The organism is Acinetobacter sp. NBRC 110496 (assembly GCF_000876115.1).
Taxonomy (GTDB): domain Bacteria; phylum Pseudomonadota; class Gammaproteobacteria; order Pseudomonadales; family Moraxellaceae; genus Acinetobacter.
In genome coordinates this window covers 57672-115342 of sequence record NZ_BBTF01000007.1, presented here as the reverse complement: position 1 = coordinate 115342, position 57671 = coordinate 57672, and the positions used below count along the sequence as shown (strand labels likewise).

The window sequence follows — 57671 nt, the reverse complement described above, 5'->3', positions numbered from 1 at the left end:
ATTCCCCTTTTATCGATTGGTGGATTCATCTTCTTCTCAAATTCATCCTTTGCGGCCTCTACAACCGAAGTAATAAATCCAGAAAAAAGTTCAGAAGTGCTTCCTACCATTACAGTTACTGCCTCGCGCGCAGATGAGTTATCTTCTTCGGCTAAACAAGTCACCAAGCTCGATGAAAAACAAATCGAGCTGTTAAAAAATGCCTCATCAGGCAACATTGCGACAGTATTAGCCAAAGTCGTTCCAGGATTATCGGATTCGAGTCGCACAATTACAGATTATGGACAAACATTACGTGGTCGTAATGCCTTGATCTTGGTCGATGGCGTTCCGATGAATTTAACACGAGATACCTCAAGAGGACTTTCGGCAATTGATCCAGAAAGTATTAGCAGTATCGAAGTCATCCGTGGCAGTAATGCCATTTATGGCAGTGGTGCATCTGGTGGAACTATTTCAATTACCACCAAAGCCGCAGGTGGTGAGCCAACAGCAAAAACAGTCATTGGACTGCAAACAGGCTTAACGAATCTTCGTTCCGATGCCTTAAGCAGTGACATTCATCAATATTTCTCTGGAAGCCTAAATAACTTCGACTATGCGCTCGATTTTGGTTATCAACGGATTGGCAGCCCATACGATGCACGTGGAAGACGGGTTGCACCTGAACCAAGTCAAGGCGACCTGTTTGATGCAGATGCCTATAGTATTGGTGGTAAACTTGGCTATCATCTTGATGACAATCAGTATCTACAATTTGCAGCAAATTATTATAATGCGGAACAGGATTCAGACTATGCCTCTGACCCAAGCGTTGCTCAGCTCCCTGCGGGTACTGTACCAGCCAAGGCAATCAAAGGTCTGAAATTAAAAGACCAGAATAAAAATGAAAATCAGATCTACAATTTAACCTATACCCATAAAGACTTTTTCGGCAATAAAGTCGATGCGCAAATCTATTATCGTGACTTTTTTACCCGCTTCGCGCCATTTGATGCGCGTAAAGTCGCGACACGCGGTGGACAAGTTGATCAGGTCTATCAAGAGAATAATGTGCTTGGCAGCCGCTTAACCGTCAATACGCCACTTGAGTTCTTAGGTGATACCTCACTGGTTTGGGGCGGAGATTTTAGCCGCGAAAAAAGTGAAATGCCTTTAGATACCTTTGACCCTAAAATTTACGACCAATCTGGTGGACTCGAGTTTGTTAAAACTGGCAAACTGATCTATCTTCCTGAATTAACTACTCAAAGTATCGGTGGATTTGCTCAATTGAAACATCGTTTCAATGAGCAATGGTCAGCAGAAATAGGTACACGTTATGAAGACAGTTATGCCAAGATTGATCGTTTCGTCCCTTTATCTCAATTAGGTAAAACAGACCCTTATACGGTCAAAGGCGGTAAAGTAAAAGCAGATGCATGGCTCTACAATGCCAATGTCACCTTTGCACCAACTGATGAACACTCTATCTATGCATCTTTTAATCAAGGTTTCCAACTCCCCGATGTCGGTATTGTGATACGTAATGCGACCGCAGGCTTTAACCTCGCATCATCGTTCTTAGAGCCTGTAAAAGTGGATAACTACGAGTTAGGCTGGAATGGTCATTTTAATAACTTTAGCTCTAGTCTTGCAGTGTTCCACTCCACTTCAGATCTGGGTGGTGTGCAATCCTTTAATAATGGTTTGATACTTACTCGAACCAAAGAAAAAGTGACGGGTATTGAGGCAACACTTGATTATCTTGAAGATGCCAAAGTGTGGGGAGCTGGCGGCAGTGTGACTTGGATGAAAGGCCGAGAAACGCCACAAAATACCAATACCGAACAAGATATGACGGGTTACCGGATCCCTCCTTTAAAAGTAACAGGTTACATCTCTTATAGCCCAACAGATACTTGGACCAACCGTATTCAAGCAACCTATTTTGGCTCAGAAGATTATCGCTTGAATGGGGTAAATAGTTTTGGCCGCTATGATGTCAAATCATATACAACAGCAGACTTACTGAGTAGCTTTGCACTAAATAAGAAAGATACCATGACCATCGGTATCGAAAATATGTTTAACCGCCAATACTATCCACTCTATAGCCAACTTATGAGAAACAGCAACAATACCAGCCACTTAGTCGCAAATGGTGTGACACTGAAAGTTTCTTATAGCCATAAGTGGTAATTTAAAAAGTAATAGTCGCTTAGCGCGGCTATTACTTAATTCTATAAGCGCTTCAAATTTCCCTTTTTGTTCAGTTATTGTGCCCTAATAATAGCAAAACCATTCAATACTATGATGTATCCATCGTGATCAAAGGTAGGATTCATTCAGGACAGTGTCTTGCTCGTTCAACTAGAGAGCCAGCTGCCTATCTAAATGATTTAAGTCTATATAAAGTAATATTTTACCTATTCTAACCAAGATCAAAAAATCTTAAAAATTAATATAATGAATTGTATTTAATAAATTTATTAATAAATATTTTCCTTTTAACTCAAATAACAGCTGTTTAAAAAATCTTAAAAATTGCCTTCTTTTCGCTATTTTTAATTTCTTTTTTTCACCTTATGCTGAAAGATTAAATGGATGAAGCAAAAAGTCACACTGCTTTTTGAATTTTTGCATTCAATAGATTGGAGCAATAAGTTGAGTAATAAATTACAGTCTAAAAATGCTGGAATACAATTCCCCATTCAATCTGGTAAAAAAACACCGAGTACGACAGATACTGCAAAACAGATTTTATATGCAGCCCTTCACAGTGTTAATTCTCCCTATACATCCCAACTCAAAACCGAGAAAAATTGGAGAAAGCAATATCCATTTTATTTTCAAGAACTTGTCAAAGTTGGAATTAGCTCTATCCATCACCCACTGTTGATTGCGCAACATGGACTTGAAGCAGCTCAAGACCTGTTTATTTTTAATCGGGCTGGTCATGAAACAACATTAGCACAAGCAATGACGCAGATTGATGAGCAACCTTTTGATACTTACATTCTCAAAGGTACTGGCAGTGCAGAGATTGAGCCTTGGTCTATTCCTTTTGAAGGAAAAAAACTACAAGGACAGGCATTATTAGCGCAAATTGATTGTTGGGAACAACAACAAATCATTGAACCAAGTCATGCAAAAGCGTTACGTCTACTTCAGGCTCATCCTGAATGGTTTGATTTATCTACACGGACGATGGTGCTTTTTGGTGCAGCATCAGAGGCAGGGCCGCTCAGTTGGCTTGCAAAATGGCGCGCCAATATTGTCGCCATTGATTTACCAAATCCTAAAATCTGGGAAAAGATCACTCAAACCGTTCAACAAGGCAATGCCACTTTAATTGCACCACAACAGACTTTAGCCCATCAGGAAAAACAGCTTGGTGCAAACTTACTGACTCAAACACCAGAAATTGCCAATTGGCTCAAAACATTTAAAGGGCCTTTAGATCTTGCTGGTATTGCCTATCTGGATGGTGAGAAACATGTTCGTGTTTCTATTGCCATGATTAGCATTATGGAACAAGTGAGCCAGAAAAAACCGGATAGCAGCATTATGTTTATGCTGACCCCAACCGATATCTATGCAATTCCAAAGTCTGTGGTTCATTCGATTCAACAGAAAACACAACAGCGCCCAGTATTAGAAAAATTACTGACCAAATCAATTCACAATGTTTCGTTGAGCAACTTTTTTAAACCGAATCTTGAACAACTGATTGCTTCAGATAATGGGCAACAGTACGGTATCTCGGATTGTATGGTCATTGAACAAGGTCCGAACTATGCACTTGCCAAACGAATGCAACAGTGGTTTGCAATCCAAACCCGTGCACGTGGTCAAAAAACTGTAATCAATATTGCACCTTCGACCACGACACACTCAGTGGTTAAGAATCCAATCCTGAAAGCAGCTTTTGCGGGTGCTGATTTATTTAAAGTTGAAACCTTTAGTCCTGAAACCACCAATGCCATTATGGCTGCACTCTGGGTTCATGATCTGAATAATCCCGACAGTGCAACAAATCCTGAAAAGCAACTAGCACACCCACTTGAGCTGATCATGGAAAATGCTAATCATGGTGGTTTATGGCATGTTCCTTATTTAGCGAGAACAGCTTTGCCATTTGCAGCAGCCTACGGTTGGATCCGAAATAAGTTCTAACCCATCTTTTCTTTTAATGGGACTAGTTGTTTTACAAAGCACTGGTTCCTATTCTTTTTTGACTAAAGTTTCAGCGTTTCCCTTCTATCAATCAGTTGATGGTGTAGCAAACGCTCGAGAGCATTTTAATATCAATTTGTAAATGATTATCATTAGCGTATATAATGGGTGAAATTTCACGAATAACGATGAGCATATTGAAAATGACCCAACAAGAAACAATCTCAGATGATAAAAAACTGCTTAAACAAAATGATCATATGAGGACTTTGGAACAAATTGAGCTGACGATCACCGCGATTTCTAGACCATTTCCAAGTATTCTAAGATTACGAGGTAAAATTGATACTGTTCAACCAGATATGTGGGAAAAACCAAATCTTGCTGTTCGTATCGGGGTTGCTCAAGACGCTGAACAGAGCTTAATCACCCGTGTTTATACCATTCGCTCATTTGATCCTGACCGACATGAAGTTGAAATTGACCTCATTGAACACGAAGATGAAAGTCCAGCAATGCAATGGATACACTCTGCTAAGGTAGGAACCAAAACCCAATTGATTGGACCAAGACCTCATTTTGTTCCTGACTTTAATACAAAAAAGCATATTGTTATGTTTGCTGATGAGACCGCACTTCCTGCGCTTTATTCTATCCTTCAATTTTGGCCAGAAGACATCCATGCCGATATTTTTATAGAGAGCAATGAGCCGAATATCCTTGAATACTTGCCAAAACATAGTCAAGTACACATGCATTTACTTCTTCGCAAACATCAAGATCAAGCTGGAAAAATGGGGCTGTTGCTTAAAGCAGCTTATCAATTTAGAGAAACAGACAATATTGCTGTTTGGGCTGCATGTGAACGAAATGAAGCCAGAGCGATTCGTCAATTCTTTGTAGAAGAAAAGTCTCTTGCGAAAAAAGATGTTCAAGTCACAGGCTATTGGAATGTTGGTCTTTCAAGTAGTATTTTAGATGAAGTGCGATTTGAATATTATCAAAAACATATCAATGCTGGAAAAACTTTAGAAAGCTTTGATGATTTAGATATGCCCGTGTAATTAGATGCATTACCAATTTAGAAAAAAATAGATCAGTATAGATGCTGATCTATTTTTCTTCGCGGTCAGAACTTCATTTTTATACAATGGATCGCCCGAAACGCTATTGGCTTTATCATCTGGTAAAAAACCTTTTTTATTATGAAGAAAAAGTTAATTATTCCCTTTAAAAAAGGAATTTCTTTGTTATAGTATTTATCCAGTGATTTCCAGAAAGAGATCAATCGGGTGTTGATGATTGGAAGGTTGCTAGGCTTCTATGCAATCTTTTTACAAATCGCTGTATTCTTACAGCCATTACTGCCAGAGAAATATCAAGTTTCTCCAGTATGTGAAACTATTGCCCAAGTTTTATTACAAGACCATTCTTCTTCATTCCATAGCCATCATACAACAGATCAGCAGCATGTGCTTATCTCACCACATGATATGGAACATCAACAGCACTCCTTTTCAGCTGAAGTAACAACACGGTCAAACCATCACCACCATCATGATGCCAACCATCAGTGTCAATACTGTGTGGTATACAGCCATGTACTACCTCTACCTGATATTGATCTGCGACACATCCTGATCAGGATTCAGGTTCGGTTTCTTGCCTTTATTGAAAACTATTTCCATGTTTTCTTTCAGCTTCAGCAACTCTTTCTCACCCCTCAAGGTCGAGCACCTCCACTCTTAATCTCATTCTGACTTGAAGCTCAAAACTTTTTGGTTTTGAAAAACTTATATTTTCAAGAGATTAGAGTAATGTTTTGTTTTTTAAATCATACCTGTAAATTGGTAGGAACATCTGTAGCTATACCTTTAGCTCATCAGTTACAAGATGAGGTGTGGTCATGACTTTAGGTTTTACCGCACTCGAACTGGCACGTATACAATTTGCCTTTACCGTTTCTTTCCATATTATTTTCCCAGCTATCTCCATCGGATTGGCCAGCTTTTTAGCGGTTTTAGAATGGCGTTGGCTACGTACCAAAGATCCGATTTATAAAGATCTGTTTAAGTACTGGATCAAAATTTTTGCAGTTGCTTTTGGTATGGGCGTTGTTTCAGGCGTGGTCATGAGTTACCAGTTTGGGACCAACTGGAGCGAGTTTTCCCGTGTTGCAGGGAGTGTTACAGGCCCATTACTCACTTATGAAGTATTGAGTGCCTTCTTCTTGGAAGCAGGTTTCCTCGGCATCATGTTGTTTGGTTGGGGACGCGTTAGTCCCAAAGCGCATTTCTTTGCCACCTTGATGGTTGCGATCGGCACCTGTATTTCCATGTTCTGGATTTTGTCCTCCAACAGTTGGATGCAAACCCCTCAAGGCTTTGCCATTGAAAACGGGATTATTGTGCCAACCGATTGGTGGGCCATTGTGTTCAATCCCTCTTTCCCGTATCGACTGGTACATATGGCGATTGCTGCTTTTATGGTTGCGGCACTACTCGTTGCTGCAACAGCGGCTTGGCATTTACTCAAAGGCCGTCGTGATGCCTTGGTCAAGACCTCATTCTCGATGGCAATGTGGCTTATTCTTGTGTTAGCCCCTTTGCAAGTCTTTGTTGGAGATGCCCATGGCTTAAATACTTTAGAGCATCAACCTGCAAAACTTGCTGCAATGGAGGGTCATTGGGAGACCAACTATGATGAAGGTATGCCGTTGTACTTATTTGGCGTTCCTGATATGCAAGAAGAACGTACCAAATATGCTATTGCAATTCCAAACCTAGGCAGCCTGATCTTAACCCATTCTATGGATGGGACTGTCAAAGGTTTAAAAGACTTTGCACCTGAAGACCGACCAAACTCGACCATTGTATTCTGGAGTTTCCGTGTCATGGTGGGTTTAGGCATGTTAATGCTGTTACTTGCCTTTACTGGTGCTTGGCTCAGAAAAACTGGAAAGCTGTTTGAAAGCAAATGGTTTCATCGCTTTGCTTTAGTCATGGGCCCATCCGGATTTATCGCCGTATTGGCAGGTTGGTTTACTACTGAAGTGGGCCGTCAACCTTGGGTGGTGTATGGGGTAATGCGCACCAAAGATGCCCTTTCTCCTGTTTCAGCTGAACAAGTTGGTCTGACCCTGATTATTTTTGTGGTGGTGTACTGTGTTGTGTTTGGTATCGGGATCTACTACATGCTGAAACTGATGCATAAAGGTCCTCAATTCGTTGAGGCGGTTGATCTTCAACCTGCAGGTCATGGGCATTTCAAAACGCCTATGCGTCCTTTAAGTGCTGTCGATGAAAATATCGATACACCAGACTCAAGCAAGGAGAAACACCATGATTGATTTATCTCTGATTTGGGTTGGCATTATCGGCCTTGGTGTTCTGATCTATGTCATTTTGGACGGCTTTGATCTCGGGATTGGCATTCTGTTCCCTTTTATCAAAAGCAGTGAAGAACGTGATGTGATGATGAATACCATCGCACCTGTGTGGGATGGTAATGAAACATGGATGGTACTCGGTGGTGCTGGCCTATTCGCTGCCTTTCCACTGGTCTATTCAACGGTGCTTTCAGCCTTGTATATGCCGATTATCTTGATGGTAATTGCACTAATTTTCCGTGGTGTGGCCTTTGAATTTCGCTTTAAGGCCAATCGCACCAAATATTTATGGGATCAAGCCTTTATTTGGGGATCAGTTCTCTCCAGCTTTCTACAAGGCGTGATTCTGGGCGCCTATATTCAAGGCATTCAAACCACCAATGGTATTTTCTCTGGTTCAGGCTTGGACTGGCTGACTCCATTCGCTCTGTTTACAGGGCTGGGTGTGGTTGCGATGTATGCCGCTTTGGGCTGTGGCTGGCTAATTATGAAAACTGATCATAAGTTACAAGATCAGATGTATGGATTGATGCCTAAACTGATCATCTTGCTGTTTGCGGTCTTTGCAGGGGTGAGTCTATATACCCCACTCACCCATCCTGAAATTGCAGCACGTTGGTTTGCCTTGCCAAATCTACTGTACTTTAGCCCAGTGCCGATCTTGGTGTTGTTGTTTACCTTCCTGATTTTAAAGGCATGTCAACAACGTCAGGATTTCAAGCCGTTTATCTATACTTTGGCGCTTGTGTTTTTGGCCTTTACTGGATTTGTCATCAGTCTCTGGCCGAATATTATTCCGCCATCCGTTACCATTTGGCAAGCAGCAGCACCACATTCAAGTCAAAAGTTTGCTTTGGTTGGTGCATTGATTCTGATTCCGATCATTATCGCCTATACCATCATGTCGTACTGGGTGTTTAGAGATAAAGTACGGGTTGGTGATACGGGCTATCACTAGGAGGCGATGTCATGAAACTATCTAAGACACAATGGTTTATTGTACTTTGGCTCGCTGGATTCTTCGGTTTATTGGTTATTGCCATGTTCTTTAGAGTGTTGTTAAAACTCGCTTATTAAGCTGAATTTTGTTCTTTCAATTCAAAAGACTATACTTCGGTATAGTCTTTTTTCCAGTAAGTAACTGATCACTTTTTATTTACAGTGCTTTGGTAAAACTGATCAATCGCATCCACCATTTGTGATAAATAAGACTGTTCTATCAGCAGAATTACAACAATTTGTTATCACATATTCGATATTAGATTACCAAGTCAGTTTAAGAAAAAAATAAGATCAAGCCTTAAGCATAATTGGCTTACAATGCAATCAGAGTTTCCGACCAAGTAAAATTCAGAACAGTTAAAAAGCATGCTAATATCCAAATGCTGACAATACACTATGTCAATTTATTTGGAAGGGTTCCAATATGCTAAAAACACAACAAGTTAAGATAACACAAGAATTCGATGCGCCAGTAGACAAGGTCTTTGCAGTGCTCAGTGAACATGAAAACCTCAGTAAAATCTTTGCACCTGCAAAAATTACGCGTATCAGTAATGGTAAGGATGCACGAAATGGCGTGGGTTCTGCACGTAAAATGTCGATCCCTTTAGCCCCTTCTTTTGTAGAAACCAACTTGGTCTATCAAGAAAATGAATTGATTGAATATGCAATAACTAGTGGAATCAGCCCGATTAAAGCGCATCGAGGAATCATGAAGTTTAGTGATTTAGGCGCAAATCGTAGTCGATTGGATTACACCATTAGCTTTAAAGGACGTGTTCCTTTTATTGGCCCAATTATTAAAGCCGCCCTACAAAACGGGATCAATCGTGGGCTTAAAAAACTGAAATTTTGATGTGATTGATGAGTATCTCCTTGACAGTTTAACTCTCTGTTAACGTCAAGGATGATCTGCCTGAACTATGATCCAACTATGCTGAGTTGTTCTTTTCGAGTTGCTGAATGGTCTGGATTTCGCAGTAAAATTAATGCAGAGATTGCAGCCAATAAAATCATTGGAATACTGGATGCAATTACCACAATTTCACTTTGTCCCGTTCCCAATAAATAACCTGCCACCAATGGGCCTGTAACTGCACCTAATCGCCCCACAGCAACAGCAGCACCAACCCCTGTTCCTCGCATTTCCGTTGGATAATATTTTGCTGCTAAGGTATATAAAATTGACTGGCAACCAATCACAAACATCCCGCAACTTGTCGCAAACAAGATGAAACTTGACGCGCTATTGGAGTAAGCCAAACCAATTAAAGAAGCCAGAATGCCGGCATAGACACTGGCAACGATAAAGAATTTATTGAATCGATCCAGCATCAAACCTAAAATCAATACACCAATTGAACCGCCTAAATTAAAACCAATCTGGATATAACTGGCTTGTTGTTTATTGAGTCCTAGTCCAGAAATTAAAGTCGGTAACCAATTTTGAAATAAAGCCAAAACCAGCAACGTACCAAAAAAGCTGAGCCAAAGACTGGAGGTGACCACAAAGCGAGGTTTGGCAAACAGTACCGACAACACACTTTGTTTTTGTGCTGTGACCTGAGGGGTTTTATTTAAATATGCTTTTGATTCAGGTAAAAATAAAATCAGGATAGGTACAAGAAGTAGAGGTGCGATCCCACCAATATAAAAGATATGCCGCCATTCATGATCTGCGGTTAGCGATAAAGCCACCACTGAGGTTAAGACCCCACCGATCGGCATACCACAATACATGGCACTGACCGCTGTTGCTTTATATTTTTCAGGTACCGCTTCAGAAACCATCGTAATAACAATCGGTAAAGCCCCACCCATACCTAAACCAGTCAGAAAACGGACTAAAAGTAAGGAGTTTAACTCCCTAGTAAAAGGAGTGAGTAAGGACATCAAGCCAAAAATGGCGATCGAAGTAATAAAGACCTTTTTACGCCCTATCGAATCAGCAATTCGTCCCGCAATCAATGCCCCAGGTAATGTTCCTAACACGGCGGCACTAAATACCCATCCCATCTCGGCACTATTTAACAACATTTCTGCTTTCATCCGCGGAGCAGCAACGCCCATAGATTGCAAATCGAATCCTTCAATAATCGCAAAAATAAAACAGAGCACTAATGTGATTATGATTGCTTGTTTTGAAGCCCCTGCCTCTACATTGGTCTCTTTTAACATTGTTATCTTCCCTTTTTTGCTTCTTCCAGTTGATTTATCTAAAATTCCAAATATAGATTTAAAGATCTTTATGACCGTTAAAAAGACTAGCAGAGCAAATATAGTTACGCAATATGAATTAAAATTATGCAATATGTAATTCATACAGCTCAAGGAATTTCATTTGAAATACAAGAAAAATACCATTTTAAAATCCCTACTCTTGGCACCTGTTCCTTTGCTGTTTTTTATGACCGTTGTTTTTATCCTACTGAACAGTGAATTTAAACTGAGTTCAATCTTTACTGTGATTGCTGGACACATACTGGTTTATTTGGCTTATTGTCTTTTAGCCGTCCCTTTATCATTTTTACTCTCACTGCTCTTGAATCATTATCAGTATTTAAATTTTTTCACGATCTGTCTTAGCGCATTAATTATGGCGGTACCTTTTTTCATTCTTTTAGGTTGGGGCCACACAGGTCAACTTCCTGAGCGATGGTGGTTGGTCTATGCAGATATTTTTGCCTTATTTATTGCGCTGATTCCAGCAGTCTGTTACTGGCTGTTTTTAATTAACTTTAGATCTGATCAAAGAACAAGCCAGCTTGAGTCATAAAATCTTAGCCAAATCAGATAAATGCTGAATGGTATGGGTGATATTTAATTGCAACTTATTCGGTAGATTGTTGGGATTATACCAACAGGTCGAGATCTGACATGAGGCTGCACCGTGCATGTCAGCTTCGAGACTATCCCCAATAAACAGGACTTCCTCTTTGGCGATCTGACTTCTATGCAAACATGTTTCAAAAAAACGTTGATCTGGTTTTTCAAAACCAATGTCATCAGAAATATATAAATCAGAAAAATGTGGTAATAAACCTGCCAAATCTAAACGCGCTTTTTGTTGACTCAGTATGCTGTTGGATGCAGCAAAGAGCTTATATTTTTGACTTAAATAATCAATGGTTTCAGCAGCACCAGCTTCGAGGGTATGCTCTTTGGCTAAATTTCCCTGAAAAGTATCGCGGAAATGATCATGATTAAGTTTAACATTTAATGCTCGGAATAATTCTTTAAATCGATTATTAATCACATCCTGTACCGTAATTTGACCTCGCTTCTGCTTCTCCCACAAATGATGATTAATCTCTTTATAGGTCGAATAGGTCAAATCATCATGATCTAGATTAAACTCAGCAAAAGATTGAATAAATGCAGAACGATTGGCAACGCTAAAATTCAGCAAAGTATCATCAATATCAAAAAATATAGCCTTATACATCTGAGCAAACTTATAACCGAAGCAAATCTTGAAATAATTTTATTATACCGAGAGATCAAAGAGCAAGCCGATGCGACTTGCTCAGTAGCCGATATTCTATTCTGACAATGCGCTCAATCTTTATCTCGCATCCACATCCAGAGCAATACAGCTGCCATGCAGGCAATCAAAGGATAAACCACCCATGGATGTGGAATAGTCCAGATCATAATGCCAGCTGCAATGCTCATGCTTACGGTCGAGATATATTTTGCTTTTTTGGGGATACGTCGGTTTTCTTGCCACTCATGAATAATCGGTCCAATCCAACGATGGTTGAGAAACCATTGATACAGCTTTTCAGAGCCTCTCGCTGCAAAGAACACTGCCAACAGAATGAAATCAACCGTTGGTAGACCAGGAATAAAAATCCCCAGAATACCTAAGCCGATGCATAACCAAGCCAGACAGATAAATAATAATCGCCACCAAACCGAACGCGCTAACTTGCTGACTGGCTGCGGTGATTGCGACAACAGTTCTGTTTTCACATCATTATCCATACGATGAATGCGCTCCATACCAAGTTATACCTCTGCTTTTCATTGATTATTTCAATTCGTCGAGCTGGTCCAATGCCTTACCAAAATAGCCAAAGGCATCTAGCGCACCTTGTACAACCCGATCCTGTAGCACCTGATCAAAAGCAGCCTCATCCAGTGCTTCCACAAAGCGTTTCCACACTTTCGCCCGACCTTCTGGATAAGCCGCCAGATTTCGTGCTGCAAAGGTTTCCGAGAAACCTAACTGCTTCTGCGCTTGTTTAAACAGAAATGCGGCACCTAAAGTTGAACCTTCTGACACATAGATCCAACCCAGTGCTTCAGGTAATTTAACTTCTGCACTTTGTAATGCCTGACCTGCGGGCTGAATACCCAAATCCTGCAAATCATCGAAGGCTTGTTTAGAACGACCACGGATGCCCAAATCTGGAATCAGTCCAGCGACCCCGTCTTGTTCAAAAAGATGCTCAATTTCCTGCTGGAAATAATATTGCGACAAGGTAAATTGGGCGTATTTCTCCTTGCTTGAAAATACATCTGCTTGCGCCATTAACTGGTGCATACGCTCATGTTCTGCCGCTGTTTCCTGCTTTAAACGCTGAGAAAGGCTATTGGCAATCATTTGCTCTGTTGCTGCGTTCATCATCATTCTCCTAAAAAAGAATAGTATTCATCGGTTAACGACTACGACTAAGTTTGAGTTGCACGGGGAAATCCACAACAACGGTCACTGCACGACCGTTGACTTTGTAGGGTTTGAATTTGGACTGGCAAGCAGCCTGTAGAACACGCTGATCTAGGCTGCTAATGCCTGAACTTTGTTTGATTAGAATCTCGATGGGCTGACCGTTTTCATTGATGCGTAGCCGTAATTCAACCACACGGTTTTGTTGTTTAAGTTCCCGATCATCGTAAGCAAGCTTGCCAAAGCTCAATACATCAACACGACTAACTTGAACAGGTTCATCACGATCAACTTGGCTTTCAGGTGCACGAGCCAATTCCTGTTGTATTGCTGCTGTATTTACACCACCCGACTGGGATTGAAGCTGTCCAGTTTGTTGTTTCTGACTGAGCGGATTTTCGGTCAACATCTGTGATAACTGATCCGCTTGGGTAGCTTGTTTCACTTTATTTTCTGAAGCTTGGGCCGCTATTGCTGCTGTAGACTTCGCGGCTAAAGTCGCAACTTTATGGCTGCTTTGTGGCTTGGGCACTTCATGCACAGCACTCTGGCTGGTTATTACTTTTTGTTCTGTGTTTTCAGTATTGGTCAGAGCAGCGCGAGTGCTTGTTTGTTTTTCTAACGCAGATATTGTTGATGCTTGGGCAACTTCAACTTTTGCAGTTGCTTGAGGTGATGCATGTTCTGAAGCTGATAAAGATACAAAATGCACTTTCAACGCATTCACTTTGGGTGAAGCTGCCAAAGTATAAGGCTCAATAAAATGGCTCAAAGACCACAATCCCAATAGATGCAAAACAATAACCAAAATCACGGTGAGCCACTTTTGCTGAGTGCGCGAATAGAGCCAAACCATGGGCTCTTTATTCGTCAATACATCACCTAGATCGAAGAATTTTGATTTCATCGCCATCCCCCTAGAAACGGTGCTCAAGCTTTAAGCTGATATTATGTTTGTCGTAGGAATACAACCAATCCACATTGCTGTTATTACGGTTATAGCGATAGGTCAGGTTCGGCGTCATGCCATAGAATTTGAAACGAGGCATTTGCAATACAAAGGTGTAGTTTTGCTCAAAATCTTGACGACGTGTCTCAAATGCTGCCACGTAACGATCAAACTGACGCCAACGATAGGAACTGAACAAGGTGGTGTTTAATCCAATATTCCACGGTTTGCTCAGACCCAAACGAACACCTTGTTGCTGATAGGCTGCCATATATTTTTCTTGAGTATCGTGATCTAAGATATCCACACCACCAAACAGAGTCCATTGTTCAGGTAGGATTGTCCAAAAGGTCAGCATGGCGGAACTTTCTTTACCATCTAAAGTTTTATATGTTTGATAATTTAAATCTTTGATTTCAGCTTCAAGCTTGAGTGCTTTATCGGCGGAGATAAAGCGCATCCATTCTGCACGCGCGCCCCAAGCATTGTACAAACCATCATTGGCATAGCGTTTGTGCTCAAATAACGGTGCAATGGTGATTTGATTTTTTAAATCAAAAAAACTATAGCCTGCATTGATATTGAGGGTGGATTCATTAAAGTCGGCATGATCGTCATAAGACTGTCCATAAGCCAAACCACGTAAGGAAACCCCATGATTGCCATACAGAGAAAAGCGTTTCATTAAACTGGCTTCGTAGTCCACACCCGTTGCCGACTCAGCTTTAGGACTTCCACGGGTAATCTCCTGAATGGGGATCACATTGCCCTTTTGGTCAATGCCATACAACATCCAAGTTTTACTTTGTTCAGAAGAACTATTTAGATTCGTGGCATGGATTGGGCCAATCGCAACACTGCCTTGCCATGCATCACGCTGATCAAGTGCTTTAACAAACAAATTAACCGTTTGTTCAACCTCTGGTGGAATCACACCACGATCACTCTGCCCCAATTTGTTTTGAATCGAGGTAAAAAGGCGTGCTGCTTGTTTGTTCTTCTGCTGTTCAAACAGCACGCGCGCTAACTCAAGTTCACAAATAAGGTTATTCGGTTGTTTATTGAGACTGCTTTGAAATTTTTGTTCGGCTAATTTGAGCTGGCCTTGCGCACGAGCCAGTGCTCCCTCGGCAAAATCGGTTAATGCTTGGTCATAGCCATCATATTGTTGATAATGCTTTAGATAAACAGCAGCATTACCCCATTGCTTTTGCATAACAGCCAAATATAAAGCTTTTGCGAGGTCATCTTGATTTTTTGCAACTTCGAATACTTGACCGTTAATCACAATATTCGGTAGTTCATCGGTGCTTCGAATTGCACCTTGTTGTTGTAGTTGGTGCTGTTGTTGTAATAAATTCTGATCAAGGCTTTGATTCAGGCGAAGTTGTGTCTCATCATCTGCATGGAGTGATGAATTCGCCAATAAAATCAAACAGCACAGCAATGTTCTTTTCATAAAAACCGTAAAACAAAAGTAAAAAATCATTCAGTCATAAACAAGAAAAAGGAACCTACAGTTGTAGATTCCTTTCGCCCTGATTAGTTTTTCGCACCACCAAATGCAGTGTTGTAAGCAGCATTATTAAACTCGGCAATACCCGCTAAAGCTGCGGCATTTGCACCAAAGAAGTGTCCTTGAACAATACCTGAATTATTTAGCCCAGCCGTACCATTTGCACTTGCACCGCCACTGAATGCCGCAGTACCTGGATTAAATGTCACACCGTCCAAGCTTAAGCTTGAAACAGCAGTCCCTGTTCCAGTTAATGACCCTTCTAAAGTGCCTGCACCAAAGTTAGCAGTTAAATTACCACTTAACAGATTGGTTGCTGAACCATTAATCCCTGCAACGGTATAAGTCGCCGTACCAGAAGTCGGTACTGTCGTATTGGTATTGTCACCTGCGTAATAAACAGTATGACTTGCATTTGCTGCTGTATCGCCCGCTTTCCACCATTCACCAAAATAGACTTCCTGTGTGCCCACCTGACCAAAATTGAAATTACCTAAGGCACTATGTGAAGGTGGCATTGCCGAAACAGGAATATGGGAGATATTAAAAGTTTTAGTACCGACAGTAACATCAGTATTGCTTGCACCGCGTGCAGAGAACGCTTGTGCCAAACCTTTTAACGAGCTAAAACCTGTAAATGCATTGTATGGTGCACCAGCCGCTTGTACAGAAACAGCTGCTGCACCGCCTGGATGGCTGGCATTTGCAGCAGCACCAATAATGATATTGTTTTCATTACTTGAAGCACCATCAATACCTGCATGTGCAAACACAGCAGAACATGCAACAAGACCGATGAACAGTTGAGAGATTTTCATTTATTGTTACTCCATTTCTCTAAAGCTAAGTTATTGTTTCAATAAAGATAACGCTATCGTTATCTATTTAGTTATAGGAACAGTAAGATCTATAACCGCCCCTGGTTTTGTAAATAATAATCATTCAATATCATTATTTACCTTTATCTAATCCCGACTAATTTGAAAGTTGGAATTAAATTCTGTGTTAAAACTTGGTGGTCCAGCTGACTTTCAACGTACGGCCTGGTGCAGCCATCGCACTGCGAGTGAGTGGATCGATATAAAATTGGTTTGAAAGGTTATTGCCAACAAATTCAACTGTGTTATAGGTATCAACTTGATAGCGTGCATAGGCATCAAAAATCCAAGTATCATCCCAAGCAAGAGGTACATTGAGGTAATAGCCTTTATTGATACCTGCATCATTATTTTTACGTAATGGACTTTCATAGCCTTTGTAGAAAGTTGCTCGCGCACCAAGCTCAAGCCTTTCATCTAGAAAGCGCGCGCCGAATAATGCATGTGCGCTGAGTTCAGGTGTCGACATCGTCACGAGATAGCCGTTTGGAAAACCATCATCGACGCAACGTTGATAAGCATCGCGGAATTGAATGCCTTGATCTGTTTGTATTGTGCCGCTATTAATCATTTTATTAATGGCACTATTACTGTCACAGACTTCATTTTTAAGGTTATAAGCCATGCTTAAATCAGTAAAGAAAGCACCATTGTCAAAACGGCTTTGCAACTCAAGGCCAGAAAGATTTTGCTCATCCATATTGGTAAAAATCAGATTTTGATTTCGCTCAATTACATTTTTGGTTTTGTTGTAGTAATAGGCCAACTTAATATCGGCATTGCGAGCTGAACTGAGCCAGTTACGCATGTCATAAACATAACCCACTTCATAATTAAACGCATGTTCGGGTTTAATCGCTTGAGATGGCATCATCGCCGAGAAGCCGACTGTACTTTCAAATAAGCTGGGTAAGCGATATTCCTCTGCATAGCGTACATAAAGCCGATTGTTTTCAGTCAAATGAATGGATGCGCCAAGTTGAGGTGCCCAACCACTGTCTTTTACTTTCTGAGCCGATTCAATCGGAGTTTGCTCAATTACAACAGGTTGGAAACCACTGCCGATCACCACATACTTCTGCCCTAAGGCATTCAGTTGGTTTAATATATTATCAGCTAGGGCCAAATGACCATTTTCATCAGCTTTCCAAGTGAGTGTATTTTTCTGTGACCAAATCCGGCTGTACAAAGCCGTTTCTGATGCAGGCACCGTTTCTAAACGGCCATCCCAATCAGGATTGTTGGCTGCATAACGTTGCGTTAAAAGGTTTAGCATACGTTGTTGCTGAGCATCATAACTCTCAGGCATGGTTCGATATTCAAAGTTGTATTCTTTGACTTTACTTTTCTTGGTAAATAACGGATTTAAAGAGGGATCAATACCATCTCTGATCGATTTATTTAAGAAGTCATCAAAGGCCCAATAAGAGCGATAACGCATACCCGCATCAAAGCTTAGCCAAGAAGCTGGTCGATAGTTGAAATTAAAATCAGAGGTCTTTTCTTCACGGCGTCCCGCACGAGGTAAAGCCTGATATAAGGAATAACTTGGGCCATATTCACCATAAATATCATCAGAAGTGAGCTTTTCTTTTAAGAAGCTTCCGCCTAAAGTTAAATCGAGCTGACCAGTTAATTGTGCTTTATTACTGATACTAATGCCTTGACGTCGGTTGTCTGAGTGACTGATTGCTGTATTGATCAGTCGATTATCTCTAAAATCAATAATCGTTGGCCATCCGCCTCGTGTGTAAGTTTCGCTTTCGGTATCGGTTTGCCAAATATTGGCATAGAAATCGACCCACTGATTGGTCTCAGGTTTAAACTTATATTCTAAGCTGTAGGCTTTAGAACGAATATGACTGAGTGGCCATTGCGGTACACCAATTTCAGGGGTGAGTCCCCATTCAATTCGTGAAGGCATGATCTCACCAAATCTATTTTTGGTATCTCGATAAGTGAATTTCAGCGCTTGATCATCGCTTGGTCGATAACCTGCCTTAAATAGCCAAGACTCCATCTGACTTGAGGTGTTCGGTACTTCATTGCCAGGCTTATAGGAGTGAGCGAAATATGGAATAAAATCAAGACTATTGCTTGGCTCAGCCCGTTTGTAATAGCCGGCGCCATGTGTGCCTGAAAAATAATTGCCTCGTTCACGAACAGCATAAACAGCCAATAAATCAAATTTATCCTGTTTCATTGCCAATGCGAGCCGGCCCGCTAAATCATCCCCAGAGAAGTTAGAATTATCATTTCGGGTTCGGTTCTTTTTATAAATATCTGGATCGTATTTTTGACCATTAATATCCTCCCACGGCGTCGTATCATTATAGTTCTTGCCAATTTTACTCATGTCGGGCAATGAAGGATCAATCGAGTTGGTAGAGCCTTCTACTTTTAATTCTGCGCCAAAGGTTTTACCTGGACGAACAATATCATCTGCTTCTAAGGTCTTGACTACAACACCACCACCGACTGAGGTTGTAGTATTCCGTTCCAGTGATGGGCCTTTAATGACTTCAATGCCCGCAATCAGATTTGGATCAATATAATTCCGGTTGTTCACCCCATTATAGCCACGCCACACAGCAATCGACTGCTCAGTGCCGTCAATGGTTAAGGGCACTCGACCTACCCCTTGCACACCACGTACACTCGGATCTAAAGCACCACTATTACGGGCATCACCACTATAGACCCCAACCATACCTTGCAAAACATCGGCAGGATTGGTGCCTTTAAAGCGCTCAATGTAGTCTTTACCTGCATAAACAGAAGATCGATTGGCATCATAAACCCGGTTACTGCCTTGTGTATCACGATCTTCTTGGCCATAAACCACCAATGGTGTCAAACGAACGGAGACTTCTTTATCACTGGATTGAGCAGGTGCTGTTTGAGTTGTAACTGTATCGAAAGTATTTGATGTCGCATTGCTATTTTTAGCTGTCTTTTTTGTCAGCGTATATCCTTGCCCGACTTTGACTGCATTAAATTCTGAAGCAGCAAGAATATGTTGAAAGCCTTGTTCTAAAGCATAAGAGCCCTTTAAGCCTGAACTGTATTGTCCTTTGAGCTGCTGTGCATCAATCGCAATTGCAGTCCCCGATTGTTCTGCAAATTGGTTCAACACATTGGCCAGTGTACCTGCTGGAATATTGTAGGATTTTACAGCAACTGTTGCTGCATAAGCCGGTTGTAAGGGAAAAGCCAAGCTGCCAATACACAAGCTATGTACTGCAAATGCAAGTGTTGAGAATCGAAATACGTTCCGATTTCGCATTTGACCTTTTCCGACTTTCTTCATTTTTACCCGCCCTAGTAAATGTAAATAAGAATCATTAAATCTATTAAAATAAAATGATCCCAAATTTATTGCTTCTACTTACTATGACGAACAGCTTTTAAAAAAGTGGAACCTGAATTTTAAAAAATTTAAATTTTTTTCTTGAATACAAATATTCAAAGCACTTATTCAGGTATTTTAAATATTATTTTTTGATGAAATAACAATAACATAAGGTGTTATTTTATAAATCTTTAAATTTGGGAAAACCGTTGCCAATAATTTGAGCGCATCCTGTGTTTGATCCAAGGGCAAAACGGCATTCACTTGGATATGACTTAAAGCTTCTGCATTAAATAGGATTTTACCTTTAAAATTTTGATCTAATTCCTTTAATACCTGATCGAGCGGTAAATCCTCTACCATCAACTGATGTTTATTCCATTTTTGTTGTTCATTATAAATATTGAGGGCTGAAAGTGGTTGCACTCCGTTCTGATTCATACTCACAGCCTGCCCTGCACTTACAATCACTTGCTGTTTTGCATAGGGATTTGATGCGGCCTGTACACGTACCCGAGAATGCAACATTTTCAGCTCAGTTGCCGCAGGTGTATAACTCACACTAAAAGCAGTTCCAAGCGCTTGAATCTGCCCATGTTTGGTTTTGACTAGAAATGGTCTTTGTGGATCTTTAGCAACATCGACATAGATTTGCCCCTGCACCAATTCAACAACGCGCTGATTGGCTTGGAAATCGAGATTAACTGCACTTTTACTACGCAGAATTAAATGGGAACCATCTTGCAAGGTTTGTGTAGTCCACTGCGCTGAATCGCCCTGTATATCAGCGCTTAAATATGCAATCGTGTTATCGGTCAAATAAAAAATACTACCACTGACTGCGAGCAATGCAATTACAAAAGCACTGCCTGCCCGCAGATGCTTATAAGATTTAGCGGAACCTAGACCCGCTTTAAGTGCTGACTTCACCACTTTTTTATGATGCGTACTTTGGGATACTTTCTGAATTGAGCGGATACACTGCTCAATATCTACTGCAATTTTTTGATGTTGCAGGCTGCTTTGTTTCCATTGATTAAACTTTAATTGTGCATTTTTTCGGATCGACTCATCATCTGAACTGAGCTGGACGATCCATAACGCAGCTTCCTCTACCAGTTGGTGCTGCTGTTTATCCATTGCCATTTAAATACCGACATCCATTTCTAAGCGAGTCTGATAACATCGAATTAAACAACTGGCGAGATATTTTTGGATCATTTTGGTTGAGACACCCAATTGTTCTGCGGTCTCTTTATGGGTATAGCCTTCCAGATAATGTAAGATAAAAGCTTGTTGTGCTTTGACAGAAACATCTTCCAAGGCTTTACAGAGTTGGTCGAGTGCTTGAATAATCTGCATCTGATCTTCAGGCGAAGCAACCGCATCCAGCATGTATTCCATCTGGCTTAAGCCATCGAGATATGCTTGTTCAATACGTTTACGGCGAACCTGATCAATCAGTAAGTTTTTTGCAATGGAAGTAAGGTAAGCACGTGGTTCCTTGATACCCAAAAGCTCGTCACGCGTCTGTAGCAGCTTAATAAATGTATCTTGAACCAGATCAGCAGCCTGATCAGTATTCCCAAGTTTTTGCCTCAACCATTGGTGAAGCCAACCTCTATGGTTTCTGTATAATTCATCTATAAGCAGAGGTGTTCTGTTCACAATGATCTGACTCAAAACAAAGTGTTTTTAAATGATAATAATTATCATTAACAAAAGTCAAGACCGAATTTCGCTTTCGCTATTTTTTATCTTAAATACATGAATTTTTATGAATTTATCAACTAAAAACCAAGTGTTTTTTAAACTACTTATTCTCAGCTATTTTTTTCCTAATCTCTTTTCTCCATTTCGCAGCATTTTCCTGCTGTTTATTCAGTACAACCCCCAACATATAGGCGGTTATTGCGGCACCGATCAATGCAACACCACTTTCATAGAGAATATCGTAAATAAACTCAAATAAACCATCTGCTAAAAAACTCAAGGCTCCAGAAAATTTAAGCGCTTTGGCAATAGCGACAATAAAAACTCCCAGCAAAGCACCGACCCACAGGAATATTTTATGGATATTTATAGGCGCAGTCACTTCATCAATTTGATCTGGGTACTTACGGTAATATTCAATCTCTTCTGCTGTAACCTCTGACGTAGATTTAAACAGTAGTCTAAAAAACAGCGTGTCATGATCCAGTTTTAAATCTTTTTTCATTGGTTTTATCTACACTTTTAAATATTTCTTATTTTTGCACAGTCTCTTTTAGATGATTTTACCCACTTTGTGCTGCAAAGTTTAATCTGCTTCTAATCCCTCAATAATCGCATAGGCCGTGATACGGGCAGAAAATGGATTTTGACCTGTAATCAAGTTTTGATCTCGTACTACATTGGGTAGAAAAGGAATGAATTTTCTTTCATAGAGTGCGCCACGTTGTTTAGCAAGTTCTTCGGCGTTATAAGGAACTTTCTTTGCGACGCCAGCCAACACTTCTTCGCACCACGCAAAACCAGTCAGCTTTTTTCCAGTAATTAAATACTGCCCCGTAGAAAGTCGAACATTAAGCAATCCACAATAGCCATGACAGACACTGGCAACAATACCACCCTTTTCATAAATATTTTTGGTGATGTCCTGTAATTTTTCATTGTTCAAAAAGTCCCACATCACACCATGTCCACCCGTGTAATAGATTGCATCATAATCTTGCCAATTAATCTCGGATGGCTTTTTGGTTGTCTCAAGCAGTTGCATAAATGCTGGATCATTTTTGCGTTTCAGGACAGATGAATCGGCAACAAAACGCTCTAATGATTTAGGTTCTATTGGCGATAAGCCACCGTTTGGACTAACAATATCCTGAATATAATTTTGCTTTTCAAACTCATCATAGGCATGGGTAAGCTCACCCAACCACAGTCCAGTAGGTCGATTAATGCCTTCATACTCAGAGACATTGGTTACAACATGCAGGATACGTTTTGACATCTTTCACCTCGGTTTTTAACTTTATTGTTAGGCTTGCTTTTACATCACTATAAGCTTAAAGTTTGCTTGAATGTCAAGAGGAAAACAGCAAGATGAATATCAGCGAATTATCAAAACAAAGTGGTTTAAGCACGCCAACCATTCGTTATTACGAACAAATCAAGCTGTTACCTAAGGCAAAACGTAAATCAAATGGTTATCGTGAATACAATGAAAATGATCTGAAACAGTTATTCCTGATCCAGCAAGCACAGCAAGTCGGCTTTTCTTTGACAGAAATTAAATCCTTTCTCCCTTCCAATTTAACAACATGGAACCATGATATTTTAATTGGCCTGCTCGAAAGTAAAATCAAAGACATTGAAGAACTTGAACAAAAATTAGCAATCAGTAAACAAAATCTGCAATTGATGATTATGGCCATTAATAATAAACCGGATGAAATTACCTGTGAGGAAAATGCACAGCGCTTACTTAATCTTTACTATGTTAAAGATAAAACCTAAGCATGGTATCCAATAAAAGCCATTTATCAGAGATCGATAAAAGCACTTGACCTTAAACCCAACTTTAAACATAGCATTTATCTCAGCTAATCAATGAGGAGCCTGTCATGTTTAAAGCGTGGAATTTTAACAACTGGTTGATCCGTATTTTCATGCTGATGTTGGCGAGTAGTCCAGTCTATGCCGCTGACGCTGCGAAACAGCAAGCTAAAATCAAAGACAAGATTTTAGTGGTCATGACCAACCACTCTGCTTACCCCACTCGATCAGATCACACTGGCTTATGGCTGACCGAACTCACCCATTTTTATGATGTCGCACAAACTGCAGGTTATGACATGGATTTTGTCAGCCCCCAAGGTGGTGCAGTCCCCTTGGATGAGCGTAGCCTCAAGTCAATTTATATGGATCAATCCGCAAAAAAACATCTGGCTGATCCTCAGTTTATGCAACGCTTAAACAATACTCTGACGCCCAAAGCTATTGATCCTTCCCACTACAAAGCAATTTACTATACGGGTGGTCATGGCACCATGTGGGATTTTCCCAATAGCCAAGGCTTAAAGCAGATCAGTGAAAAGATTTATCAGCAAGGCGGTGTTGTATCTGCGGTATGTCACGGCGTAGGCGGATTATTGCCGCTTCAAACCGCAACGGGTCAAGCACTCATTGCAGGTCGTACGGTTACAGGCTTTGCCAATATTGAAGAGACCTTTTCAGGGATTAAGTCCCAAGTTCCGTTCTCTTTGCAAGATGGATTGATACAAAGAGGAGCAACATACAAACGAGCTTTTCTCCCCTTTACTTCTTATGTAATCACTGATGATCGGATTATCACTGGACAAAATCCACAATCCAGTAAAGAAATTGCAGTGGCGGTCGTTAAGCGCTTAAAAATATTAAATTAAACATCAGGCCTAAAGCCAGCTCAAAAGAGTTGGTTTTTTATCGGCTCGATGATAGTCAATGGTACAGTCTGTCTGAGGAATTAAATACCTTTGAATTTGGACAGAAGCTATTTCATAAAATCTCCAATTGGTTCACAAAAACCAATGAAAGATTTTTCTATCATTGGTTTTTGCTCGATCAAGCTATTTATTGCCTTAGCATTGCCAACTTATTCGCCCTTATTTTATGAAGCAAATGAATATGTACGCATCCGTTTTTTATATTGGCGCGTACGGCAAGTCATTGCTGTTTGCTGTAACGCCAATGCCCAGAGTGGAGATACCTTTGGATTGGTGGTTTTACCCAGACTGAGTTTACGTAACTGGAATTTCACTGTTGCCATGTTGGCAAGCGATGCTAAAGTTTTATTTTCCCATCTAATCGGTTTGAGTTCAGGTGCGTTATTTTGCCCTTGTTTCCATTCATTGGGGAGGTTGGGATCAATCGCGAGTGCTGTGGCAATCCCCACCATGTCAACACCGCTTTCAATCACCTGCTCAGCCACTTGTTTACGACGTATACCACCCGTTACCATCACAGGCATTTTTGCAACTTTAGCAATCTCTTGGGCAAATTCTAAAAAATAAGCTTCACGTGCCAAAGTACGCCCATCGCGTGCCTGACCTTGCATGGCAGGTGCTTCATAACTCCCACCAGAAAGTTCGACCAAATCAACAGCCTGTTCATTCAACATCATGACCACTTGTTGCGCATCTTCAGCACTGAAACCACCACGCTGGAAGTCAGCAGAATTGAGTTTGACTGCAACTGTAAAAGTGTCTGAAACCACAGCACGTACTGCTTTGACAATCTCGATCAAAATACGCGCACGGTTTTCTAAAGAACCACCCCATTGATCTTGACGTTGATTGCTCAAGGGCGAAAGAAACTGACTCAATAAATAACCATGTGCTGCATGAATCTCAACACCAGTAAAGCCTGCTTTTTCTCCCAATCGTGCAGTATTGGCAAAACGTTGGATCACTTCATCAATCATGTCTTGGGTCATTTCAATCGGTGTATTAAAACGATCTGACATTTTGCCTAAATCCAGGGCAACTGCTGAAGGTGCCCAAGTTTCTTGACCTAAATTGGCTTGCATTTGACGACCAGGATGATTAATTTGCAACCAAACTTGCGCCCCCTTAGAACGGCCAATTTGCGCCCAGCGTTTGAATGTATCCAAATACTTTTCATCTTCCAGAACCACGCCACCAGGCCCTGTCATGGCACGACGATCCACCATCACATTACCCGTGATAATCAAACCAACACCACCATCTGCCCAAGCTTGATATAAGCGCATCAGTTCTTCAGATGGCGCATGATTTAAATCCGCCATGTTTTCTTCCATTGCAGCTTTTGCAATACGATTTGGGATATACGAACCATTTGGGAAAACTAATTTTTCAAACACTTTCATTTTTGTCACCTCTTTGACGATGTCTTTACTTTAAGATTAAAGTAAACTTTAATGTCAAGCGGTTTTATCTCCGTTCATATATGCGTTCTTAAAATAAAAAAGAGAGGCATTGATGCCTCTCTTTTTCAGTTTAAACTTGAATATCATCAATCACCCTTATGCGCGGATAAATGCCAATAGATCTGGATTAATCACATCCGCATTGACCGTGAGCATCCCATGTGAGAAACCTTTATAGGTTTTTAAAGTCCCATTTTTTACCAACTTTGCAGACAATACCCCAGAGTTTTCATAAGGTACAACCTGATCATCGTCACCATGCATTACCAGTACAGGGACTGAAATCTTTTTTAAATCCTCAGTAAAATCAGTCTGAGAAAAAGCCACAATCCCATCATAATGTGCTTTGGCACCGCCCATCATGCCTTGACGCCACCAATTCCAGATTACTGGCTCGGAAGGTTTCGCATTTGGACGGTTAAATCCATAGAAAGGACCTGCGGGTAAATCATAGTAAAATTGCGAACGGTTTTTAAATAACTGGTTTTGCAAGTCGTCGAAGACTTCTTTCGGTAAACCATTTGGATTACTCGCTGTTTTCACCATAATTGGCGGAACTGCACTGACCAAAACTGCCTTAGAAACATTTGCTTCACCATGGCGTGCAATATAGTGAGCCACTTCACCGCCACCTGTTGAGTGACCAATATGCACCGCATTTTTTATACCGAGATGTTGTACCACCGCAGCGACATCGTCTGCATAATGGTCCATATCATGACCATCCCAAACCTGACTTGAACGACCATGACCGCGACGATCATGTGCCACAACACGGAAACCTTCATTCAAAAAGAATAACAATTGAGCATCCCAATCATCTGAGCTGAGCGGCCAACCATGATGAAAAAATAAGACCTGTGCATCGCGAGGTCCCCAATCTTTATAAAAAATATCTACACCATCTTTTGTCGTAACGTAAGCCATCTTTGTTTCTCCTGTGTAAGATTTACACTGTCGAGTTCTGATCTATGTTCTAATCAATGTTCGTGGAATCACATATTTTTCAAACTATCCGCATGGATAGTGACTCTATACTAAGATTAAAGTTAGCTTTAAGGTCAACATAATTAGTCCCATTCTGATAACAAAAATGTAATTTAATGCTTAATAACTCACAGTGATTGATCCTGCTTAATATTTGAAATCTAAATTTTTATTTCTATAGCACAGACTTTTTGTGCGAATTATCTTTACATTGTTATAACGAATCCGTGATGTGTGTTTCAAGTCATCAATTATCCTACTTGACTTTAAAGTTGGCTTTAATCTTATAGTGACTCTCAAGCAATCAATGTGCAGGTCTTGGCATAAGACTGGATGGATTGGGTCAATATAGGTTAACCAACATGAATAGTCGTCAGCAATTTACTGAAGTTGAATTTGGAGAGCAAAAAGTCAAAGTACCGAAAGGTGGTTACTATGATCGCTTTAGCATGCATCCCGATTTAGACCAAGTCGCTCAAGATCCTGCAGCGGGGAATATTGATTTCTTCCGTAAGATTCCTAAAAAACTGCTTGAATCCAGAGTCGGCCCTGTTTGGGCTCCCAATTTTTATTATCGTAGCGCTAATGTGCAGGTCCTGATGCTCGCACCGCTTAAACAACTCAAGAAAAAACTGCCTGTTCCTTTAGAACCGCTACAGGCTTTTCCGGGTTATGGACTGGTCGCACTCACCTTCTTTACTTATTCCGTTTGTGATAACGACCCATATAACGAAGTCTCAGTCGCAATTGTTGTGCGCCAACCCAATGCACGTGGCCCACATGCACTGGAACTGATCAACTCAATTCGGCAACGACATTTCTATGCCCATGTTTTAGCACTGCCTGTTGATACAGAAATAGCGCGGGTACGTGGCGTTTATGGCTATCAGTTGCCCAAGTGGCTGACTGAGATTAATGTCGACATCAACCCGATCGAGGTGAATGCCAATTTGATGGATACGGAAGGAAAAATTGATTTAAGCCTCAGCGCAGCAACGCCACCTTTACAGCAAGTGCAGTCAGAGACACGAACCAGTGAAGCAACAATGCTACATTTGGTAGATCACAAATGGCATCAAACACACGTGCAATCGAATATCCTCTCTTTTGCACAAACCTTGTTGCCGAGAAAAGTGAATTTGGTTCGTCATGGTGGGCCTTTAAGCCAGTTATTGGATGAACTTGGTGCATCGAAAATTCTTCGTTTAGATGTGATTCAAGATGCCCAAGTTGCGCTACATTTACCGCAAGCACTTTAAAAATTCAAATGATCGAACAACTAAGGAAAAATAACACATGAACCAAACAAAATATGATCTTGTGGTCTTCGGCGCCACCAGTTTTGTTGGCCAGATCCTCACCCGATATCTGGCAGAATACTTTGCTGACCACAAAGAACAGCTGAATTGGGCAATTGCAGGACGTTCACAGCAAAAACTACAACACGTAAAAGATGCTTTAGGCACAGCAGGACAAGCTATCCCGATCTTGGTTGCTGATGCCAACAATCAAACCGAACTCGATGCGCTTTGTGCACAAACCCGTGTAGTGGTCTCAACGGTTGGCCCATATGCTTTATACGGTGAACCTTTGGTTCAAGCTTGTGTAAACAATGGGACAGATTATTGTGATCTGACTGGAGAAACCCAGTGGATTAAACAAATGATCACTAAATATGAAGCGCAAGCCCAGCAATCAGGTGCGCGTATTGTGCATTGCTGTGGTTTTGACTCAGTTCCATCCGACATGGGGGTCTATTATTTACAACAACAAGCACAGCAACAGTTTAATGCACCTGCGACCCAAGTCAGCATGCGAGTCAGAACCTTAAAAGGTGGTGCATCGGGGGGCACAGTGGCAAGTTTGATCAATGTCGTTCAAGAAGCAGCTGCCGACCCTGCTTTACGTAAAGATCTGCTCAATCCCTATATCCTTTGTCCTGCAGATCATGGCAATACCCAAAGACAAATTTATATCAAAACAGCCAAATTCGACCCCGATTTTAATGCATGGATTGCACCTTTTGTGATGGCTGCTGTCAATGAACGTGTGGTCCATCGCTCAAATGCCTTATCTGGCAATGCCTATGGCAACAACTTTAGCTATAACGAAGCCATATTGACGGGTGAAGGGCTAAAAGGACGATTAAAAGCTTTAGGCGTGGTTTCTGGTCTAGCTGCTTTTATGCTCGCGGCAGTGAGTAAACCAATCAGCCAAGTCATGGAACGTTATTTATTGCCAAAACCAGGTGAAGGCCCAACTCCAGAACAACAGCTAACAGGCCGATTTGACCTACGTTTTGTGGGTAAAACAGATGCAGGACAAAGCCTGAAAGTTAAAGTCACAGGTGACCGTGATCCTGGTTATGGTTCTACAGGAAAAATGTTGGGACAAGCTGCATTGAGTCTTGCAATTGACCATGCCAAAGACAGTGAAAAAGTTGGACGTAACGGTGGATTTTGGACACCTGCGACGATGTTTGATGATCGCTTCATTCAACGTTTAACTGATCATGCAGGGCTCAAATTTGAACAGATTTGAAACATTCTCTTATAACTGCTCTATCAAATTACTTAAGTTTAAATCGAAAAATATTCATGTGTCCCCTACATGATGAATATCAAGGAATCACATGACAACATTCTGTTTATTCCTGATGATCTCGGCTTAGGTGAAAGCGATATTTTTTTGAAATCTTTATGATGGTTTAGTCGCATTTATTGCCACAGGCCGAATTCCGTGACAATAAGGTAAGCATAGTGAGCGCTCATCATTTAAAAAACCCGCCTAATAAAATGTATCAGGCCTTAAAGATTAAGGCCTGATATCGAAACTTAAAGCTTGAGACGTGTTCTTGCTGCAAAATATTCTCTTTCAAGCCGACTCACTAGTTGCTCGACTGAAGTCGTGGCTTTAATTGCATTTAACCCTTGTCCGCATCCCCAAATATCACGCCATGGTTTGACCTTGTGCTGTGTACCATCTTCATTCGGGGTACTGAAATCCATATCTTTCAGATTACCTTCAGGTAAATCAGCAGGATCAAGACCCGCCGCGCGAATACTTGGTGCAAGATAGTTACCATGCACACCAGTGAATAGATTGGAATAAACAATTTCATCTGAATTGTGATCGACTATCGCCTGCTTATAAGCATCTTCAGCATTGGCTTCATGGGTGGCAATAAATGCTGAACCAATATAAGCAAAGTCTGCCCCCATTGCCTGTGCTGCAAGAACCGCATCACCTGTAGAGATCGCACCCGATAAAGCCAGCGGTCCATCGAACCATTCACGGATTTCCTGAATCAATGGAAATGGACTCTTCACGCCGGCATGACCACCTGCACCTGCTGCAACCGCAATCAAACCGTCCGCCCCTTTTTCAATCGCTTTCTTGGCAAAGGTATTATTGATGACGTCATGCAAGACCAAACCACCATAGCTATGGGTGGCATCATTAATCTCGGTTCGTGCGCCCAAAGACGTAATCACAATCGGTACTTTGTATTTGACGATGAGTTCCATGTCATGTTCCAGACGATTATTACTTTTATGCACGATCTGGTTAATTGCAAAAGGTGCCGCAGGTCGCTCTGGATGTAAAGCATTATGTTCAGCGATTCCTTCGGTAATTTCTTTTAACCATTCTTCCAGTTTTTCGGCAGGTCGTGCATTCAATGCCGGCATCGAGCCAATTACACCTGCTTTACATTGAGCCAACACCAACTGCGGCGTACTAATAATAAACAAGGGCGACGCAATGACAGGGAGTTTCAGGTTTTTCATTAATTCTGGAATTTTTGACATCACTTTTATCCTTTAGATATTCATTATTTCAGATAGATAAAGCCAATTTTAGAAATAATAAGCATTTCGCTATTCTTTAAATTCACTCAATCATATCGGGATAAAAGTTTTTATGCAACAAGTTGCATAAATTCTATATTCACTCCACTTGCTTGATAAAAAATGATAAGCTCATCGAATAATAAACACCTATAAAAATTATAAATATTAATAACTTAATATTTTTTAAAATTATTTTTAATCTGTAAGACAATTATATATCGTCGTGAATTCTTGAAAAAATTTAGAAATTTCTGCTTTCAGAACATGCTTTTATCCGCTTTTATAAAGGTTATTAAATAAGAATCGTTACCAACAATATCAATGCGATAGCGCTTAAAGATGATATGCTGCGTTAATTTTTGATTCTCTTATTCATCTCTCGGAGCTATGTTATGAGCACAATGACAAAAAAATTGCAGCAAATGCGATTTGCCTCTGTACTCGAAGCCGTGACTTTATTGTTGTTATTTGTTGTGGCAATTCCCTTAAAGTACGCATTTGATTTACCGATCGCGACAAAAATCATGGGACCTATTCATAGTCTGGCGTTTTTATTCTATCTTTGGAACTTAGTGCGTACCGCTTCACTCTGGTCTGGCATCGAATTGTTCAGATTATTTGTGCTGGCGTTTATTCCATTGGGTGGCTTCTTTAACGAAAAATACATCGCACAACGTCAAGCCAAGCTATAAGTCTTAGATATTGATCACAAAAAAGGAAGTTCGATGATTTCCTTTTTTGTTTTGAAGCACATGACAAAATCGATCTACTCTTGATCAACTTGCCTAAATGCTTGTGCAAGTTGGCTTAAGTTTTTGATCTGTTTGCCATAACGGCGACAGGAACGGCAAGCCAATAAGTGTAGTTGTAGATGAGTCTGCTCAAGTAGTAATAATGGCCTATCCTGCTTTTCGGATAATAATTGGGTGGCTTGGCGGCATGTCAACATGAACAATCCTCCTGCAATAACCATTTATTTTCTAAACATTCACGTAACCGTGTTCGGCTGCGGTACATCAGTACATTAAAATGTGAAACCGTCAGTTCAAGCTTCTCACAAATTTCAGTGCTACTCAGCTCAATCATTTCACGCAGCATAAATACCTGCGCATATTTAGCAGGTAAATGATTGAGACAAGCATCAAAGATTATCCAGAAATCTTGTTGCTCCATCATCTCTTCAGGGCTTTGCCATGCTTGTGGCGCTTCATATTTATGCCAATGACCTGAGGCGTCAAATAACGCTTCGATACTCAGCTCACTTTCCTCATCCTTAAAGAGTTCACTCATACTGACTAAACGAGATTTCTGCCGAATCAAATCAATAATCTTATTTTTTAAAATTGCAAATACCCAAGTTTTAAACGCCGCCCGTCCCGTAAATGAATCTAGATGCTGAAATGCGCTGGTCAATGCTTCCTGAACCACATCCTCTGCCTGCGGCAATGAAGCAAGCTGCAAGACAGCAAACTTAATCATTTGCTGTCTTAAATCCTGTAAAAAAGCAGGATTATGCAACTGATGGAATAGGTCATCATGTTTTGCTGCTGAAGCTGAATTCATCCCTGTATCTCATCATTATTATGCGGAACGTGAATTAATCTTAACCGAGTTAATAATGCTTTTAACCCATAAATTTGTAGTTGAATTTGCTCTTCATCAAAATCAGGAAGTACTGATTGAATCAGTCGCTGTAGATCTTGTTCAATAACCCTATTCTGTTGGATGAGTTCGATCATCGCAGCATATAAAGGTGACACAACCTCAACGCGAACCTGATCGAGATCATCTCGCCATACCAAAATCACACTTGGCGCTTGTTGTACCTGTTCAAGCTTCATTGTCGTCGTCCAACGATAAACAGGATATTGATAGACTAATATCCAAACTTGGGTGGTCAACTGCCAATCTTGATCTTCTATCAGAATAGGCGTTTCGATTTCAACCGTATCCAAATAGAGTTCTAACCATTCATACTGTAATAATTCGTTTAACCAGGGATAGTCTTGTAATATCTGATGCTGCTGTTCAGTGAAATACTCTCGAAACTGTAAAGAAATATCGTTATAGAACGGTGACTGACATTGCGACTTCTGGAAAAATTCTGCCAATAATTGTTGCCATTGTTGCTCAGCAAACATGCTACGTGCAACAGGAAATACCAAGTTGATAAAAGAGCAGACATTATTAAATAGCAAATCCCGATAGACTTGCATACGATTCACTGCAAAATTTTGAGGGGGCTCTAATTCAGGATCACGAATCCAGTCACAAAACTGTCGTTGCGTAGTGTGAAAGGATATTGGCTTTGCTTTCATCACGACTCTCCTGTTGTTGCATGATTTTGATTCTGTTCAACTCATCTTGTAGCTGCTGCCATGATGGAATATTAAAGTCACGTTCTAATAAGGTCGGTTTAACACCATAAATTTGATAAGTGTATTGTAAAAGCTGCCAAACAGGATCATTGATTGCAGCTCCATGTGTATCAATCAATAGGTTTTTTTCAACTTGTTCATGACCTGCAATATGTAAGTAACGAATCCGCTCTTTGGGCATTGCATCAATAAATGCATAAGCATCACTGCCATGATTCATGCTATTCACATAGACATTATTCACATCAAGTAGTAATTCACAGTCTGCTTTTAACAGTACTTCACGTACAAATTCGGCTTCATGCATTTCTGCATTGGGCATTAAATACGTAGAGACATTTTCAATCACCAGTCGCTGCCCCAAAATATCCTGTACACGTAAAATTCGTTCCGCTACATAATCAACAGCAGCTTCTGTCATCGGTATCGGTAATAAATCATATAAATAACCACCATCGTGGGTATAACTTAAGTGTTCTGAGTAAATCGGTACTTGATAGCGTTGTAGAAAATTTTTAACTTGCTGGATAAATTCAAGATTGAGTGGATGAGGCCCACCAATGGATAAAGACAGTCCATGACAGATTAAAGGCGCTTTCTCCACACATTGCGAGAGTAGCTTGGCATGCCGACCGCCAAAACCCATCCAGTTTTCAGGAGCTACTTCGATAAAATCTGCAGCAGTCTCAGCATTTAAAAACTCATCAATGAACTCACGTCTTAAGCCCAGACCTACACCAACCAATTCAGCCATGTTTAGACTCCTATGATCGAATGATGTCGATCTAAAGCTTAGACCGACATCATTCATGATTGAATGGTTTATTTTGCGCCGCACTTGCCGTCTGCAACTTTTTTATCCGCACCGCATTTTGCATCCGCTGCTTTTTTAGTTGCTCCACACTTTGCATCCGCTGCTTTTTTGGCTGCACCGCATTTCGCTTCAGCAGATTTTTGCTGATGTTTTGCTTTATTGGCACCACATTTCGCTTCACCACACTTTCCATCCGCGGCTTTGCTGGCATGTGTTTCTGTGGTTGTTGGTGTTGCTGCAACAGCGACATGGGTTACGCCAGCAACTGAAAGTGCCAATAATGCTGCAACTGAGGTCATTGAATTAAGTTTGCTCATTGTTCTATTCCTTTTAAGGTTATTTCTCGGTTTGTACACAGGTACATAAAGTTAGACGGTATAAATCCCAATTTATTACAGTGCAAATAAAAAAAATTTATGTAAGAAACAGAATCCTCACCCGACTAATGATCATTCAATCCTATTCGGTGTGAAATTATCATGAAGAACTTTTTGTATGCTCTCGCTCAGTATTACCCAAAAATTTGCTCTGCATTCAAACATGCAGATGGCATCGCGGCACTTGCCTTACGTTTTTATTTAGTCCCAATCTTTTGGATGGCAGGTACAAATAAGCTAATGCACTTCCAAGATACAGTTGAATGGTTTGGCAATGCAGATTGGGGTTTAGGTTTACCCTTTCCTTTTCTTATGGCGGCATTGGCAACATCGACCGAGATCGCAGGTGCTGTGCTATTAGCACTCGGTTTATTCACCCGTTTGATTAGCATTCCCTTGATCGTTACCATGCTGGTTGCCATTGTCACAGTGCATCTGCCGAATGGCTGGCAAGCGATAGCTGATCCCAACGCCTCCTTTGCCAATGCTCAAGTCTTGGCCTCGGCTGAGAAATTGGAAAAGGCACGAGAAATTTTAGAAAACTATGGCAATTATGACTGGCTGACATCGAGTGGTTCATTTGTTATTTTGAATAATGGAATTGAGTTTGCCGTGACATATCTGATTATGCTGATAGCATTGATTGTTCTGGGCGGCGGTCGTTATTTCAGCTTAGATTTTTGGCTTAAACAAAAAAAGGCTAAGCACTTTTCCTAACATCAAATTGGAGATGCATAATGCTGTTATTTTTGAGAATGTTATATCGTTAATGTCGAGAAGCTGACAGCAATATTACAATTTTGTTATTTATAAAACTCATATTCTCTTTAACGCTAAAATGCAACCATAAAACTTTGAGCTTGATGAAAACATGCGAATACTTCTAGTTGAAGATGAACAAAAAACGGGGGACTATCTCCAAAAAGGCCTAACCGAAGCTGGTTATGTAACTGATTGGAGTCAGGACGGTATCTCAGGTTTACATCTGGCCGTGACAGAACAATATGACCTGATCATTTTGGATGTGATGCTGCCGAAACTGGATGGCTGGAAGATTCTCACGGAGATTCGCAAAGTAAATACCTTCCTCCCCGTGCTGTTTCTGACGGCCAAAGATCAAATTGAAGATCGAGTCAAAGGCTTGGAACTCGGTGCAGATGATTTCCTGATTAAACCCTTTGCCTTTGCTGAATTGCTCGCACGGATTAAAACTCTGTTGAAACGCGGTCAGATTAAAGAAGAACAAACTTTTTACGCAGTTGCAGACTTACATCTTGATTTGATTAAACGGCGTGTGGTGCGTTCTGGACAACGGATTGACCTGACCGCCAAAGAGTTTTCTTTATTGGAACTCTTTATGCGCCGCCAAGGTGAAGTATTACCCAAGTCACTGATTGCTGCACTGGTTTGGGATATCAATTTTGATAGCGATACCAATGTGGTTGAAGTTGCGATTCGACGCTTGAGAAATAAGATTGATACCGATTTTAGCCCCAAGCTGATTAGAAACATACGTGGTATGGGTTATGTCCTAGAGATTGAAGATGAGAAATAAATTATTTCGTTCCATCGCTTTTAGGATCAGCTTTATTTCAACCTTATTCACGACGTTGATCCTGATTGTCATGGGGATATTCGTTAATCAACATGTCGTCAATTATTTTTATCAACAAAACCAAAAAGAAATTGAAGGTAAAATTCAACTGATTGAAAACTTGTTCCAACAAAAACCCAGCAATTTTAAAGACAGTTTAGATGAGGCGCTGATTGGGCATGATAATCTGCTGATCCAGATCAAACTTGCCAATGGCCAAATTCTTTATAACAAAAAAAATATGCACGCTGACCTCAATCAATTGATTCAACAAAAGAATGGGCGTTGGATCAATTGGAAACATAATAATCAGAGCTATCAAGGCATTGTTGTCAATAAAACCATTCGTTATGACCAAAGTAGTCAAAACATGCAAATTATTGCTGCGATTGAAGTTACCGATAACTATTATTTCCTGCACTCGTTTAAACAGCAGTTGCTGATGGTTGGCCTACTCGGGGTGATTGGCCTGATGTTTTTAGGATGGTGGGCAACTTGGCAAGGGCTAGGCCCGATTCGAAAAATGGCAAAACTTTCAGAAAATATTTCTGCAAATAATCTTTCTAACCGCCTCGATCTGAGCAATGTACCAATTGAACTAGCCCCACTGGCCACGGCATTTAATGACATGCTGAATCGTTTGGAAATCTCAGTTGACAAACTTTCTGCATTCTCAAGTGACTTGGCTCATGAAATTAGAACCCCAATCAATAATCTGATGATGCAAACCCAAGTTTCATTAACCAAGCCAAGAACGCTAGAACAATATCAAGATGTACTATTCTCAAATCTGGAAGAATATGAACATCTGGCCAAAATGATTTCAGATATGTTGTTTCTAGCAAAATCTGATCATAATCTGGCACTGAAAAACAAGAAAAATATCGATTTAGCGCAAGAAATGGAAGTTCTGTTTGAATATTTCGAAGCTTTTGCCTCGGAAAAGCAGATTCAATTCAAACTAACAGGTCAGGCATCGATTCAAGCTGAACCAGCCATGATTCGTAGAGCCTTCAATAATTTAATTTCCAATGCAATTAAATACGGTGAACCAGATTCAATCTTAGAAATCAAACTGAGCCAAGATGATCGACACTCGATGATTCAGATTAAAAATAAAGTATCTGCTGAAATGCAAGTGCTTAGCCCTTTACAGCTTTCACGCTTTTTTGACCGATTTTATCGGCTAGACTCATCCCGACACAAAGCGGAAGATGGCACTGGCTTAGGACTGGCAATCACCAAATCGATTATTGAAATTCACCATGCAACAATTGATGTCTTTATTGAAGAAGAAAATATTGTCTTTAGAATGGTTTTTAAAGTGGAATGACTGAAAGATATAAAGGATCATAAAACTTGGGGGAAGCTTATGATCCTTACAAAATCAAATCTTATCTTGCCTGGTTTTGACCATTGCTACCTTGTACAGTTGTATTGCGTTCTTGGTTTTTCTCCAGGAACATTAATCCACCATCTGCATAGCTTAAGCTTGCTGTTGTTGCAAATGATAGGATAAAGATGAGTTTAACCAATGCTTTCATTTCTATTCACCTATTCTCTCTTAACTTCTTATAAGATAGAACAGGCAGCCCAACAGCAGCATGACCTGAAAATGACAATTTTGTCATTTCAATAGAAGCTTGACAGTACAGTTGATCTATCAAATATAAAGATTTCTCGATTCGATCTTATGGTTGATCTAGAGCTGTTCATAAATGCGTGACAGCTTGACCTACATATCAAAGCGCGTTCCATCGGACTACTACTTCATATATCCATAAATACTTCAATCAGATACGCTCAGTGGCCTCTAATCACAATATTTTGGCCTCATCCATCCTCTAAATCAATCTATGAAACGATTATTCTGCAAACAACACATGATACTTTTAACTTGAGTGCATTATGTCTAAACAACAATTCTCTTCAAATAACAATATTCGTATCGCCATTATCGGAACTGGATTTGGTGGCTTAGGTTTGGCGATTCAGCTTAAACGTGCTGGTTTTGAACAGTTCACCCTATTTGAAAAAGCCAGTGATGTCGGTGGCGTGTGGCGGGACAATACCTATCCGGGAGCGGCTTGTGATGTACCCTCGCATCTCTATTCATTTTCATTTGAACAAGATCTGGGATGGAAAAACCGCTATGGCTCATCACAGGAAATCCATCAATATTTGAAGCATTGCACAGAGAAATATCAGCTGTATCCGCATATCCAGTTTAATACTGAAATTGCCAGTGCTGACTTTGATGCAGCACAAGGTGTTTGGCAAATCCAGAGTGTAACGGGTGAAAAATTCGAGGCCGAATTTCTGATTGCAGCGGTCGGTCAACTCAATCGACCTGCCTACCCAAAGATTCCAGGACTAGACACCTTCAAAGGCAAGACTTTTCATTCAGCGCGTTGGGATCATGACTATGATTTAAATAATAAACGTGTGGCTGTGATTGGTACTGGTGCCAGTGCGATTCAGTTTGTGCCTGAGATCGCTAAACAAGTCGCCCACTTAGACATCTATCAGCGTTCTGCACCTTATGTCATTCCCAAGCCAGACCGTATTTATTCAGACTTGGAACGTAAGGCTTTTCAAAAGCTGCCTGTTTTACAAAGTCTGGATCGTGTCTTTCAATACAGCTATAACGAGATTCGTCTGAAAAGCTTTACCGCAACGCTGAATGAAATTCCTTTAGCAGAATATATTTTTCAGCGTCACATTCGTGAAGAAATTAAAGATCCCCATTTCCGCCACCGACTCATGCCCGACTACCCAATTGGCTGTAAACGTATTCTGATTTCTAATCATTGGTATCGTAGCTTGGTTCGTCCCAATGTAGAGGTGATCAACAATGCAATTCAAGAAGTGACTGAAACGGCTATTATCGATAAAGATGGGAAAGCACGTGAAGTCGATGCCATTATTTATGGAACAGGATTTACGGCAACTGACTTTATGGCACCGATGCACATTGCAGGACTCAATGGCAAGACACTGAAGCAACAATGGCAGGATGGTGCTGAAGCGTATTTAGGCTTAACTGTGAGCGGTTTCCCTAATTTCTTTATGCTGTACGGCCCAAATACCAATTTGGGGCATAACTCAATCGTGTATATGATCGAAAGTCAGGTGAACTATATTTTGGATGCAATTCGAACCCATATCCAAAACAATTTATCCTTCACCAACCTGAAAGCTGAAATCCAGACCCAGTTTAATCAGGAAATCCAAGAAAGAATGAAATCAACCATGTGGTCACAAGGTTGTAACAGTTGGTACCAAACCGCGACAGGAAAAAATACCAATAACTGGCCAGGATTTACTTTTGAATATCGTCAACGTACCCGTCATTTTGATCTGGAAAACTATATCCAAGTACCAAAATCAGTATTGATAAAAGAACAGATGGAAAATCCAGTCAAACAAATAGCCGTCTAAGCCTCTTCATTCAGTTACACAAAATTTGGATAGTCCTTTGTTTGAATACGATAAAGGACTATCCATACAGGGGCTTTAGCTCTGTTTGCATACAATCCTAAAAGTTGATTAATCCGCTTGACCTTCCCATAATGTCAAGGTCTATGCTGAAAGCAATCGGATTATCTCTATAGGTCTATCTTATGGAAATGCAAACAAATACAATCGCTCAAGACATGAAAGTCACCCTTCAAGTAGAAGGCATGACCTGTGCCAGTTGTGTCGGTCGAGTTGAAACAGCACTTAAAAAGGTAGATGGCGTTGCATCTGCTTCGGTGAATCTGGCAACTGAACGTGCCGATATTACTTTGGCAAAACCTGTTGATCGTCAGGTATTGATTAAAGCGATTGAGCAAACAGGTTATGACGTCCCTGCCAACAAGGTGGAATTGGCAATTGAAGGCATGACTTGTGCCTCATGTGTCAGTCGTGTCGAAAAAGCCCTAACTGCTGTTGCAGGCGTACAAAGTGCCAATGTTAATCTTGCAACTGAACGTGCAACCGTGAGCGGTAATGCCAGCATCGATACTCTCATCGCAGCAATTGATAAAGCAGGTTACGATGCTAAAGAAATACAGGCCTCTATTCCAGATCAAACTGAACAACTCGAAAAAAAAGATCAAGAACGAGCTGAGCTTAAACGTGACTTGATTATTGCGACAGTTCTCGCCTTGCCTGTGTTTATCTTGGAAATGGGTTCTCATCTGATTCCCGGTGTTCATCAACTGATTGAACAAACCATTGGCATGCAAAATAGTTGGTATCTCCAATTCGTTTTAACCAGCTTGGTCCTGATTATTCCGGGGCGCCGTTTTTATCTCAAAGGTCTTCCCACCTTATTCCGTTTAGCACCTGATATGAACTCTTTGGTTGCTGTCGGTACACTCGCTGCCTACCTATTTTCGCTGGTTGCAACGTTTACACCGAAGCTACTCCCTGCAGGAACGGTTAATGTTTATTACGAAGCCGCCGCTGTGATTGTCGCTTTAATCCTGCTTGGTCGTTTTCTTGAGGCCAAGGCCAAAGGACGGACATCTGAGGCGATTCAGCGTTTAGTTAGCTTACAGGCAAAAGTGGCTCATGTTTCGCGTGATAACCATGTCATTGATATTCCAATTGATCAAGTCGTCTCTGGTGATTTTGTTATTGTCAAACCTGGTGAACGAATCCCTGTTGATGGTGAGGTGATTGAAGGACAAAGTTTTGTCGATGAATCGATGATTACTGGTGAACCGATCCCTGTTGAGAAAAATCTCGGCAGTCAGGTTGTTGGCGGCACCATTAACCAGAATGGTACTTTAAGCTTTAAAGCTGTCGCTGTCGGTGGTGACACCATGCTGGCGCAGATCATTCGTCTGGTCGAGCAAGCACAAGGCGCTAAAATGCCGATTCAAGCCGTAGTCGATAAAGTGACCTTATGGTTTGTACCTGCGGTGATGATTGCTGCGCTGCTCACCTTCCTTGTCTGGCTAATTTTCGGCCCTTCTCCTGCTTTAACCTTTGCACTAGTGAATGCGGTGGCCGTGCTGATTATTGCCTGTCCCTGTGCCATGGGCTTGGCAACACCAACCTCAATCATGGTCGGTACTGGACGGGGTGCAGAACTTGGCATCCTGTTCCGTAAAGGTGAGGCATTACAGTTATTAAAAGATGCCCAAGTGGTTGCGGTGGATAAGACGGGTACCTTGACTGAAGGTCATCCAGTACTGACTGATTTTGAAGTGACATCTACCTTTGATCGGAATAACGTCCTCAGTCTGGTTGCAGCAGTTGAAGCGCTTTCTGAACATCCCATTGCCAAAGCCATTGTCGATGCGGCAAAAAATGAAGGTTTAGATTTGCCAAAGGTTGATCGCTTTGATTCAGTCACAGGTATGGGTGTCAATGCCACTGTGAATGAAAACCAGAACATTTATATTGGTGCAGACCGTTATATGACTGAACTTGGTCTGGATATCACGCCATTTTCCCATACAGCACAACGTTTGGGCGATGAAGGTAAATCTCCACTGTATGTGGCGATTGATGGTGCTTTGGCAGGGATTATTGCAGTTGCAGATCCAATTAAAGACACCACCCCTGCTGCCATTCAAGCATTGCATCAACTGGGTCTAAAAGTAGCCATGATTACGGGGGACAATGCGCGTACCGCACATGCGATTGCCAAACAACTCGGGATTGATGAAGTAATTGCCGAAGTTCTACCTGAGGGTAAAGTCAATGCCGTGCAGGAATTGAAAGTAAAATATGGCAATATTGCCTTTGTAGGTGATGGTATTAATGATGCACCAGCATTGGCTCAGGCCGATGTCGGCCTTGCGATTGGAACAGGTACGGATGTTGCGATTGAATCTGCGGATGTCGTACTGATGTCTGGGAACTTGCAAGGCGTTGCCAATGCAATTGCACTGTCTAAAGCAACCATCGGCAATATTCATCAAAACCTGTTCTGGGCCTTCGCTTATAACACGTTATTGATCCCTGTGGCTGCGGGTGTACTGTACCCTGCTTATGGCATCCTGATGTCTCCGATTTTTGCCGCAGCTGCGATGGCGCTTTCAAGTGTATTTGTACTTGGAAATGCACTGCGTTTACGCCGTTTCCAACCACCGTCTGTGCACAACGTGTAATGGAGGATATGATGAATATTGGTAAAGTCTCTCAAGCGTCAGGCGTAACCAGCAAAATGATCCGCTATTATGAACAGATTGGTTTAATTCCAGCAGCGGGACGTAGCAATGCAGGCTATCGCTCTTATTCTGATAATGATGTGGAGCGTTTGAAATTTATCAAACGCAGCCGTGAACTGGGCTTTTCGGTCACAGAAATTACCGATTTGCTCGACTTATGGAGTAACAGCAATCGCCATAGTGCTGATGTAAAACATTTGGCTCAATCACATATCCAAAAACTGGAACAGCGTATCCAAGATTTACAGCAAATGGTGCAAACATTGCAAACTTTAGTGGATTGTTGTGCTGGCGACCATCGACCTGATTGTCCAATTCTTGAAGGGCTTAAAGAGCCTTTAAATGAAAGCAGAGATATTCACTCTCACAATGATCTGCTTTCAATTTCACCCTTGGCAGGGAAAAAATAGAATCAGCAAAGGCTATAGCAATATAGCCTTTGCTTTTGAAATATTTCCAAATAAAAAAGCGGCTGATCGCCGCTTTTTTAACACTATATGCTTAACGTGGTGGGAAACCCGCTTCTGATAATGCATCAGCAACTTGCTGCTGCGTTGCCGTGGTTTCGACTTTCACACTACGGTTCGGGGGATCAGTAATCACTTTTGCATTTGCATCTACGGCCTGAATAGCGCGCGTTACACCACGTGCACAACCACCACAAGTCATATTTTCAACATGAAATTCCATCGCAAAACTCCATTCAGTTTTTAAGAAGATGAATAGACTATAAACCTTGCCATTATGGCAAGGTCAAGTGTTTAAAGTGGCACGTGTATAAAAAAAATTGAATCTGCAGTCAATAAAAAAGTGCATGATCAACATGCACTTTCTCAACGTGTTTTAACCCAGTTTTAAACAGCTAAACCAACAGCTTCGGCACGTGCTTGATGTAGCTTTTTATAACTATCGATCAGACGTAAATGACGATCCAATCCTTCCAGTTTCATACTGGTTGGGGTTAAGCCATAAAAACGAACTGTCCCCTCAACTGAACCGACCACCGCATCCATACGTTCATTACCGAACATACGACGGAAATTAAACTCGTAATCTTCCAGTTCCATTTCATCATCAAGCATAACTTCCAATACCACATTCATGCATTGATAGAACAAGCCACGCTCAACTGTATTGGTGTTGTATTGCAAGAAGGTTTCTACTAATTCCTTGGCTTCTTCAAACTGCTGCAATGCCACATAAATCAGCAGTTTTAACTCAAGCAAGGTTAACTGCCCCCAAACGGTATTATCATCAAACTCAATACCGATTAAAGTAGTGATTTCAGTATAATCATCCAGTTCGCATTCTTCCAAACGCTCGACTAATGCTTCCAGTTGCGCTTCATCTAAACGATGCAGATTGAGAATATCTTCGCGGAACAGCAAGGCTTTATTGGTATTGTCCCAAATCAAGTCTTCAACCAGATAAATTTCAGAATAATCTGGAACAAGAATACGGCAGGCAGTTGCACCTAAGTGCTCATACACAGCCATGTAAACTTCTTTACCCATTTCTTCAAGGATGCCAAATAACTCTGCTGCTTCTTCTGCATTTGAGTTTTCACCTTCATTGGTGAAATCCCATTCAACAAAGTCATAATCCGATTTGGCACTAAAGAAACGCCAAGACACTAAACCACTTGAATCGATAAAGTGTTCCACAAAGTTGTTTGGTTCAGTGACTGCATTGCTTTGGAAGGTCGGTTGTGGCAAATCGTTTAAACCTTCAAAACTGCGACCTTGCAGTAATTCAGTCAAACTCCGTTCTAATGCCACTTCAAGACTAGGATGTGCACCAAATGAGGCAAATACACCACCTGTACGTGGGTTCATTAAGGTCACACACATCACAGGGAATTGACCACCTAATGACGCGTCTTTAACCAGCACAGGGAAACCCTGTTCCTCTAACCCTTGGATACCTGCAACAATGCTTGGGTATTTTGCCAGTACCTCTTGTGGTACGTCTGGTAATGCAATTTCACCTTCTAAAATTTCACGCTTAACCGCACGTTCAAAAATTTCAGATAAGCATTGAACCTGAGCTTCAGCCAAGGTATTGCCTGCACTCATTCCGTTACTCAGATAGAGGTTTTCAATCAGATTCGATGGGAAATAGACGATTTCATCATCTGATTGGCGTACAAAGGGCAATGAACAAATGCCACGTTCCGTATTACCTGAGTTGGTATCGTATAAATGTGTACCCAGTAATTCATCATCAGGGTTATAAATTTCTAGACAATATTCATCAAGAATTTCTTTGGGTAATTCGCCATTTGGACCCGGTTTAAACCACTTTTCATCTGGATAATGCACAAACTCTGCATTGGCAATCTCCTCACCCCAAAATTGGTCGTTATAGAAGAAATTACAGTTTAAACGTTCAATGAATTCACCCAAAGCCGATGCTAAAGCACTTTCTTTGGTTGAGCCTTTACCGTTGGTAAAACACATTGGCGATTGCGCATCGCGGATATGCAATGACCACACATTCGGTACGATATTGCGCCAAGATGCAATTTCAATCTTCATGCCTAAACCAGCCAAAATCTCGGACATATTGGCAATGGTTTGTTCTAGCGGTAGATCTTTACCCAGAATATAAGTGTTGTTTTCTGAAGTCAGACTCGGCATTAACAAGGCCTGAGCATCCGCATCAATACTTTCAACTTCTTCAATGACGAATTCAGGACCGGTTTGAATCACCTTCTTTACGGTACAGCGATCAATCGAACGTAAAATCCCTTGGCGGTCTTTTTCAGAAATGTCAGCAGGTAATTCAACCTGAATTTTAAAAATCTGTTTGTAGCGATTTTCAGGATCAACAATATTGTTCTGTGATAAACGAATGTTGTCGGTTGGAATATCACGCGCAGCACAATAGACTTTAACGAAGTAAGCTGCACATAACGCAGATGAAGCAAGGAAATAATCAAATGGGCCGGGTGCAGAACCATCGCCTTTATAGCGAATCGGCTGATCGGCGATTACCGTAAAGTCATCAAACTTCGCTTCTTGTCGAAGATTGTCGAGATAATTAACCTTGATTTCCATGCGTGCACCTAAATATTCTTACGTGTTGCAAGCACATAAGATTGAAAATATTGAACTATAAGCCGAATCGTGGATAAGCAATAGACTTAGAAAAGTGTGGCTAAGGTCATCTCGTCACGGTATCTAAACACTGACCTTAGTAATGATGGAAGCTATTATAGAAGTATTTTAGGCAATTGATAACTTTTGTCTGTTTTTCTAGCTTTTTTATGAACAATTAAGACGATGAATGTCTGAAAAACCAGACGGTAACCATGTTCAAAGCTGTTTTGCCATTTCAATGAATGCTTGTGCAATCGGGGTTATTTGCTTATGGTTTTTGACAGCCAAAGCGATCGATCTTTTGATATTCGGCATGAGTGGACGTTTTACCACATTTGGATACAGTTGAAGAATATTCTGGTCTAGCGCCATGTCGGCAACAATGGAAACGCCTGCATTTTCATTGACCATATTCAAAATCGATAAAATTTGCGACAAGTTATATTTAATCTGTGGTGTCAGTTGCGCCGCCTTAAACAGTTCCATGACATGATTTTGACTTCCCGCCTGAGTCATCAAAAATGGATGCTCAACCAAATCCTCCAACCGTACTGAACTTTGCTGAGCTAGCGTTAGCTGAGCAGGAATTAAAGCTACAAAAATGTCTTCTAAAAGAGGATAGGTATCTAGGTGTTCTTCAGGTAAAACCACGAAACCAATATCCACTTTTCGTTCCTCAATCCATTGCATGACTTCCTGATCTGTACCCTCCATAATCAGTACTTCGACCTCAGGATATTTTTGGCGAAATGCTTTCAGAATCAATGGAATCAGCACATTGGAAGATGATGCACCGAAGGACCCAATCCTCAAAGTACCTGTTTTTAGACCTTTAAGATCCATCACCTCTTGATGAATAATATGAGAAACATTCAAGATTTCATTTACATAAGGCAGCAAGCGTTGCCCTGCGGCTGTCAGTTCCACTTCATTGTTATTTCGATAGAATAGTTGAGTATCCCACTTTTTTTCCAATGCTTTCAGTGCATGTGAAATTGCTGACTGCGAAATATTGAGTTGCTGGGCGCTCAGGGTAAAATTTTTGAATTCTGCCAGTTTCGAGAATATTTCTAATTGAGTCAGGGTCATGATCCATCATTCATGAGCAAAAGCTCATTTTACTATAAAACTAAATTAATTTTACGATTTGATCCAATTCTGTATTGATTGAAAAATTCATGCGTCATTTAGCCATTTCTCTATCGAGTTCTACGGTTTACTTTAAATTGATCGCTGTTGCTCTAATGTGGGGTGGCACCTTCATTGCAGGGCGTATCCTCGCCTCAGAGATTTCTCCAACATTGTCTGCATTCTTGCGTTTTGCACTTGCAGCTCTCTTACTTATTATCCTGTTGTTTAAAAGTTCTGGAGGGTTTCCAAATCTTTCTGGGCAACAACATCTCTATGCCATCCTAATGGGGCTTACAGGAGTATTCGCTTACAACTTATTTTTCTTTGCCGCTTTATCTAGAATTGAAGCAGGACGAACAGCCTTATTTGTGAGTTTATCGCCTATTTTAACCGTTTTGGTCATGCGTATTTTCTTCCTTGAGAAGCTCAAAAAAATAAATTACCTAGGTATTTGTATTGCATTGCTGGGCACCTTAATCATTGTGACCAAAGGCCATTTTTTTGCCGCTTTCAATCAGGCTGTTGGTACTGGCGAACTGCTTATGTGCGGAGCGGTATGTAGTTGGGTTATTTATACCGTTTGTTTTAAGCAGACCAATGTGCCAGCCTTGACCATGACCACCTACTCCGTGCTTTGGGGCACACTTTTTCTCTTCATTAGCCTGATGTCCCAATCCATACAGTTTTCCATAACTACAATTTCTCTCAGTAGTTGGCTATCCATTCTCTATTTAGGTGCTTTTGGGACAGTATTGGCATTTATCTGGTATGCGCAAGCCATTCAGAATATTGGAGCATCTAAAACCATTGTTTTTACCAATCTGGTTCCGATTTTTGCGGTATTACTGGCCTTTTTTATTCTTAATGAGCCGATCACATGGTCAATGGCTCTGGGAGCAGCACTTAGTTTCATCGGTATCTTGTTCGTTAATAAACCCTAAAAACAAAGTGATATCGATCATCTTTAAAAAAACTTAGCCTTCTAGCTAAGTTTCTATTGACATCAGATCAGTAAATGCACAATACTTAGCTTTATGGCTAAGTATGATTCTAAACTCGATTTGTTATTCAGTGCACTCAGTGATCCGACACGTAGAGAAATCTTAACACGACTATCCGCTGGACAGGCATCAATTACAGAGCTGGCTGAACAACACGATATGGCACTTCCTTCTTTTTTAAAACATTTAAATAAATTAGAGGAAGCTGGACTCATTCATTCTGAAAAAAATGGACGAGTAAGAACCTGTGCTTTGGCACCAGAAGCTTTTACTCCCATCCAACATTGGTTAAGTGAGCAAAGAGCAATCTGGGAACAGAGACTCAATCAATTTGACCACTACGCATTAGAACTAAAAAGGAAAAGAGAAAATGAAACTGGATCCAAAAACTGATCTAAAACTCGAAAGAGTGATCGATGTTCCTCGTGAATTGGTCTGGGAATGCTGGACAACCCCTGAGCATATCAAACACTTTTTTATCCCTCGCCCACATTCAATCAAATCTTGTGAGATTGAGTTAAAAGTGGGTGGAAAATTCAATACCACTTTTGATGTCGATGGTCATGAAATCAAAAATGAAGGTGTTTATCTAGAAGTGATTGAGGGTGAAAAACTGGTCTTTACCGATACCTATACTGAAGATTGGAAACCAGCTGAAAATCCATTCATGACCGCAATTCTGTTGCTTGAAGATGCAGGCAATGGCGCAACCAAATATACCGCAATTGCCAGACACCGTACTGCTGAAACTCGCCAACAACACGAAGACATGGGCTTCTTTGAAGGTTGGGGTACCGTGATTGATCAACTAGTTGAATATGCGAATAGTTTGAAAGCTTAAGATTTATTTGTCAGATATAAAAAATCCTCAAAATCTTGAGGATTTTTTTATGCTCAAATCAATCAATATTAAATCCGCCCAACTTCCAGATATGGAATCAGGCTCTTATCAAAGTTGGGACGTGGATCCCCCTCAAAACTAATAAAACCATGCATGCCCGTTAATCGCTCGCCTTTATAAAACTGATTAAGCTGAAAGCGTGGATCTTGATGTGACAAAGTAAAACTCACCACGCCAACCCCTCGTTTTTTAGACCATTGTTGTGCATCTTCAAGCATTAAATGATGCAAGGCTAGCTGCTCTGGATGACAAAGCAAAGTATGTAACACGTGGTATTTTAATGAATCCCCAAGTTTAGGTAATGGCATGCCCTTGGTGATTTTGGTCAATAAATTATAGACGGGCCGAAATACGCCAATCGCTGAACTGTAATGCAGAATTTTGGTTTGTTTAAGACTATGCTGATCCCATAACCCAAACATTCCGACCAATTTTTCATTTTGAAAATACAGTTGGAAATCAGAAAGTTTTAAGCCTGTAAAATAGTGGTGTTCTGCAAGTAGCTCTTCAAAATTATACGCAGGAATAAAATTAAAATATTGCGACATTTCAGCAATAAAGCCATTCATTGCGCTGATATGTTCAGGTCTTGCTATACAGGACTGAATCTCACCAACCTTAGTTTGAACTTGAGAATTCTGCTCTAAAAAAGCCTTAATTTTTCTTTTTGTCCCCACATGCGTCAAGGTTAGGGTTTCAATTAACCCTTCATCATAATAATCAGGAATTCCTGTTTTACCTGTTTGTATGGCTGCTCTCGCAGCATGATTATCATCAAAAATAATCATTTGACTAAAATTAGGTTCATGCATGGTTTGTTTGACATGCACGCCCAAAGCCTTGACCAATGATTTACCGCGATAGTTTTGGTCGACACGTAAGTCACTGGCATAGCGTAGATTTTGCACAGTTTTATCAACATAACATGGCCGATGACCATTGCTATAACAAGCGACATTTTTCTGATTCTCTGTATCTTCAATCACCACATGTAATTTATGACGATACAAAATATCAGACGCTTTAAAATAACTGGGTTCGCGCTGGAAACTGATCTGTACCCCTTTGGTGGTCATGGGCACGGCAATGAGTGATCTTAATGCTTGATCGTCAGCCAAGGTTGCTTCACGCGTCACGAGACTGCTTTCAGTGGATGTCGGTGGATTTGTTTTCATTAATTATTCACCTGCTGTGTAGTTTGTGTTGGAACCAAATCATTTAAATGGCCCATTTGGTCTAGTAATTGATAGACGAATACAACTTCATCTTGCTCATTGACTGTCTTTTGAGTTTGTACATCTAATAATTTTTGCTCGGTATTCAGCAAATCAAAAGTTGTTTTTGTTCCTAACTCAAACTCTTTGCGGGTATAAACAAATGCAATCGAGGCGGCATCAATCGCATTTTGAAGTGCATCTTTATTTTGTCGAATCGTTTGAAGCTGCGCATAGGTGGTTCGAGCGCGCTGATTTAAATCTAATTCTAGACCCCGAATTTTTTGGTTGGCCAGATCTACATCGGTTTGTGCTTTTCTGGTATTGGCTCGATTTAACCCATCATCATATAGCGGCACGTTCAGTTGGACACCGACCATATAGTTATTGCTTTCCGAGCCAATATAACTTGCTTCATGTTGCCTTCCTAAACGACTGGTCAACATCACCGTTGGCCAGAGTTCTCGTTTAGTCAAGGCATATTGTTTTTCGGCTGCCTGCTTTTCATATTTGGCACGGAGTAAAGCAGGATGATTTTTTGTATTCGCCAAGATTTCATCTAAGTGGTTTGAAATCTGTGGTAAACGCTTAATGGCAACCAGATTTTCTGGTGTAACTCCCGTAATTTGATAAAACTGCGCTTCACTTACAGTCAAATTTGATTGTGCTTGAGTAATATCTGCCTGACCTTGTGCCACTTGCGCCAAGACTTGTGCCAAATCAGCCTTGGTAATCATCCCGACATCAAAGCGCCGTTGTGACTCATACAAAGAACGTTGCAAATTGGACATGGTTTTCTTTCTCAGCTCCAGAATTGCTTTCTTCTTTAGCACGTCTGTATAGACCATGACGGTATTCAAAATCGTTTCCGAGCGTTGATCCGATAATCCTTCCGTGTGTGCAGACAGCTGATTTTTAGCCACATCAATTCCCAAACGATGTCGCCCAGATGTATAGACGGGGTAATCCATTTGTAATTGCAAACTGCGACCCTTTCGGTTTCCTTCAGTGGGAAACATGACATTAGTGGGCGTTTCGACTCTTTCATAGTCGAGCTGCCCCACCAAATTCACTTTGAGTCCATCGCGTTGTTTGGCTTGTTCAAGCATAGCTGTCGATTGATTGACACTTAACCGACTCACTTCTAACTGACTTTCATGTCTTAAACTTGCAGACAGCGCATCATCTAAAGTCATGGCATCAACCGAGCTTGAAATCCAAAAAATAGATAAATATATGAATGACTTTTTAAACTGATTCATTCCTCTACTCATAGTTGTTCCAAACTCGTTAAGCTCACCTTCTTCAACGGTTCAGGTTTAATATTACCTTCGATAATGCCATCAAACATCACCAGTTTTTTATATGCATTCCAACCGTTCTGCGCTTGACGAATCTGTGGTTGATCCAATTGCCCTAAGTTTCGAGCCAGTTCGTAATGGAAGTTCTGACGTAAGATACGATCAATATATTCATCATTAATACTCTGATGAATCTCGCCCTCAAACAGAACACAATAGAATGGTTTGACTTGCTGCTCAGTATCAATTGCCAATAACGAAATTGCTTTAGAATCCGTTTCATTCAGCTGTGAAAGCAGTTGTTGTGCCGTTTCAGGCGCCAGCTTCTCACCAACCAAATCGACGCCGAAACGGCGACCCTGAAACTCGAAACATGGGACTTGCTCTAAAAAGCCGGTGACCAGTAAACAATCGTCTAGGCAGTAACGCAGTAAACCATTGCCTGATGTAATCAGCGGGCTAACCACATCTCCGACGTTGAGTTGCCAAGACGGAATTATCAGTCCCTTTTTCTCACCTTCTAAGTACTCAAATTCATAGAAATGACTTTGATAAGCCAACGGATATTGGTCGTTATAAGGAATGGTCACCACGCCTTCAGTGGCCCACAAACCTTTACCCTCAAACTGCACAGAAGGAAGACGTTGCTTTAGCTTCTCTGCCCAGGCTTTAGAACCTGCTGTATCCCAACTCGACACCAGACTCAATTTAGGCCATAGCTGATTAAAATCAATTTTCTCGCCATTGGAGCTGTCCATTAAACTCTTGGCACCTTCGGAACTTAAAGGCGCTTTAACTTCTTTTAATGAATTTTGACGACTTCCCCATTGACCCGTTTCCAGAACTTCGACCACTTCTTGCTGCATCAGCTCTAAACGATCTAGAAGTTGCAATGCAAAAGTCGGACTCCAAACCGAGATCATGGCGAGATTGCGGTTGGCAACCAGATAACAAATTGTCGCAAATAACGCATCGTCAGCATTGGCAGCAAAAGCCACATTACTTGGAACTGCCTGCGTAAACTTAGATAGAATTCGCTTGCCAAAACCCAATAATGCACTGTCATCATTAAGATTTTTGTCTTTGAGTACTTCTCGTTGGCTTTCGGGCAGCCATGACACTGACCAATAGTGCGTACCCGAACGGAGTTGAGGACATTTGCGGTACATACTCGCCATCCACGGTGCAATCGCATGATCCAACTCATCTAAAAACAATTTGGTGTACGGAATAAATTTAATCTGTTCACTCGAGCCACTGGTGGGTTGAAAGCGAACTAACTTACTGCTAGAAAGAGATCGTTTTTGCTCTCGATATTGCTGAATATCCTCCCGCCACGCGCTATAGCGCGAAGCAGGAAAGCTGTTTGCAAATTGTTCATAATTTTGCACTTGCTTATTTCTGGCTAAACTTGAAGTCTGCAAGATCGAATGTAAAATTTGACGTTGCGTTGTCTCCAATGCGTTGAACTTTTGCTTAAAGTTTCGATCGGATGCATCACACCATTGCTTTAAAATGATGTGAGAACCTGACGTCAGCCATTCTGTATGCTTCATTGCAAAACCTCCCGACGCGTTGCTGAATTTTTTAATAAAGCATCGCATCGCCCTTTACTGGCAGGTTTGGTCATTAATTTAACCGGAAAACGTGCAATGTCCTTCCAGCCCAAACGACCAATACAAGGAAGTTCTGTACCAGCACTCCAAGTTGGATTTTTTTGTTCAAAGAAATGAATATTCGGATTTTTCTCTCTCATTTCTGCAGTAATTGGCGCCACTTCCCCTTTAAGTGGTTGATAATCACTACCAAAATTTAATAATCCCGCTTCTTTGTCATAATATTCACCAAAGAAATTCTCGCAGTAATGCTCAATGACTGTCGATAAATGCTGGTTGTCATCATTGATATTTGGATAATAAACATAATAATTATTGGCAAGCAGCAGATAAGTTTTATAACCTTTAGAAATCAATAGCCAATACAGTTCATTAAAGGGATACTTGACTCTTAATTTAATCATTAATTTAAGCATGGTACTTTGCAGGGTACGCGTGCCCCAGAACTGTCTGAGAATCACAGTATCGCCACTAAATAAAACGGTGTAGTCTTTACCGTTTAAATAGAAATGCTGTACGACCACAGTAGAGAAACCAACAATCTCGTCCGTTTCCGAATCGAAAATTAGTATTGCACCACTTTTCTTTTTGAAGTCATCAACAAAGATCGAAAACCTCGTATTCTCATAATATTGCTCATAAATTGAGTACATCACTTTCAGGCGCTCAATATCGATTTGTTCTTTCTCGACATATTGCCCGTAGGTAGATTCTTTACTATTGAATCTTGAAATCAGTTTATATGTTGTATTAATCATCAGCTTCCACCTCTAAATTTGGATACTTAAGTTCCCCTATCTCATAAAGAAATATTAAAAAACCCGTATCACTGTTTTTTGTTATCAAGGGGGTACGTTGTATACGCCCTATTATTTTTCGTTATATGAAAACAACCCTCTAGCTTTGAATATTTACATGTCCATCTTTTTCCCCCTATCCATAAATATGGTTAAAAATGCTGCCACAAACATGATGATGGCCAGCATCCGTAATAAGTCATTAAAACTGGATGTAAGCGCCTGGTAGTGGATATCGCGATAAATTACTCTGAGCGCGATTTGTTGGGCATTGCTGCCCACTTCTTGATATTGCGCCGTAAGCTGGTCTAATCTTTCAATAAAAATCCAGTTCTGTGGATTCATGTACTGATTTAACTGCGTAACATGTATTGCCGTTAGCCAATCTAAAGATGAGTTAATGAGTGCTAAACCTACCGCGCCACCAATGTTACGCATCAGGTTGTAAATACCACTCGCGTCTGCAACCTTAGTGAGTGGTAATGTGCTCATGGCTAAATGCGAAACCACAATCAGACAGATCATGAGACCAATACCTCGATAGATCTGCGGCCAGAACATGAAGTCATAATCACTGTGGATACTGAGATGTGAATTGAGCCAAACACCAAACCCAGCTAGGACCATGCCAACAAAGACGGTTTTTCGGGTATCAAAATTCGGAATGAGCCACGCGAGGAATGGTGCAAAGCAGAACATTACAATGCCCGTGACCATCATGATATGACCGATCTGGCTACTGTTCATTTCTCGGACCTGACCAAGAAATACGGGAATCATATAGCCCAAACCATATAAAGCCATTCCAATCACAAAAGTAATGATGCAACTCAGTGTAAAGTTTTTGTTCTTAAATACACTCAGATCCAATAAAGGTTTGGGCTGAGTAAAACTGCGTGAAAAGAAAATCATGCCGCCAATCAGGCAAATGATAAATGCGACACGAACTCCTGTATCTGCAAGCCAGTCATGCCGTGCACCTTCGTCCAGAAAATATTCCAGTCCACCTAAAAACATCGCCATACCAATCAGGCTGAACCAATCCATACTCTTGATGAGTGAATAGTTCGCACGATCAATGTTTGGACCTGAAAAGATCACGGTTGCAATGATAATGCCCGGAATAATGTTGATCAGGAACATCCAGTGCCATGAAAAATTGTTGGTCAGCCACCCACCAATGGTTGGGCCAATTGCAGGACCCAGAGTACTGATCATGCCAAACATGACTAAAGGTAAAGCACGTTTTGCCTCGGGAAACAATAAATACAACGCCGTCATCGAAGTTGGAATCATGCCGCCTCCCATGAATCCTTGAAATGCCCGGAATACCAGCAGACTTTCCAGATTCCACGCCAAGGCACAGAGCAAAGAACTGATTGTGAATCCAATTGCACAAATGGTGTAATAGATGCGTGTCGAGAGTACCCGCGATACGATACTTGACATCGGAATGGCAATAATTTCAGCAATCAAATAAACCGTTTGTACCCATGTCACTTCATAACGACTGGCACTCATACCGGCTTGAACTTCATTCAAAGAACTGGCCACAATTTGAATATCAAGAATCGCCATGAAATTACCAAAAATCATGGCCGCAAAAATGAGCCATGCTGTTTTTGGCGCAAACTTCCACTCATTTTCGCTAGGTTTATTCATTTTCTTATACCTAAAACGTGGTGATTAAGTTCTTAGATCAACAGTTGCACTGACTGACATTCCAGGTTTTATAAGTTCAATGTGTGGACTGGCATCAATTGCAATACGTACAGGGATACGTTGTACGACTTTATTAAAGTTTCCAGTCGCATTGTCTGGTGGCATAAGAGAAAAAGTTGCTCCTGATGCAGGAGAAAAACTTTCAATTTTGCCTGTATAAGTCAAACTTGGATAAGCATCTATTTTTAATTTAACTTCTTGACCAATATGCATTTTTTCAATCTGAGTTTCTTTAAAGTTTGCTTGTACATACAAACTGTTCTCAGGAATAATGGCCATTAAACGCGTTTGTGGAGAAACACGAGAGCCTTTTTGGATTGAAAGACTTCCCACTTTTCCCGTTACAGGACTGACTACTTTCGAAGATGAAAGATCAATTTGATAAAGATCGAGTGTCGCATTGGCATTTTGAATATCTGCAAGTAGCTGTGCGCGGCTGGCCTGTAAGCTGCCTAACTGTGCTTCTGCTGCATTAACCGTAGCTTGCGCCTTACTGAGCTGTGCTTGAGCAGTTAAATATTGGGATTGTACACCTTCAAAATTTTGTCGAGTAATCACTCCGTCCTTTAATAAATCTTGATAACGAGTAAAATCTTTTTTCAAACGAGATAGATCTGCTTGGGCTGCAACAACACCACTATTCGCTTCACTAATTGATGACTTTGCGGACTTTTCATTTTGTTGCTGCACATCAAGCGCAGCTTGTTTTAGTGTCACGACAGATTTTGCCTGATCATAACGCGCTTGGTAATCACGATGATCCAATAGGGCTAAGGGTTCCCCTTTTTTCACAAATTGATTGTCATTAATCATTAACTCCATCACTTCGCCAGAGATCTTTGGCATCACCCAAGTGACATCTGCTTGCACATAGGCATTATCGGTAGATTGATAGAAGCGATAGACTAAAAAATAATACGCAATGCCTAAAATCAGAAATAAAATGAGCACACTAAACACAGCCCAGGTTATTTTTTTTCGACTTTGGAAATTAGTATCAGTTTCAAGCTGAGCTACGTTATCCATATTTATTCCGCTATTTGTGATATACAGTTTTTATTTTGAGTTACATTAAAACATTCATATTTTCACGTAACTTTTCACTTATTTATGCATAAATTAATAATTGCAATGTAATAATCGGCGCAAATTATCATGCTTAATGAAAGAATATGTCATTGACCTTTTGTTCATATCATTTTTCTATTTCTGCCAATTGTCCAAATGGTATAAAGCTTTTATTACACATTTGTGAAATTCTAACATAAACATGAATGATTCGTGTTTTCATTTGTAAAAAAATAAATTTAAGCTATTGTTTAATTTAACTATATTATTAAATTTATCTTAATTTTAGTTTTTACCATTCAGTCGAATATCTTAGTTAATTTAAGAAATTTGTAAACAAAAAAATGAAGTGATGACAAAAAAAGTAAACGTTATGAAAATGTAATTTCTGTGAAAAGTTGATTTTTCCCCTATTTATTTATGCATTTTAATTCAATCAAATTGTGCGCTATCACACAAATTGTTTTTGAAAAAGCGACTAACGTATTTAAGCTAAAGAAATCATTAGAATGAATAACCTAAATGTGTTAATTCATTACTTTGCATAGTAAAAATTTAAAGTATTGCTAAATACTGCTGTTTATAGGTCTTGCTCAGATGTGAACTATATCAACTTAGATACCGGTAAGTTGTAATCTGATCAGACAAAACAACCAGAAAATTGGAAAAATAATATTGATCTAAAAGAAGGACTGCTTATGGATTCTGGACTAATCACACTTTTTCTACCGATCGCCTTGACGATTGTCATGGCCGGGCTGGGTTTGGGCTCACACTCAAAGACTTTGCACGAGTAGGCAAACATCCCAAAGCGGTGATCATTGCTTTGTTTTGTCAGCTTATTTTATTGGTCGGCATTGCATTTTTAATTTGTAAAATATTGGCTTTACCGCCGCTTCTGACAGTCGGTTTGATGTTACTTGCCGCTTCATCTGGTGGATCAACGGCAAATCTATTCAGCTATTTATATAAAGGTGATATCGCACTGAATATTACCTTAACTGCAATTAACGCCCTTATTGCTGCCGTTTTTTTGCCCATTATTGTCAATTTTTCCATTCTTCACTTTATGCATGAAGGTCAACAAGTGGGACTACAATTTGCAAAAGTATTGCAGGTCTTTGCAATTATCCTTGTTCCCGTCTGTATCGGGATGCTAATCCGCCATTATGCGCCCCACGCAGCCGAGAAACTGAATCGTCCTGTTCGTATTTTTGCCGTAGTTTTCCTTTTGATTATTATTCTTGGTGCAATTATCAAAGAACGAAATAATCTAATCGAATACATTGGTCAAATTGGATTTGCCACGGCATTATTCTGTGCAATCAGTCTATGCATTGGTTATTTCGTACCGCGATTGTTTGGGATCAGTTCATATCAAGCTCGTGCCTGTGCGTTTGAGATCGGGATTCATAACAGTACCCTTGCCATGATCATTGCACTGACGATTATGGCAAGTACGAACATAGCGATGCCAGCTGTTGTCTACTCAATTTTTATGTATATCTTCGCTACGATCTTTGGCATGTTGATTACACGATTTGGCACTCAGGAAACGATAAAAGTTTAAATTTATCAATAACAAAAAATATCATAGCGTATAATGTTATACGCTATGATTTAATATTTAACTTATTATGATTTTAACCTCTATTTAAATTAAAATAAATCAAATATTTCTAATAACGCATCAACAACCATTTTGTCTTCTATTTTTTTTAAGCTTTCAACATTAAAAATATACTGCCTCATACCTCTTAGTTTTTTCAATCTTCTTTCAATAATTTTTTTAACATCTTCTGGC

Annotated in this window: 53 protein-coding genes and 1 pseudogene (2 of these 54 cut by a window edge); 23 read left to right on the top strand and 31 right to left on the bottom strand. The window is 40.6% G+C overall.

The genetic code is table 11. The annotated features are described in order from the left end of the window. From Aba26S_RS06070 to Aba26S_RS06040, 7 genes are all read left to right on the top strand, one after another. On the top strand, positions 1 to 2181 hold the 3' portion of the coding sequence (locus Aba26S_RS06070) for a TonB-dependent receptor (RefSeq protein ID WP_043970746.1). 51 nt of this gene lie to the left of the window's left edge; 2181 of the gene's 2232 nt are visible here — the last part of the coding sequence; its start codon lies off the left edge, out of view; the stop codon is at positions 2179 to 2181. A 465-nt stretch (positions 2182 to 2646) separates the two neighbouring features. Continuing rightward, entirely contained in the window at positions 2647 to 4158 is a 1512-nt protein-coding gene (locus Aba26S_RS06065; RefSeq protein ID WP_043970776.1) for a hypothetical protein, read from the top strand. 203 nt (positions 4159 to 4361) lie between these two features. Further along, a complete protein-coding gene (locus Aba26S_RS06060; protein ID WP_043970744.1) occupies positions 4362 to 5222 on the top strand; it encodes a siderophore-interacting protein in 861 nt (286 codons plus the stop codon). A 234-nt stretch (positions 5223 to 5456) separates the two neighbouring features. Then, positions 5457 to 5918, top strand: a complete 462-nt coding sequence (locus tag Aba26S_RS06055; RefSeq protein ID WP_043970774.1) for a DUF2946 family protein — start codon at positions 5457 to 5459, stop codon at positions 5916 to 5918. A 146-nt stretch (positions 5919 to 6064) separates the two neighbouring features. Next, the gene (locus Aba26S_RS06050; protein WP_043970742.1) at positions 6065 to 7507 is read left to right on the top strand and encodes a cytochrome ubiquinol oxidase subunit I; all 1443 of its coding nucleotides are present in this window, start codon (positions 6065 to 6067) and stop codon (positions 7505 to 7507) included. Then, entirely contained in the window at positions 7500 to 8504 is a 1005-nt protein-coding gene (gene cydB / locus Aba26S_RS06045; RefSeq protein ID WP_043970740.1) for a cytochrome d ubiquinol oxidase subunit II, read from the top strand. The genes Aba26S_RS06050 and cydB overlap by 8 nt, the downstream gene beginning before the upstream one ends. 468 nt (positions 8505 to 8972) lie before the next feature. After that, the gene (locus tag Aba26S_RS06040; protein ID WP_005241590.1) at positions 8973 to 9404 is read left to right on the top strand and encodes an SRPBCC family protein; all 432 of its coding nucleotides are present in this window, start codon (positions 8973 to 8975) and stop codon (positions 9402 to 9404) included. Between the two features lie 65 nt (positions 9405 to 9469). Here the strand turns inward: Aba26S_RS06040 and mhpT are convergent, their stop codons facing one another. After that, positions 9470 to 10726: a 3-(3-hydroxy-phenyl)propionate transporter MhpT gene (gene mhpT, locus Aba26S_RS06035; protein ID WP_043970738.1), complete on the bottom strand. Its 1257-nt coding sequence runs from the start codon at positions 10724 to 10726 to the stop codon at positions 9470 to 9472. A gap of 163 nt (positions 10727 to 10889) precedes the next feature. On the opposite strand from mhpT, the gene Aba26S_RS06030 reads away from it, so the two are divergent. Beyond that, the gene (locus tag Aba26S_RS06030) at positions 10890 to 11324 is read left to right on the top strand and encodes a hypothetical protein (RefSeq protein WP_043970736.1); all 435 of its coding nucleotides are present in this window, start codon (positions 10890 to 10892) and stop codon (positions 11322 to 11324) included. Here the strand turns inward: Aba26S_RS06030 and Aba26S_RS06025 are convergent. The 11 genes from Aba26S_RS06025 to Aba26S_RS05975 form a co-directional block, all read right to left on the bottom strand. After that, complete coding sequence (locus tag Aba26S_RS06025) at positions 11319 to 11993, bottom strand: YjjG family noncanonical pyrimidine nucleotidase (RefSeq protein ID WP_043970734.1); 675 nt, start codon at positions 11991 to 11993, stop codon at positions 11319 to 11321. The genes Aba26S_RS06030 and Aba26S_RS06025 overlap by 6 nt on opposite strands. 113 nt (positions 11994 to 12106) lie before the next feature. Beyond that, positions 12107 to 12553, bottom strand: a complete 447-nt coding sequence (locus tag Aba26S_RS06020) for a YbaN family protein (protein WP_043970732.1) — start codon at positions 12551 to 12553, stop codon at positions 12107 to 12109. 28 nt (positions 12554 to 12581) lie between these two features. Next, positions 12582 to 13181: a biliverdin-producing heme oxygenase gene (locus Aba26S_RS06015; protein WP_096911078.1), complete on the bottom strand. Its 600-nt coding sequence runs from the start codon at positions 13179 to 13181 to the stop codon at positions 12582 to 12584. A 31-nt stretch (positions 13182 to 13212) separates the two neighbouring features. Beyond that, the gene (locus tag Aba26S_RS06010) at positions 13213 to 14127 is read right to left on the bottom strand and encodes an energy transducer TonB (RefSeq protein WP_043970730.1); all 915 of its coding nucleotides are present in this window, start codon (positions 14125 to 14127) and stop codon (positions 13213 to 13215) included. Positions 14128 to 14137: 10 nt separating this feature from the next. Further along, positions 14138 to 15628, bottom strand: a complete 1491-nt coding sequence (locus Aba26S_RS06005) for a surface lipoprotein assembly modifier (protein WP_043970728.1) — start codon at positions 15626 to 15628, stop codon at positions 14138 to 14140. 83 nt (positions 15629 to 15711) lie between these two features. Continuing rightward, positions 15712 to 16503, bottom strand: coding sequence for a Slam-dependent surface lipoprotein (locus tag Aba26S_RS06000; protein WP_043970726.1), 792 nt, complete (start codon positions 16501 to 16503; stop codon positions 15712 to 15714). 187 nt (positions 16504 to 16690) lie between these two features. Beyond that, entirely contained in the window at positions 16691 to 19849 is a 3159-nt protein-coding gene (locus Aba26S_RS05995; RefSeq protein WP_168926878.1) for a TonB-dependent receptor, read from the bottom strand. Between the two features lie 201 nt (positions 19850 to 20050). Then, the gene (locus Aba26S_RS05990; RefSeq protein WP_043970722.1) at positions 20051 to 21061 is read right to left on the bottom strand and encodes a FecR family protein; all 1011 of its coding nucleotides are present in this window, start codon (positions 21059 to 21061) and stop codon (positions 20051 to 20053) included. Further along, complete coding sequence (locus tag Aba26S_RS05985; RefSeq protein ID WP_005241616.1) at positions 21062 to 21583, bottom strand: sigma-70 family RNA polymerase sigma factor; 522 nt, start codon at positions 21581 to 21583, stop codon at positions 21062 to 21064. It abuts the gene before it with no gap. Positions 21584 to 21728: 145 nt separating this feature from the next. After that, a complete protein-coding gene (locus Aba26S_RS05980) occupies positions 21729 to 22133 on the bottom strand; it encodes a hypothetical protein (protein WP_005241618.1) in 405 nt (134 codons plus the stop codon). An 81-nt stretch (positions 22134 to 22214) separates the two neighbouring features. After that, positions 22215 to 22907, bottom strand: coding sequence for a type 1 glutamine amidotransferase domain-containing protein (locus tag Aba26S_RS05975; protein ID WP_043970720.1), 693 nt, complete (start codon positions 22905 to 22907; stop codon positions 22215 to 22217). Positions 22908 to 22999: 92 nt separating this feature from the next. Here Aba26S_RS05975 and Aba26S_RS05970 point away from each other — a divergent pair, with 92 nt between their 5' ends. After that, the gene (locus Aba26S_RS05970; RefSeq protein ID WP_005241621.1) at positions 23000 to 23413 is read left to right on the top strand and encodes a MerR family transcriptional regulator; all 414 of its coding nucleotides are present in this window, start codon (positions 23000 to 23002) and stop codon (positions 23411 to 23413) included. Positions 23414 to 23520: 107 nt separating this feature from the next. Continuing rightward, a complete protein-coding gene (locus tag Aba26S_RS05965) occupies positions 23521 to 24321 on the top strand; it encodes a type 1 glutamine amidotransferase domain-containing protein (RefSeq protein WP_043970719.1) in 801 nt (266 codons plus the stop codon). A gap of 224 nt (positions 24322 to 24545) precedes the next feature. Here Aba26S_RS05965 and Aba26S_RS05960 read toward each other — a convergent pair whose 3' ends face one another. Both Aba26S_RS05960 and Aba26S_RS05955 read right to left on the bottom strand, forming a co-directional pair. Beyond that, positions 24546 to 25784: an NADH:flavin oxidoreductase/NADH oxidase family protein gene (locus Aba26S_RS05960; protein ID WP_043970717.1), complete on the bottom strand. Its 1239-nt coding sequence runs from the start codon at positions 25782 to 25784 to the stop codon at positions 24546 to 24548. Between the two features lie 156 nt (positions 25785 to 25940). Further along, positions 25941 to 26771 (bottom strand): alpha/beta fold hydrolase, encoded by an 831-nt coding sequence (locus Aba26S_RS05955; RefSeq protein ID WP_043970715.1) that lies wholly within the window; start codon positions 26769 to 26771, stop codon positions 25941 to 25943. 422 nt (positions 26772 to 27193) lie between these two features. Between Aba26S_RS05955 and Aba26S_RS05950 the strand changes: the two genes are divergently transcribed. Both Aba26S_RS05950 and Aba26S_RS05945 read left to right on the top strand, forming a co-directional pair. After that, complete coding sequence (locus Aba26S_RS05950) at positions 27194 to 28090, top strand: hypothetical protein (protein ID WP_043970713.1); 897 nt, start codon at positions 27194 to 27196, stop codon at positions 28088 to 28090. A 37-nt stretch (positions 28091 to 28127) separates the two neighbouring features. Next, a complete protein-coding gene (locus Aba26S_RS05945) occupies positions 28128 to 29372 on the top strand; it encodes a trans-acting enoyl reductase family protein (RefSeq protein ID WP_005241628.1) in 1245 nt (414 codons plus the stop codon). A gap of 293 nt (positions 29373 to 29665) precedes the next feature. On the opposite strand, the gene Aba26S_RS05940 is transcribed toward Aba26S_RS05945, so the two are convergent. Beyond that, positions 29666 to 30640: a nitronate monooxygenase family protein gene (locus Aba26S_RS05940; protein WP_005241630.1), complete on the bottom strand. Its 975-nt coding sequence runs from the start codon at positions 30638 to 30640 to the stop codon at positions 29666 to 29668. Between the two features lie 434 nt (positions 30641 to 31074). Between Aba26S_RS05940 and Aba26S_RS05935 the strand changes: the two genes are divergently transcribed. After that, positions 31075 to 31374: a DUF3817 domain-containing protein gene (locus tag Aba26S_RS05935; RefSeq protein WP_043970711.1), complete on the top strand. Its 300-nt coding sequence runs from the start codon at positions 31075 to 31077 to the stop codon at positions 31372 to 31374. Between the two features lie 74 nt (positions 31375 to 31448). Here the strand turns inward: Aba26S_RS05935 and Aba26S_RS05930 are convergent, their stop codons facing one another. From Aba26S_RS05930 to Aba26S_RS05910, 5 genes are all read right to left on the bottom strand, one after another. Then, positions 31449 to 31631: a zf-HC2 domain-containing protein gene (locus tag Aba26S_RS05930; RefSeq protein ID WP_005275368.1), complete on the bottom strand. Its 183-nt coding sequence runs from the start codon at positions 31629 to 31631 to the stop codon at positions 31449 to 31451. Next, on the bottom strand, positions 31625 to 32245 hold the full coding sequence (locus Aba26S_RS05925) for an RNA polymerase factor sigma-70 (protein ID WP_043970709.1): 621 nt from the start codon (positions 32243 to 32245) through the stop codon (positions 31625 to 31627). Before Aba26S_RS05925 ends, Aba26S_RS05930 begins: the two co-directional genes overlap by 7 nt. Beyond that, complete coding sequence (locus tag Aba26S_RS05920; RefSeq protein ID WP_043970707.1) at positions 32242 to 33000, bottom strand: DUF2063 domain-containing protein; 759 nt, start codon at positions 32998 to 33000, stop codon at positions 32242 to 32244. The genes Aba26S_RS05925 and Aba26S_RS05920 overlap by 4 nt, the downstream gene beginning before the upstream one ends. Further along, positions 32951 to 33814, bottom strand: a complete 864-nt coding sequence (locus Aba26S_RS05915; protein ID WP_043970705.1) for a DUF692 domain-containing protein — start codon at positions 33812 to 33814, stop codon at positions 32951 to 32953. Before Aba26S_RS05915 ends, Aba26S_RS05920 begins: the two co-directional genes overlap by 50 nt. A 68-nt stretch (positions 33815 to 33882) precedes the next feature. Beyond that, positions 33883 to 34191, bottom strand: a complete 309-nt coding sequence (locus tag Aba26S_RS05910) for a hypothetical protein (protein ID WP_043970702.1) — start codon at positions 34189 to 34191, stop codon at positions 33883 to 33885. Between the two features lie 162 nt (positions 34192 to 34353). Here Aba26S_RS05910 and Aba26S_RS05905 point away from each other — a divergent pair, with 162 nt between their 5' ends. From Aba26S_RS05905 to Aba26S_RS05895, 3 genes are all read left to right on the top strand, one after another. After that, positions 34354 to 34968, top strand: coding sequence for a DoxX family protein (locus tag Aba26S_RS05905; protein WP_043970698.1), 615 nt, complete (start codon positions 34354 to 34356; stop codon positions 34966 to 34968). A 154-nt stretch (positions 34969 to 35122) separates the two neighbouring features. Further along, positions 35123 to 35806, top strand: coding sequence for a heavy metal response regulator transcription factor (locus Aba26S_RS05900; protein WP_004653555.1), 684 nt, complete (start codon positions 35123 to 35125; stop codon positions 35804 to 35806). Continuing rightward, positions 35796 to 37178 carry a heavy metal sensor histidine kinase gene (locus Aba26S_RS05895; protein WP_005241655.1) on the top strand — a complete coding sequence of 461 codons (1383 nt, stop codon included), beginning with the start codon at positions 35796 to 35798 and terminating at the stop codon, positions 37176 to 37178. The genes Aba26S_RS05900 and Aba26S_RS05895 overlap by 11 nt, the downstream gene beginning before the upstream one ends. Before the next feature lie 61 nt (positions 37179 to 37239). Here Aba26S_RS05895 and Aba26S_RS21105 read toward each other — a convergent pair whose 3' ends face one another. Continuing rightward, a complete protein-coding gene (locus Aba26S_RS21105; RefSeq protein ID WP_005241657.1) occupies positions 37240 to 37389 on the bottom strand; it encodes a hypothetical protein in 150 nt (49 codons plus the stop codon). A gap of 364 nt (positions 37390 to 37753) precedes the next feature. On the opposite strand from Aba26S_RS21105, the gene Aba26S_RS05890 reads away from it, so the two are divergent. The 3 genes from Aba26S_RS05890 (at position 37754) to cueR (ending at position 42425) form a co-directional block, all read left to right on the top strand. Then, positions 37754 to 39286 carry an NAD(P)/FAD-dependent oxidoreductase gene (locus Aba26S_RS05890; RefSeq protein ID WP_043970693.1) on the top strand — a complete coding sequence of 511 codons (1533 nt, stop codon included), beginning with the start codon at positions 37754 to 37756 and terminating at the stop codon, positions 39284 to 39286. A 182-nt stretch (positions 39287 to 39468) separates the two neighbouring features. Continuing rightward, positions 39469 to 41955: a heavy metal translocating P-type ATPase gene (locus tag Aba26S_RS05885; protein WP_043970690.1), complete on the top strand. Its 2487-nt coding sequence runs from the start codon at positions 39469 to 39471 to the stop codon at positions 41953 to 41955. A gap of 11 nt (positions 41956 to 41966) precedes the next feature. Further along, on the top strand, positions 41967 to 42425 hold the full coding sequence (gene cueR / locus Aba26S_RS05880; protein WP_005241660.1) for a Cu(I)-responsive transcriptional regulator: 459 nt from the start codon (positions 41967 to 41969) through the stop codon (positions 42423 to 42425). Between the two features lie 91 nt (positions 42426 to 42516). On the opposite strand, the gene Aba26S_RS05875 is transcribed toward cueR, so the two are convergent. The 3 genes from Aba26S_RS05875 to Aba26S_RS05865 all read right to left on the bottom strand — a co-directional run bounded on the left by Aba26S_RS05875 (position 42517) and on the right by Aba26S_RS05865 (position 46205). After that, positions 42517 to 42705 carry a heavy-metal-associated domain-containing protein gene (locus Aba26S_RS05875; RefSeq protein WP_043970688.1) on the bottom strand — a complete coding sequence of 63 codons (189 nt, stop codon included), beginning with the start codon at positions 42703 to 42705 and terminating at the stop codon, positions 42517 to 42519. A 164-nt stretch (positions 42706 to 42869) separates the two neighbouring features. Next, positions 42870 to 45074 carry an OsmC domain/YcaO domain-containing protein gene (locus tag Aba26S_RS05870; RefSeq protein ID WP_043970685.1) on the bottom strand — a complete coding sequence of 735 codons (2205 nt, stop codon included), beginning with the start codon at positions 45072 to 45074 and terminating at the stop codon, positions 42870 to 42872. 258 nt (positions 45075 to 45332) lie between these two features. Next, a complete protein-coding gene (locus Aba26S_RS05865; protein WP_043970683.1) occupies positions 45333 to 46205 on the bottom strand; it encodes a LysR family transcriptional regulator in 873 nt (290 codons plus the stop codon). 89 nt (positions 46206 to 46294) lie between these two features. Here Aba26S_RS05865 and Aba26S_RS05860 point away from each other — a divergent pair, with 89 nt between their 5' ends. The 3 genes from Aba26S_RS05860 (at position 46295) to Aba26S_RS05850 (ending at position 48089) form a co-directional block, all read left to right on the top strand. Then, complete coding sequence (locus Aba26S_RS05860; protein ID WP_043970680.1) at positions 46295 to 47188, top strand: DMT family transporter; 894 nt, start codon at positions 46295 to 46297, stop codon at positions 47186 to 47188. A 93-nt stretch (positions 47189 to 47281) separates the two neighbouring features. Then, the gene (locus Aba26S_RS05855) at positions 47282 to 47641 is read left to right on the top strand and encodes a metalloregulator ArsR/SmtB family transcription factor (protein ID WP_005241666.1); all 360 of its coding nucleotides are present in this window, start codon (positions 47282 to 47284) and stop codon (positions 47639 to 47641) included. Further along, complete coding sequence (locus tag Aba26S_RS05850) at positions 47619 to 48089, top strand: SRPBCC family protein (protein WP_005241667.1); 471 nt, start codon at positions 47619 to 47621, stop codon at positions 48087 to 48089. The genes Aba26S_RS05855 and Aba26S_RS05850 overlap by 23 nt, the downstream gene beginning before the upstream one ends. 68 nt (positions 48090 to 48157) lie before the next feature. Here Aba26S_RS05850 and Aba26S_RS05845 read toward each other — a convergent pair whose 3' ends face one another. From Aba26S_RS05845 to Aba26S_RS05820, 6 genes are all read right to left on the bottom strand, one after another. Further along, a complete protein-coding gene (locus Aba26S_RS05845; RefSeq protein ID WP_043970678.1) occupies positions 48158 to 49324 on the bottom strand; it encodes a hypothetical protein in 1167 nt (388 codons plus the stop codon). Beyond that, on the bottom strand, positions 49324 to 50637 hold the full coding sequence (locus Aba26S_RS05840; RefSeq protein ID WP_005241669.1) for a TolC family protein: 1314 nt from the start codon (positions 50635 to 50637) through the stop codon (positions 49324 to 49326). Before Aba26S_RS05840 ends, Aba26S_RS05845 begins: the two co-directional genes overlap by 1 nt. Continuing rightward, entirely contained in the window at positions 50634 to 52220 is a 1587-nt protein-coding gene (locus Aba26S_RS05835) for a GH3 auxin-responsive promoter family protein (protein ID WP_043970675.1), read from the bottom strand. The genes Aba26S_RS05840 and Aba26S_RS05835 overlap by 4 nt, the downstream gene beginning before the upstream one ends. Continuing rightward, positions 52217 to 53038: a hypothetical protein gene (locus tag Aba26S_RS05830; RefSeq protein WP_005241673.1), complete on the bottom strand. Its 822-nt coding sequence runs from the start codon at positions 53036 to 53038 to the stop codon at positions 52217 to 52219. The genes Aba26S_RS05835 and Aba26S_RS05830 overlap by 4 nt, the downstream gene beginning before the upstream one ends. 153 nt (positions 53039 to 53191) lie before the next feature. After that, the gene (locus Aba26S_RS05825) at positions 53192 to 54739 is read right to left on the bottom strand and encodes a DHA2 family efflux MFS transporter permease subunit (protein WP_043970673.1); all 1548 of its coding nucleotides are present in this window, start codon (positions 54737 to 54739) and stop codon (positions 53192 to 53194) included. 24 nt (positions 54740 to 54763) lie between these two features. Continuing rightward, positions 54764 to 55825 (bottom strand): HlyD family secretion protein, encoded by a 1062-nt coding sequence (locus Aba26S_RS05820; RefSeq protein WP_005241676.1) that lies wholly within the window; start codon positions 55823 to 55825, stop codon positions 54764 to 54766. Positions 55826 to 56565: 740 nt separating this feature from the next. Here Aba26S_RS05820 and Aba26S_RS05815 point away from each other — a divergent pair. Then, positions 56566 to 57437, top strand: a pseudogene (locus Aba26S_RS05815) (bile acid:sodium symporter family protein). Positions 57438 to 57526: 89 nt separating this feature from the next. Here the strand turns inward: Aba26S_RS05815 and Aba26S_RS21365 are convergent. Further along, a protein-coding gene (locus Aba26S_RS21365) for a hypothetical protein (RefSeq protein WP_227541458.1) crosses the window boundary here: on the bottom strand, positions 57527 to 57671 show its 3' portion. Its footprint extends 2 nt past the window's final position; the window shows 145 of its 147 coding nt (coding positions 3–147); its start codon straddles the right edge of the window (only 1 of its three bases is visible, at position 57671); it ends in the stop codon at positions 57527 to 57529.

What these genes read in the sequence shown, in the direction of transcription:
- Aba26S_RS05945 (WP_005241628.1), top strand. Translation starts at nt 28,128, where the DNA reads ATGAACCAAACAAAATATGATCTTGTGGTCTTCGGCGCCACCAGTTTT.
- Aba26S_RS05910 (WP_043970702.1), bottom strand. Translation starts at nt 34,191, where the DNA reads ATGAGCAAACTTAATTCAATGACCTCAGTTGCAGCATTATTGGCACTT.
- Aba26S_RS05925 (WP_043970709.1), bottom strand. Translation starts at nt 32,245, where the DNA reads ATGAATTCAGCTTCAGCAGCAAAACATGATGACCTATTCCATCAGTTG.
- Aba26S_RS05895 (WP_005241655.1), top strand. Translation starts at nt 35,796, where the DNA reads ATGAGAAATAAATTATTTCGTTCCATCGCTTTTAGGATCAGCTTTATT.
- Aba26S_RS05855 (WP_005241666.1), top strand. Translation starts at nt 47,282, where the DNA reads ATGGCTAAGTATGATTCTAAACTCGATTTGTTATTCAGTGCACTCAGT.
- Aba26S_RS05840 (WP_005241669.1), bottom strand. Translation starts at nt 50,637, where the DNA reads ATGAGTAGAGGAATGAATCAGTTTAAAAAGTCATTCATATATTTATCT.
- Aba26S_RS05980 (WP_005241618.1), bottom strand. Translation starts at nt 22,133, where the DNA reads ATGAAAAAAGATTTAAAACTGGATCATGACACGCTGTTTTTTAGACTA.
- Aba26S_RS05955 (WP_043970715.1), bottom strand. Translation starts at nt 26,771, where the DNA reads ATGGCTTACGTTACGACAAAAGATGGTGTAGATATTTTTTATAAAGAT.
- Aba26S_RS05850 (WP_005241667.1), top strand. Translation starts at nt 47,619, where the DNA reads ATGAAACTGGATCCAAAAACTGATCTAAAACTCGAAAGAGTGATCGAT.
- Aba26S_RS06005 (WP_043970728.1), bottom strand. Translation starts at nt 15,628, where the DNA reads ATGAAAAGAACATTGCTGTGCTGTTTGATTTTATTGGCGAATTCATCA.
- Aba26S_RS05935 (WP_043970711.1), top strand. Translation starts at nt 31,075, where the DNA reads ATGAGCACAATGACAAAAAAATTGCAGCAAATGCGATTTGCCTCTGTA.
- Aba26S_RS05860 (WP_043970680.1), top strand. Translation starts at nt 46,295, where the DNA reads ATGCGTCATTTAGCCATTTCTCTATCGAGTTCTACGGTTTACTTTAAA.
- Aba26S_RS05970 (WP_005241621.1), top strand. Translation starts at nt 23,000, where the DNA reads ATGAATATCAGCGAATTATCAAAACAAAGTGGTTTAAGCACGCCAACC.
- Aba26S_RS05960 (WP_043970717.1), bottom strand. Translation starts at nt 25,784, where the DNA reads ATGAAAGTGTTTGAAAAATTAGTTTTCCCAAATGGTTCGTATATCCCA.
- Aba26S_RS05990 (WP_043970722.1), bottom strand. Translation starts at nt 21,061, where the DNA reads ATGGCAATGGATAAACAGCAGCACCAACTGGTAGAGGAAGCTGCGTTA.
- Aba26S_RS05870 (WP_043970685.1), bottom strand. Translation starts at nt 45,074, where the DNA reads ATGGAAATCAAGGTTAATTATCTCGACAATCTTCGACAAGAAGCGAAG.
- Aba26S_RS05865 (WP_043970683.1), bottom strand. Translation starts at nt 46,205, where the DNA reads ATGACCCTGACTCAATTAGAAATATTCTCGAAACTGGCAGAATTCAAA.
- Aba26S_RS05940 (WP_005241630.1), bottom strand. Translation starts at nt 30,640, where the DNA reads ATGTCAAAAATTCCAGAATTAATGAAAAACCTGAAACTCCCTGTCATT.
- Aba26S_RS06015 (WP_096911078.1), bottom strand. Translation starts at nt 13,181, where the DNA reads ATGATGAACGCAGCAACAGAGCAAATGATTGCCAATAGCCTTTCTCAG.
- Aba26S_RS06060 (WP_043970744.1), top strand. Translation starts at nt 4,362, where the DNA reads ATGACCCAACAAGAAACAATCTCAGATGATAAAAAACTGCTTAAACAA.
- Aba26S_RS06055 (WP_043970774.1), top strand. Translation starts at nt 5,457, where the DNA reads ATGATTGGAAGGTTGCTAGGCTTCTATGCAATCTTTTTACAAATCGCT.
- Aba26S_RS05820 (WP_005241676.1), bottom strand. Translation starts at nt 55,825, where the DNA reads ATGGATAACGTAGCTCAGCTTGAAACTGATACTAATTTCCAAAGTCGA.
- Aba26S_RS21105 (WP_005241657.1), bottom strand. Translation starts at nt 37,389, where the DNA reads ATGAAAGCATTGGTTAAACTCATCTTTATCCTATCATTTGCAACAACA.
- cydB (WP_043970740.1), top strand. Translation starts at nt 7,500, where the DNA reads ATGATTGATTTATCTCTGATTTGGGTTGGCATTATCGGCCTTGGTGTT.
- Aba26S_RS05900 (WP_004653555.1), top strand. Translation starts at nt 35,123, where the DNA reads ATGCGAATACTTCTAGTTGAAGATGAACAAAAAACGGGGGACTATCTC.
- Aba26S_RS05845 (WP_043970678.1), bottom strand. Translation starts at nt 49,324, where the DNA reads ATGAAAACAAATCCACCGACATCCACTGAAAGCAGTCTCGTGACGCGT.
- Aba26S_RS05965 (WP_043970719.1), top strand. Translation starts at nt 23,521, where the DNA reads ATGTTTAAAGCGTGGAATTTTAACAACTGGTTGATCCGTATTTTCATG.
- Aba26S_RS06040 (WP_005241590.1), top strand. Translation starts at nt 8,973, where the DNA reads ATGCTAAAAACACAACAAGTTAAGATAACACAAGAATTCGATGCGCCA.
- Aba26S_RS06000 (WP_043970726.1), bottom strand. Translation starts at nt 16,503, where the DNA reads ATGAAAATCTCTCAACTGTTCATCGGTCTTGTTGCATGTTCTGCTGTG.
- Aba26S_RS05885 (WP_043970690.1), top strand. Translation starts at nt 39,469, where the DNA reads ATGGAAATGCAAACAAATACAATCGCTCAAGACATGAAAGTCACCCTT.
- Aba26S_RS05975 (WP_043970720.1), bottom strand. Translation starts at nt 22,907, where the DNA reads ATGTCAAAACGTATCCTGCATGTTGTAACCAATGTCTCTGAGTATGAA.
- mhpT (WP_043970738.1), bottom strand. Translation starts at nt 10,726, where the DNA reads ATGTTAAAAGAGACCAATGTAGAGGCAGGGGCTTCAAAACAAGCAATC.
- Aba26S_RS05920 (WP_043970707.1), bottom strand. Translation starts at nt 33,000, where the DNA reads ATGAAAGCAAAGCCAATATCCTTTCACACTACGCAACGACAGTTTTGT.
- Aba26S_RS05915 (WP_043970705.1), bottom strand. Translation starts at nt 33,814, where the DNA reads ATGGCTGAATTGGTTGGTGTAGGTCTGGGCTTAAGACGTGAGTTCATT.
- Aba26S_RS06010 (WP_043970730.1), bottom strand. Translation starts at nt 14,127, where the DNA reads ATGAAATCAAAATTCTTCGATCTAGGTGATGTATTGACGAATAAAGAG.
- cueR (WP_005241660.1), top strand. Translation starts at nt 41,967, where the DNA reads ATGAATATTGGTAAAGTCTCTCAAGCGTCAGGCGTAACCAGCAAAATG.
- Aba26S_RS05875 (WP_043970688.1), bottom strand. Translation starts at nt 42,705, where the DNA reads ATGGAATTTCATGTTGAAAATATGACTTGTGGTGGTTGTGCACGTGGT.
- Aba26S_RS05830 (WP_005241673.1), bottom strand. Translation starts at nt 53,038, where the DNA reads ATGATTAATACAACATATAAACTGATTTCAAGATTCAATAGTAAAGAA.
- Aba26S_RS05890 (WP_043970693.1), top strand. Translation starts at nt 37,754, where the DNA reads ATGTCTAAACAACAATTCTCTTCAAATAACAATATTCGTATCGCCATT.
- Aba26S_RS06025 (WP_043970734.1), bottom strand. Translation starts at nt 11,993, where the DNA reads ATGTATAAGGCTATATTTTTTGATATTGATGATACTTTGCTGAATTTT.
- Aba26S_RS05950 (WP_043970713.1), top strand. Translation starts at nt 27,194, where the DNA reads ATGAATAGTCGTCAGCAATTTACTGAAGTTGAATTTGGAGAGCAAAAA.
- Aba26S_RS05825 (WP_043970673.1), bottom strand. Translation starts at nt 54,739, where the DNA reads ATGAATAAACCTAGCGAAAATGAGTGGAAGTTTGCGCCAAAAACAGCA.
- Aba26S_RS05905 (WP_043970698.1), top strand. Translation starts at nt 34,354, where the DNA reads ATGAAGAACTTTTTGTATGCTCTCGCTCAGTATTACCCAAAAATTTGC.
- Aba26S_RS06050 (WP_043970742.1), top strand. Translation starts at nt 6,065, where the DNA reads ATGACTTTAGGTTTTACCGCACTCGAACTGGCACGTATACAATTTGCC.
- Aba26S_RS05835 (WP_043970675.1), bottom strand. Translation starts at nt 52,220, where the DNA reads ATGAAGCATACAGAATGGCTGACGTCAGGTTCTCACATCATTTTAAAG.
- Aba26S_RS05995 (WP_168926878.1), bottom strand. Translation starts at nt 19,849, where the DNA reads ATGCGAAATCGGAACGTATTTCGATTCTCAACACTTGCATTTGCAGTA.
- Aba26S_RS06020 (WP_043970732.1), bottom strand. Translation starts at nt 12,553, where the DNA reads ATGGAGCGCATTCATCGTATGGATAATGATGTGAAAACAGAACTGTTG.
- Aba26S_RS05930 (WP_005275368.1), bottom strand. Translation starts at nt 31,631, where the DNA reads ATGTTGACATGCCGCCAAGCCACCCAATTATTATCCGAAAAGCAGGAT.